Genomic DNA, 47668 nt, shown 5'->3' with positions numbered 1-47668 from the left:
AGCACGCACTAATCCCCGCCGGGATTGCCCGCCCCGCGGCCCCCCCACCCCGAGCGGGGTTTCCCCCGCTCCAAAAAAACTTGGCCGCCCCGGGGCGCCCCACTACCTGTCTTTCTTGAGAATGATGGTGATGTGGCCGTTGGTTTCCAGCAGCGCCAGGTCAACTTCATCCACGTCGTCGCATCCTGCATCGCGCATGGCCTTGGCGAAATCGGCCTTGCTCACCAGCTCGCGCTGCAGCACTTTCTGCAGCACATGGCCGTGACGCGCGAGTACCACCGGCTCACCTTCGATCATCCGCTCCACGGCCGGGCTGCGGGTGGTGATCCAGCCCACGAAGTAGTTCAAGCTGATCAGCGTCAGCGCCAACAGCAAGCCGCCACCCAATGAGGTGTCCGGGCCGAGCAAGGCGTTCTGCACGGCATTGCCCAACAACACCAGCAACAACATGTCGAACGGGGTGAACTGGCCCAGCGTACGCTTGCCTGCCAGCCGCACCATCACCAGCACCACGATATAGACAATCACCGCGCGCAGGATGAATTCCCACCACGGCATCGCCAGCGCAAAAAGATCAGACATGATTCCCCTCCATCACTCGATGACGCCATCGTCGGCCATCGCGGATAAAGATGATGCGAGCGGCCCGGCGACAACAACACCTGCCGGAATGGTTTCGTTCGCCACAAAAAAGAAGCCCCGCCGACCAGGGGGGGGTCGACGGGGCCGGGGAGCGGGCATTTGGGGAGGAATCCCCGCTCCGAGATCTGCTCCAGGGGATGGGAGAGATCCGCGACAGACGTTGCGTCTGTCGCGGACTATATGAGCATTCCCAACCTTGATGGATCGTGAAGATTCTGTCGTCGTTTCAAAAGAATTAAGGACAGATTCATCTGCCGAATAACGCTGACATTTATTAAATACGATGTAACGCGACGCATTGTTTCATTTACTAAAACTTTCTAGTTAAGAAACTAGAAAATCAATGAGCTTCGTCCCAATTTTCCCCGATTCCGGTGTCAACAACCAACGGAACACGCAGGCTCGCAGCCGATGCCATCCGTTGCTCGACTTCCGCGCGCAAGGTGTCGATGAATGCGATGTCAGCTTCGAACACCAGTTCATCGTGCACCTGCAGGATCATCTTGGCCTTGTCACTGTGTCCTTGCAGCCAAGTGTCCACGCTGACCATCGCGCGTTTGATGATGTCCGCCGCGGTGCCCTGCATCGGTGCGTTGATGGCGGCGCGCTCTGCGCCTGCACGCAGGCCCTGGTTGCGGGCGTTGATGTCGTTCAAGTACAGGCGGCGACCAAACAGGGTTTCCACGTAGCCCTGCTCACGCGCCTGCACGCGCATGCGCTCCATGAAATCGCGCACCGCCGGATAGCGGCTGAAATACAGCGCCACATAATCCTGCGCCTGACCGCGATCGATGCCGAGGTTCTTGGCCAGACCAAACGCGCTCATGCCGTACATCAGGCCGAAGTTGATCGCCTTGGCCGCGCGACGCTCATTCGGCGTCACTTCGTCCAGCGCGCGGCCAAATACCTCGGCAGCAGTAGCACGGTGCACGTCGGCGCCCTGCTCGAACGCGCGCACCAGCCCCGGATCTTCGGACAGATGCGCCATGATCCGCAGCTCGATCTGCGAGTAGTCGCAGGCCATCAACTTGCGTCCCGGCGGCGCAACAAATGCCTTGCGGATGCGACGGCCATCCTCGGTGCGCACCGGGATGTTCTGCAGATTGGGATCAGATGAGGACAGGCGCCCGGTCGCTGCACCCGACTGGTGATAGCTGGTGTGCACGCGGCCGGTGTCCGGGTTGACCATCTCCGGCAGCTTGTCGGTATAGGTGCTGCGCAGCTTGGCCAGCCCGCGGTACTCCAGGATTATCCGCGGCAGCTCATGCTGCTCGGCAATCGCTTCCAACGCTTCTTCATTGGTGCTGGGCTGGCCCTTGGGGGTTTTCACCAGCGCTGGCAGGCCAAGCTCGTCGAACAACACCGCCTGCAGTTGTTTGGGCGAATCCAGGTTGAAGGTGTGGCCGGCCAACTCGGTGGCCTTCTGCTGCGCGGCCAGCATGCGGGCGGACAGATCGCTGCTCTGCCGCTTCAGCTCGGCCGCATCGATGCGTACGCCGTTGGCCTCGATGCGTGCCAGCACCGGTACCAGCGGCATTTCGATATCGCGGTACACGCTGTGCAGCGATGGCACCGCCGCCAGCTGCGGGCCCAATACGCGATGCAGGCGCAAGGTGATATCGGCGTCTTCGGCGGCGTAGGCGCCGGCTTCGTCGATACCCACCTGGGCAAAGGAAATCTGCTTCGCGCCCTTGCCTGCCACTTCCTCGAACTTGGTGGTGGTGTAGCCGAGATAGCGCTGCGCCAGCGAATCCATGTCGTGGCGGGTAGCAGTGGAATTGAGCACGAAGCTTTCGAGCATGGTGTCGTCGGCATAGCCCTGCACGTCGACGCCGTGGCGGCGCAGCACATGAATGTCGTACTTGCCGTGCTGGCCGAGCTTCTTCTTGCCGGCGTCTTCCAGCAACGGCTTGAGCGCGTCCAACACCTGCTGCAGCGGCAGCTGTGCCGGCGCACCGGGGTAAATGTGGCCGACCGGGATATAGGCGCCCTTGCCGACCTCTACCGCCAGGCTGATGCCGACCAGGTTGGCGCGCATCGCGTCCAGCGCATCGGTTTCGGTATCGAAGGCGAATTCGTCGGCGGCCTGCAGGCGTTCCACCCAGGCCTGCAATTGTTCGGTGGTGAATACCGTTTCGTATTCACCCTTTTCCGCCATCGCTGGATCAAGGCCAACCACCGGCTCACTGTCGGCGGCCTTGGCATAGCCAGCGGCGGTGCCGCGCAGGCTGGGCTTGCTGTCACCAGCAACATCCGGTGCAGCAACGCCACCGAGTTCGCGCAGCGCCTGGGTAAAGCCGTAACGCGCATACAGGCCGCGCAGTGACTCCACGTCCTGCTCGCGCAGCTGCAGATCACGCGGACCTTGTTCCAGCGGCACGTCGGTGCGGATGGTGACCAGATCGCGGTTCAAGGGCAGGCGCGGCAGCGCAGCGCGCAGGTTTTCGCCGATCTTGCCCTTCATGCTCGGGGCGGCGGCGATCACGCCGTCCAGGTCGTTGTACTCGGCCAGCCATTTGGCGGCGGTCTTGGGGCCGCACTTCTCCACGCCCGGCACGTTGTCGACGGTGTCGCCCATCAAGGCGAGGTAGTCGACGATCTGCTCGGCATGCACGCCGAATTTTTCCATCACTGCCGCGTCCGAATCGGTGCGGCTGCCGGTCATGGTGTTGACCAGTGCCACGCCCGGGCGCACCAGCTGGGCAAAATCCTTGTCGCCGGTGGAGATGGTTACATCCAGTCCATCCGCAGCGGCGGCCAATGCAAGCGTGCCGATCACGTCATCGGCCTCGACGCCGTCGACACGCAGGATATCGATGCCCAGCGCCTGCACGATGTCGCACATCGGCTGCACCTGCGAGCGCAGGTCGTCGGGCATGGGCGGACGGTTTGCCTTGTACTCGGCATACATGTCGTCGCGGAAGGTCTTGCCCGGCGCATCAACCACGAAGGCGACGTATTCGGGCTTTTCCTTCAGCGTGGAACGCAGCATGTTGACCACGCCGAACAGCGCGCCGGTCGGCTCGCCATTGGCGTTGGTCAGTGGCGGGAGCGCGTGGAACGCGCGGTACAGGTAACTGGAACCGTCTATCAGGACTAATCTGCTCATGCGCTGATTCTACGCGGCGGGCCGCTGCTGCACGTGGACAGGCATAATCGGACCATTCCCACCGAAGGAAGCACCACCATGAAATCCCTGCTGCTGATCCCCCTGCTGGCCCTGGCCGGCTGCGCCACCCTCGGCGCTGGCTCGCCACCGGTAGATGTCAAAGGCGCGGATGTCACCCGCAAGGCGATGGACAACGGTGACACCATCGAGGAATACCGCGTCGGCGGCACCCTGCGCATGGTCAAGGTGACCCCGGCCCGTGGCGCCCCGTTCTACATGTACGACCGCGATGGCGACGGCCGCATGGACAGCGACAAGGACGGCACCAAGCCTGTGTATTGGAAGCTGTATAGCTGGTGATCTTCTACCCCTCCCTTGCGCGAAGCGCAGGGGAGGGTTGGGGAGGGGTGCTTTTGGCGGCCAAGCCTGGAGGCCAGCAGGCCCATTCACCCGGTACAACAATGCCCTCTATCGAGGGCTTTGTTGATTCTGGGTTCTGGTTTCTTTGGGGGCACAGCGGGAAGCACCCCTCCCCAGCCCTCCCCTTTGCCTACGGCAAAAGGGAGGGGGCAGAAGCCCCCGATTCGAGGGCTTTGTTGATTCTGGTTGCTGGTTTCTTTTGGGAACACAGCGGGAAGCACCCCTCCCCAGCCCTCCCCGTTGCCTGCGGCAAAGGGGAGGGAGCTCCTGGCCTCAGCGGATTACCAGCACCGGCACCGTGCTGCGGGCCAGCACTTCGGAGGTCTGGCTGCCCAGCAGTACCCGGGTGACGCCACGGCGGCCGTGCGAGGTCATCACCACCAGATCGCTGTTGCAGGCCTTGGCGGTGTCGATGATGCCGTCAGCGGCATAGCGGTCCAGCACGTGGTGGGTCTGCACGTCGGCCACATCAGCTGCGTGCGCGGCGGCCAGCGCCGGCTGCAGGATCTTCTGCGCGGCGTCCTCGCGGTCCTTTTTGTACTCCGGGCTGGCCTCGTAGCCGGCGCTCCAGCCCATGGCGTCGTACATGCCCACCGCCCACGGCTCGGAAACCGTGACGATGTCGGCATGCGCGCCCAGCTGGGCGGCCAGCTCCAAACCCTTGGCCAGGCCCTTGGCGGAAAGCTCGGAACCATCGGTGGCGATCAGGATGCGCTTGTACATGGCAGTTCTCCTTGCAGGAAAGGGTGGTGGTGACACCATTGCACACCCGATGTTGCCCCCATGCCTTGCGCAAGATCAAACCGGGCCGATCAGGCGCTGACCCATACCTCCCAGTGTGGTCCGCGCTGCTGCCAGTCGAACTCCACCGGCAGGAACTTCTCGATCAACCGCGCATTGCTGCGCAGGTGGTCGCTGAGCGTGGCGGTGGTGAAGCGACCGCCGCCAGCCAGGGCCATCGGCAGCAGCAACTGGTCGGACAGGTGCTCGCCCACGCAGGCACCGCCCTCCAGATAGGCCTGCACGGTGTCGGCCAGCCGACCCGCCACGTCCTCGGCAGCCAGCCCGCGCTCACCATGGCTGTCGAAATGCTCGACATGCTGGTCATGCTGCACCGTCATCGAGGCCACGTTGCCCGGCCCCAGCGCCGGCCGCACCACCCGCACATGGCGCGGATGCGCATCCACGCCGAAGCGCTTCGCCAGTGCATCGAGCTCACGCTGGCCGATGGCGGCGGGTAGTCCCGACACCAACACCTGCGCCTCCAGCGCCTGCAAGGGCCCGCGCACGCTGAACTCCTGTGCCTGCAGCTGCGGACAGGCTTGCACCGTGGCCTCCAGCACGCCGCCGCCGGCCGGATGGAAGCCCGGGGTATGCAACTGCAACTCCGCCTGCACGCCCATCCGCGCCAACGCTGGTAGATAGGCGCTGCTGATGAAGTCAGCACTCGGCGCCATCGGATTGTGCGTACCACCTTCCAGCCGCACACATGACGGCGCGGAGGCCTGCCATAGCGCAGGCAGCACTGTCTGCAGCACCAACGTCGCCGAGCCGGCGCTGCCGATGGCGAAGTGGTAGTCGCCCGCCTGCACGATGCCGGGCACGAAACGCAGCGTTGTCGCCCCCAGCGCAGCGCCTTCCACCTGCGCATTGCTGATCCGCGCTGCGGCGTTGACCGCGGTCAAATGCTGGCGCATCAAGCCGGGCCGTGAGCGCTTGGCACGGATGTCCTGCATGGCAAAGCCAATCCCGGTGCACAGGCTCAAGCTCAGCGCAGAGCGCAGCAGTTGCCCGCCGCCCTGGGTTCCATCTATCTCAATCATTTCCATTGTCTTGCCTTCCTGTGGCGCCCCACCGCGGTGGAGCGCCATTTTGTCTTATCCCTTCACACACACCACCTGACGCAGGGTATGCATGATCTCAACCAGATCGCGCTGCGCCTCCATCACCGCCTCGATCGACTTGTAGGCGGCCGGTGACTCATCCACTACCTCGGCGTCCTTGCGGCACTCCACGTGCGCGGTGGCCTTGATGTGGTCATCCACGCTGATCAGCTTGCGCGCCTTGGTGCGGCTCATCACGCGGCCGGCACCGTGGCTGCAGCTGTGGAAGCTGTCCTCGTTGCCCAGCCCGCGCACGATGAAGCTCTTGGCACCCATGCTGCCCGGAATGATGCCCATCTCGCCCTTGCGCGCACTCACCGCACCCTTGCGGGTCACCAGTACATCCTTGCCGAAGTGATGCTCGCGGTTGACGTAGTTGTGGTGGCAGTTGACCGCCTCGGCCTGCGCCTCGAACGGCTTGCTGATCACCGTACGTGCGGCGGCCACGACGTTGCGCATCATCACCTCACGGTTGATGCGGGCGAAACGCTGTGCCCAGTCCACCGCGAACACGTAGTCGCCGTAATGCGCGCTGCCTTCCGGCAGGTACGCCAGGTCCTGGTCCGGCAGGTTGATCATCCAGCGACGCATTTCCTGCTTGGCCAGCTCGATGAAGTAGGTGCCGATGGCATTGCCGACGCCACGCGAGCCGGAGTGCAGCATGAACCACACGCGCTGCGCTTCATCCAGGCATACCTCGACGAAGTGGTTGCCGGTACCCAGCGTTCCCAGATGCTTGAGGTTGTTGGTGTTCTTCAGCTTGGGGTGGCGCTCGCAGATCAGGGCGAAGTCGGCCGCAAGCTGCGACCAACCTTCCACCGCAAGCTCCGGCGCGGTATCCCAGCTGCCCTTGTCGCGGCCGCCACGGGTCACGCTGCGGCCGTGCGGCACTGCGCGTTCGATCGCGCTGCGCAGCGCAGACAGGTTGTCCGGCAGGTCGCTGGCGGTCAGCGTGGTACGGGTGGCGATCATGCCGCAGCCGATATCCACGCCAACCGCAGCAGGAATGATGGCGCCGATCGTCGGCACCACCGAACCCACGGTCGCACCCTTGCCAAGGTGGACGTCGGGCATCACCGCCACCCATTGATGGATGAAGGGCAGGCGCGCGATGTTCTTCAGCTGCTCGCGGGCTTCATCTTCCAAGGGCACGCCGCGCGTCCACAGCTTGATCGGTGCCGCACCCGGCTCCTGGATGACGTTGTAATTGGTGTCGTTCATTGATGGCTTTCCTGTCATCTTCAAATCCAAAGGTGCGGTGACAAAAGGTGGTGGAAGTGTCCGCAACGCCAGAAAAAATTCTAGAGCTACGGCCGGGAGTCGAACCCGACCCCGTAGAGCTGCCTTTGTAATTCCACCTGCATTCACCGCATGAAACATCTGCAAAAGGTGCCGGCTTGCACGACGAGATTTGAAGGAACATCCTGCTCTAACCAGACTGAGCTACCACTGTGTTTCCACAACGGGCGGGATTCGAACCCGCGACCCGGAGCTTAATAGGCTGTAGTTCCTTCGGCATTCGTGCGTGCCGACGTTGAAGCTTTTTCATGCCGAAGCACGAAGTAATGCGAATAGGGTGCCGGCTTATACGACAAGAATGATGGAACGTTTCACCGCTGTGCCACGAGGGCAAGGCGGCGATCCTGCTCTATCCACTGAGCTACCAATGCATTGCTGCATCGGGCGGGAATCGAACCCGCGACCTGGAGCGTGAAAGGCTGTAGTTCCATCGGCATTCGTACAAGCCGACATTGAGCGGGTGGGAGCAGACGGCAAGGGTTGGACTGACTCTCCGGATTCGAACCGGAGTGAACAACCAATGTAGTCAGGCCGGCATCCGCCTTCTCCCATGAAAACAATTCTCCAGGCCCGGCCGGCCCCATTGCCGGCCGGGCATCACATCGGCGATATCCGTATCGCCCTTACAGTTCCATTGCCGCGATCCGCTCCACCCAACGCGGACGCTGTGCCGACGGCAGGCTGGCATTGGCCAGCAGTTCGAACACCGCATCGCTGAAGCCGCCGATATGCAGCACGTCCTCGCGCTCTACCGTCTGGCTGCTGGATACCGGCTGCAGGTCGATGCAGACCAGCTGTGCCTGCGGGCAACGCGCCTTCAGCGCGGCCCACTCACGCATGGTTGCGGTCTCACAATTGCCGCGGGTGTCACGCCAGCTTTCGTTGTCCGACACCAGCACCAGCAGATCCACCTGCGCCCGCTTGCGGTTGAGGTAGGCCAGCGGTGCACTTACCGACGTACCGCCACCATTGATTGCCAGCTGCCGCGCCAAGGTCATCACGCTGTCACGCGGGTTCAACTGCTGCGGATGCACCTCGGTATCGAACGGCAGCACCTGCGCCTGCGGGTGACCGCGCAACACACAGGCCGCGATCAAGGCCGCCACGTCGACGCACCGCGCCGCCGAGCTTGCCCCCTTGCGATAGCCGGTCACCGGCCACTGCATCGAACCGGAGACGTCCACCGCCACCACCACCTTGCCCTGCAATGCCGGCACCGAAGCAGTCGCCACTTCCATCGCATCCTGCAGCGCGTCCAGGATCGGACGCGGCAGTGCCGCACCAGCGTGGTAGGCCATCAGCAGCTGGTAGGGCAGCACCCGCGAACGGGCAATCTGCTGCGGGTCGCGCAGCTTCGCTGCCACTTCGGCAACCATGGATTCGTCCTCGAACACACCGTGACGGGCAAAGGTGTTCAAGTTCATCCGCAGCTGCTGCCAGGACGAGTTGCGTGCCAGTACCGCCCATTGCGCGGCATCCAATGCCAGCGCGCTGTAATACTGGAACGGCAGGTCCGGCAGCATCCCGCGCGGATCGCGCTTGAACGCCTCGTAGGCACGCAGCTCCGCTGGCAGCAAAGCCTCGTCGTAGGGCCGCCCAATCACCCAGGCATACAGCGCCTCACGCGCGGCATCCTGCGGCTTGGGGTGGACCATGCGGATCACATCGGCCAGCGACGGCTGGTTGCCGATCGCAGCGCGGATGATCGCCTTCGGCGAGGCCTGCTCCAGCCACTGCCGCAGCAGGCGCTTCGGCAACGACCCCAGCGAACGACGACCCACCCGACCGCTGCGCATGATCTGCACGAAGGTGCGCAGCATGCGGCCGTTGTCGATCACATGCGGGAAGGCAGCGGCAAATGCCTCGCCATCACGCACGCTCAGCATCGCCAACAGCAGCGCCGGCACGTCTTTCATATGCGCCACACCGTGGGCATAGGCGGCGGTGCGGGCAATGAAGCAGGCATCGACCTCGTTGCACAGCGCCTGCACCTGCTCCAGCTGCGTATCGGCGCTGGCGTAGAAGGTGCTGTTCAAGCAACCGGTGGCAGCGAACAGGGCCAAGGCCGCACGCGGGTCACGGGCATAGGCCGATCCACCGGCTTCATTGCGGACCGTGGCCTTCGGCAGCAGGGCGCCGCGGAAGGATGCGAACAGGTTTGCGTTGGCCATTTCGTACTCCTCGGCGGGAAAAGCCCGCGTCTCTCTTGGCCCTATACAACGCAATGGCCGTGCCAACTTTTCCTGATCGAATTCAATTTATTGATTTACAAGGAAATTTAATTATTTCTGGAGAGAATTCGCACACACATACTGCGACAATACCTATACTTTCAGCGCGTTATTTATAGGAATGGATATGTCCAAGCGTCAGGTCATCTTCGGCATGCTCGGCACCCAGCTCGATTCGGGCAGCGGCCCCGGCCGCTGGGAGAAATGGCGGCCCACGGTGGCCCTGGGCATGCACGAGGACTTCCAGCCCGATCGCATCGAACTGATGCTGGACGAGCGCCGCTTCAGCCGGCTGGCCAAACTGGTGCAGGATGATCTGGCACTGGTCTCGCCCGGCACCGAGCTGCGCCTGCATGACACCTACCTGGTCGACCCCTGGGAATTCGAAGGCGTGTATGCACGCCTGCATGACTTCCTGGCGAGCTATCCATTCCAGCCGGACGAGGAGGACTATTACGTCCACATCACCACCGGCACCCACGTCACCCAGATCTGCTGGTTCCTGCTGACCGAGAGTCGGCACTTCCCCGGCCGCCTGCTGCAGACCTCGCCACCGCGCAAGCAGGCCAATGGCGACCCCGGCAGCCACGCCGTGATCGACCTGGACCTGTCGCGCTACGACCACATCGCCCAGCGCTTCGCCCAGCAACAGCTGCAGGACCGCGACCTGCTCAAGAGCGGCATCGCCACCCGCAACCCCGGTTTCAACCGGATGATCGAGCAGATCGAGAAAGTCGCCACGCGCTCGCGCGCACCAATGCTGCTGACCGGTCCCACCGGCGCCGGCAAGAGTCAGCTGGCCAAGCGCGTGTTCGAGCTGAAGAAGCTCAAGCACCAGTTGCCCGGTCGTTTCGTCGAAGTGAACTGCGCCACCCTGCGCGGCGACGGCGCAATGAGCACCTTGTTCGGCCACACCAAGGGTGCCTATACCGGCGCCAGCAGCGACCGCGCCGGCCTGCTGCGGTCGGCCCATCAGGGCCTGCTGTTCCTCGACGAGATCGGCGAGCTGGGTGCGGACGAACAGGCCATGCTGCTGCGCGCACTGGAAGAGAAGCGCTTCCTGCCGGTGGGCAGCGACCGCGAGGTGGAAAGCGACTTCCAGCTGATTGCCGGCACCAACCGCGACCTGCAGCACGACGTACGCCAAGGCCGCTTCCGCGAGGACCTGCTGGCGCGCCTGAACCTGTGGACTTACCAACTGCCCGGCCTTGCCGAACGCAGCGAGGACATCGAGCCCAACCTGGAATTCGAACTGGAGCGTTGGTCACGCGAGCAGCACGAACGCGTGCGCTTCAACGCCGAAGCGCGTAGCCGCTATCTGATATTCGCCACCAGCAGCGAAGCAGCATGGCGCGGCAACTTCCGCGATCTGGGCGCCAGCGTGGTCCGCATGGCGACGCTGGCCAATGCCGGCCGCATCCAGACCGACGGTGTCGATGAAGAGATCAACCGCCTGCGCACGCAATGGCATGGCCGCGATGATGCATCACCGCTGCAGGCATTGATGGGTGATGCAGCAAACCAACTGGACCGTTTCGACCGCGTGCAACTGGAAGAAGTGGTGCGCGTCTGCCTGCGCTCAAAAAACCTGTCAGCCGCCGGTCGTGAATTGTTCGCAGTATCACGCACCCAGCGCGCCAGCACCAACGACGCCGACCGCCTGCGCAAATATCTCGCCAAGTTCGATCTGGACTGGGAACAGCTGAGGAATCACGCAGCCCCACTGTAGTGCCGAGCCATGCTCGGCAGCCTTTCACACGGACAATGGGCACCGACACATCGCCGGCACCCACAAACGAATCAAATCACCGTCAGATTCGCATACGCCATCACCAGCCACTTGCTACCGGCGTCGGCGAACTCGACCTGCACGCGTGCATGCTGGCCGTTGCCCTCGTAGTCGGTGACCATGCCTTCGCCGAACTTCGGATGATTGACCAAGGCACCGAGCTTGATCGGCGGCTTCTCGATGTTGGCGTGACCACCCATCGTCCGGCTTGCACCGAGAGAAGCCGGGCGCGAGACCTGCACCTTGGGGCGAACTTCGTTGAGCAGCTCGCGCGGGATCTCGCGCAGGAAGCGTGACGGCAAGCTGTAATTGTCCTGGCCGTGGATGCGGCGCGACTCGGCATAGCCCAACACCAGCTTCTGGCGGGCGCGAGTGATGCCGACATAAGCGAGACGGCGCTCCTCTTCCAGACGCCCACTTTCTTCCAGCGAGCGTGCGCTTGGGAACAGACCTTCTTCCATGCCGGCCAGGAACACCAGCGGGAACTCCAGGCCCTTGGCCGAGTGCAGCGTCATCAGCTGCACTCCTTCCTCGCCTGCCTGTGCCTGGCCTTCGCCGGCCTCCAGCGAGGCGTAGGACAGGAACGCAACCAACTCGCTCATGTCCTCGGCACCTTCTTCGATATCGTCTTCGCGACGCACGAAGCGCGAGGCCACCGAGATCAATTCGTCGAGGTTGTCGGTACGCGATTCCGAATCCAGCGCGTTGCGGCTTTCCTTGCCCCAATGCTCACGCAAGGCCGAACGCGACAGCACGTGATCGATGCGCTCGGACAGATCCATCTCGCCGGTTTCGGCGGTGATCTGCTGCACCAGGTTGATGAAGCCAGCCAGGGCGTTCTTTGCACGCGAGGTCAGATCCGTGCCCTGCGTGGCCAGCATCGCCGCTTCCCACAACGGCAGCGCCTGCTGCCGCGCAATGCGCCGCACTTCATCCAGGGTGCGCTCGCCAATGCCACGCGTCGGCGTGTTCACTGCACGTTCGAAGGCCGCATCGTCGTTGCGGTTGGTCATCAAGCGCAGGTAGGCCAACGCGTCCTTGATTTCAGCACGCTCGAAGAAGCGCATGCCGCCGTAGACGCGGTACGGCACCTGCTCGCTGAGCAGGGCTTCTTCGAAGGCACGCGACTGCGCGTTGCTGCGGTAGAGCACGGCGACGTCGCCATAGCTGCCGCCATCACGCACCCACTGCCGAGCGCGTTCGACCAGGTAACGTGCCTCGTCCATTTCGTTGTAGGCAGCGAACAGATCGATCGGATCACCATCGCCGCTATCGGTCCACAACTCCTTGCCGATGCGGTCCGGGTTATGCGCGATCACCGCATTGGCGGCACCGAGGATGTTGGCGGTGGAGCGGTAGTTCTGTTCCAGACGAATGGTCTGCGCGCCCGGGAAATCCTTGAGGAAGCGCTGCACGTTCTCGACCTTGGCACCGCGCCAGCCGTAGATGGCCTGGTCATCGTCACCAACCACGAATACATGCGCGCTGTCGCCGGCCAGCACGCGCACGAAGGCGTACTGGATGGCGTTGGTGTCCTGGAACTCGTCGACCAGAATCTCGCGGAAGCGGGCGCGGTAATGCGCCAGCAGGGCCGGGTTGTCGCGCAGCAGTTCATGCGCGCGCAGCAGCAGCTCGGCGAAGTCGACCAGACCGGCACGGTCACAACGCTCCTGGTAGGCCGAATAAGCCTGGCGCAGGGTCTCGCCCCACTGGTCATGCGGCTCGGGCTGGATGTGCTGCGGACGGCGACCCTCATCCTTTTGCGTGTTGATCCACCACATCACCTGCTTGGGCGGGTACTTGCTGTCGTCCAGCTCAAGCTGCTGGACCACGCGCTTGACCATGCGCAGCTGGTCGTCCGAATCCATCACCTGGAAGGCTTCGGGCAGCTTGGCGTCGGCCCAGTGCAGGCGCAGCAGGCGATGGGCCAGGCCGTGGAAGGTACCGATCCACATGCCGCGACTGCCCTTGCTCAGCTGCAGGTCGATGCGGTGACGCATCTCGCCGGCTGCCTTGTTGGTGAAGGTAACCGCGAAAATGCCGTGCGCCGGCACGCCACAGACTTCAGTAAGCCAGGCGATGCGATGGATAAGCACGCGCGTCTTGCCGGAACCGGCGCCGGCAAGAATCAGGTGGTGACCAAGAGGCGCGGAAACGGCCTCGCGCTGGGCTGCGTTCAGCCCGTCGAGCAAGTGGGAGACATCCATGCGCCCATTTTACGGGAAGGCGTCCCGGTAGTGCCGAGCCATGCTCGGCAGGGGCTTTACCAGGAACCCGTTTTGCAGGAGCGGCGTAAGCCGCGAAGCCGGCAGTGTTGGAAAGGCCTTAAGAGCCACCCCTCCCCAACCCGTCCGGCCCGAAGGCACAGCCTTCGGTCGTTCATCAGGCCGCGCGCCAGTGGCGCGCAAGCAGGCCTTCTTCACCCCCTTTGCTGCGCAAAAGGGAGGGGGCAGAAGCATTACGGCGCTTGTTTTGCCGCCGCTGCCGCCTGCCCACGCAATTCAGGAATGGCCAGGCTTTCCCACAGGCTGCCAATGCGCAGGCTGCCCAACACCTGTATGCGCGGCTCAACCACGCCATCGGCGTCGATCAAGCTGCCGTCCGCCGCTGTATCCAGACCAATCCCATGCGGACCGGCACGGCCCACGCCACTGCCGAGCAATTGCTGCAGCAGCGGATTGCGCATCGCCTGCGCACGCATTTCCACGCCGGTGGCATTGATCACGCATTGCACTTCCAACTGCAGCGGCTGACGCCAACGGTCCTGTGCGGTCAGACGTACGCAGGCGCCTTCGGCAACGGCGGTCTCCAGGCGACCACGGTGCAGCTGCAGGCGACCGGCATGCTGCAACTCCAGCAGCTGCGCATGCAGCGGCGCGGCGATGCGGTGGCGATGCACGTCCCAGTAACGCACCACATGGCGCAGGAAGCGACGCTGATCGTCGAATGAAAGGGTTTGCCACAGCCGTTGGCCCAGCGGACGGATACGCTCCATCACGCTCTGCCACGGAATATCACGCGCTGCAGCTTCGGCCGCATGACATCGCAGTGCATGCATGCGCTGGCGCAGATTCATCCCCAGCAAAGGCTCGGAATCGTAATCGGCCGCAGCGCCATTGGCATGCGGCAACGGCAGCAACGCATGCCGCGACATCACATGGATGCGACCGCGATGACCATTGGCCTGCAGCGTTGCCACGCTGTCGGCCATGCTCAGGCCCGAACCAATGATCGCCACATCGGCATTGTCCGCAATGCTGTCGAGTGCAGGGTAATCCCAGGCTTCCACGCGCTTGCCATCGACCAGGCCGCTAGCACCGCGCGCCGGCAACGGCCGCAGCGCATTGCCCACCGCCAGGATCACTCGGCCGGCCTGCAGTGGTCGGCCCGAATCCAGGGTCAGCAGCACGCCTTCATCATTGGGCTGCAGTGTCTGTACCTGCGCAGCAAGAATTTCCAATTGCGCAGGGCTGGCATCCACCGCCTGCTGCAGCCGGTGACGCAGGTAGTCTGCGTAATAACGACGCGACACGAACTGCCCGGCCAACTGTTCCCGCGACAGCGCAGGAAAGGCCTGCACTTCACACAGGTAGTCGAGGAAATCCTCGGGTTGTTCAGGAAAGCCACTCATCTTGGCGGTCGGCACGTTCAGCACGTGCTCCTCGCGGGTGGTGGCATAGGCCACGCCACGGGCCAGCGGCAGGTTGGGCTCGATCACCAGCAGCCGCAGCGACTGGCGGGCGCCACGCAGTGCGCCGATGGCGGCTAGTACGCCGGCGGCGCCACCGCCGATGATGGCCAGATCACACAATGCAGGGGTATCGTTAACACTCATCTGCCCGATTGTAGGCGATGCAGTACCCCCGCCTGATGCTGCACGGGCATGTATTCATGCTGGCAGGGCGGGAACTTTTTCACAGACCTGAAACACAAAACCCGCCTTTCGGCGGGTTCTGCTTGGAACAGCAGCTTAAACAATCCGTGAGGATTACTTGATCTTGCCTTCCTTGTACATCACGTGCTTACGAACAACCGGATCGTACTTGAGGAATTCCATCTTCCCCGGGGTGTTCTTCTTGTTCTTGTCGGTCGTATAGAAGTGGCCAGTACCGGCCGAGGAAATCATACGGACCTTATCGCGCTTGCCTGCCATGATCGTTTACTCCTCAGACCTTTTCGCCGCGCGCACGCAGCTCAGCCAGAACGGAATCGATACCGTTCTTGTCGATGGTGCGCAGTGCATGCGCGGAAACACGAAGCTTGATCCAGCGGTTCTCGCTGGCAACCCAGAAACGACGCTCGTGCAGGTTCGGCAGGAAACGACGACGGGTCTTGTTGTTGGCGTGCGAGACGTTGTTACCCGTCTGCACTCCCTTGCCGGAAACTTGGCATACGCGGGACATTGCGCACCTCGGTAATGTTGATGACTTCCTTAGCCAGGAAGACGGCGGCCCCGGCGGTTACCCGCCACGCGTCATGGGAATCAAAGGGTTACGCTGACGAGGATGACCAGATGACGTGTTCCCGGCCACCGATCCGGAGGATTCCGGACACAGCGAGCCGGTAACTATCCCAGAACAGCAGCTGTAATGCAACTAGTGCCACTACCCAGCCCTAGCTGGCAATTTCACTCACATCACTGAACAAGATCTTCTGTCCAAAAATCTCAGAGAAGAGCTCTACCTTGAGACGCTCAAAAAATACGTTGGTAGCCGTGTAACCAACATCCGCGATTTTCTGCGTCCCGCCACTGTTCTTTCTGGACCACCAGCGATCAACTGCGTCCAGGTGATTCTGCAAGCCAGCAAACCGGGTTGGCATAGTAATCGCAGTCAAGGACAGCATTCGTCTCCGTAAGCGCTGCCTTTCCAATCGACTTTGCTCATCCGCGCCCCGATAGGCGATATGCACGAATGAATCTATCGCCTCGAGCAATTCAAGTGCAGTCCCCTTCTGCGACTTCTCACGCTCCGCTTGAAGCATCGCACGAACCTGCCCTTTTGCTACCTTCGTGGCAACCAAACCACCAATCAACGCCGCACAAAGCGTCGCCATGACATTCGGCCAATCAATCATTGCCCAACGTATTCCTTTACAAGTTCGGAACTTGGGCTATCGGCTGTAAAGTCGAAAACTTGACCACGGCAACAGATCACACCGCGCCGCTGACGGCATCCGCAGCAGCGCGCAGCTCCTGCCATGCGGCACGCGCCACTTTCCAGGCCGAGCGCAGGAACAGCAGCAGCAAGGCCACTGCAAGCAGCAGATCCGGCCAGCCGGCGCCGAAAACCCAGACCGCCAGCGCGGCCAGGATCACCGCGCCGCCTTCGTAGACGTCATTCAATGAGCAGGCCCAGGCCGAGGCCAAGTTGATGTCGCCTTGCCGGTATGGCCACAGCAGGCGCAGGCAGAACAGATTCGCGGTGAGATTGAGCAGGGCGGCAATGCCCATGCTTTCGAACAGGGGCAGATGTGGATGGGCCAGCTTCCAGACGATGCCGACGGCGACCGCGATTGCCGCGCACAGAATGAACACCGCCTTGAGCATGGCCACCCGCGCCTTGGCGGCGAGGCTGGCACCGACTACGGCAAGGCTGAGTGCGTAAGTGAGTGCATCGCCGAGGTTGTCCAGGCTACCGGACAGCAATGAGGCCGAGCCGCTATGCCAGGCGGCGAGCATCATCATCACGAAGGTGATCAGGTTGATCGCCAGCACCTGGTACAGCACGCGGCGCTGCTGCGCCTGCATGCGTTCGACTTCCAGGGTTTTGCCGCAGCCGCAGCAGTCGCTCATTTGGGTTCCGGAGGAATGTTTTGTTGGATTGTCGCGCTGATGTGCGCGGTTTTGTAGATACAAGCGAGGCAACAGCGATAGTGCCGAGCCATGCTCGGCAGGGGCCTTGTCAGCAAAAAACTGCCCTCACCCCAACCCCTCTCCCGCAGGCGGGAGAGGGGCTTTAAGCGAAGCAAGAGCTTCAAGCCAAAGCCAAAGCCAAAGCAAAGCAAAGCAAAAGCCTCACGCCACGCAGGCGCTACTTTCCGTTCCGGTGCAGCCAGCGGTACAGCACCGGCAACACCAGCAAGGTCAGCAGCGTGGACGAGACGATGCCGCCGATCACCACCGTTGCCAGTGGCCGCTGCACTTCCGAACCTGCGCCCACGTTGAAGGCCATCGGCACGAAACCCAGCGATGCCACCAAAGCCGTCATCAACACCGGTCGCAAACGGCCCAGCGCGCCTTCGCGCACCGCCACATCCAGACTACGGCCTTGTTCGCGCAGGTGGCGGATGAAGCTGATCATCACCAGACCATTGAGCACCGCCACACCGGACAGCGCGATGAAGCCGACGCCGGCCGAGATCGACAAGGGAATGCCGCGCATCGCCAGCGCCAACACGCCACCGGTCAAGGCCAGCGGCACGCCACTGAACACGATGCTGGCATCGCGTGCCGAGCCGAAGGCCCAGAACAGCAAGGCGAAGATCAGCAGCAAGGTCACCGGCACCACCACCGCCAAACGCTGGCTGGCTGAGATCAGCTGTTCGAAGCTGCCGCCATACTCCACCCAGTAACCCGCCGGCACCTTTACCTGCGTGTCGATGGCTTGCTGCAGTTCGCTGACGAAGCCACCGAGGTCGCGGTCACGCACGTTGGCGGTGATCACGATGCGGCGCTTGCCGTTGTCGCGGTTGATCTGGTTTGGACCTTCGCTGCTTTCGATGCTCGCCAGTTCACGCAACGGAACCGTGCGCGCATCACCGCTGCGCCAGCCACCCGCACGGCTGGATTCGTCGGCACTGTCTTGTGCCAACGCAGGTTCCAGTGACACCGGCAGATCGGCCAGCGCCGCCGGGTCCTGGCGGATGTTTTCCGGCAGGCGTACGACGATATCGAAGCGACGATCACCTTCGAACAGCTGCCCGGCCACACGACCACCCACCGCGGTGGAAACGGTGGACTGCAGCTGGCCCGGGTTGAGCCCATATCCTGCCAATGCCGCACGGTTTGGCGTAACCGTCAGCAAGGGCAGGCCACTGGTCTCCTCCAGGCGCACGTCGGCCGCACCCGGCACCTTGTTGGCGACTGCGACAATGCGCTGGCCAACCTGCGCCAGGGTTTCCATGTCGTCGCCGAACAGCATCACTGCCACGTCGGCACGCACGCCCGAGATCAACTCGTTCATGCGCATCTGGATCGGCTGGGTGAACTCGTAGTTGTTGCCCGGCAGCTCCTCCACCGCGGCTTCCAGTTCGGCCAGCAGCTGGCTGCGCGGCTTGCGCGGGTCCGGCCACTGCTTGCGCGGTTTCATCATGATGAAGGTGTCGGCGACCGAGGGCGGCATCGGGTCGGAAGCAACTTCCGGCGTGCCGATCTTGGAAAACACCTTGTCCACCTCCGGCAGCTGCTGCAGGCGCGCTTCCACCTGCTTCTGCATGTTCACCGACTGGGTGAGGCTGGTGCCGGGAATGCGCATCGCATGCATGGCGACGTCGCCTTCGTCGAGGTTGGGCACGAACTCGCTGCCCAGCCGCGTTGCCAACAAGCCACAACCAACCACCAGCACCAAGGCACCGGCAACCACCAGACGCCCGCGCCGCATCACCCACGCCAGCAGCGGCTCGTAGCGCGCACGCAACCACGCCATCAGCCGGTTTTCCTTCTCTTCCACGCGACCGCCAAGGAACATCGCAATCGCCGCGGGAACGAAGGTCAGCGACAACAGCATCGCGCCGCTCAACGCCAGCACCACGGTGATTGCCATCGGGTGGAACATTTTTCCTTCAACGCCGGTCAACGCGAAGATCGGCAGGTAGACCGCGGTGATGATGCCCAGGCCGAACAGGCTGGGCCGGATGACTTCGGCGGTGGCGCTGGCGGTTTCGGCGAAGCGCTCCTCGCGGGTCATCGCCCGGCCCAGCGCGTGCGTGCGTTCGCCGAAGCGACGCAGACAGTTCTCGATGATGATTACCGCGCCATCGACAATCAGACCGAAGTCCAATGCGCCAAGGCTCATCAGGTTGGCAGAGACACCACCCCGTGCCATACCGGTCAGGGTGAACAGCATCGCCAATGGAATCACCGCAGCGGTGATCAGCGCCGCACGGAAGTTGCCCAGCAACAGGAACAACACCACGATCACCAGCAACGCGCCTTCCAGCAGGTTCTTGGCGACGGTCTGGATGGTGCGATCAACCAGCGCGGTGCGGTCATAACTGGCGGTGACGGTGACGCCTTCGGGCAGGCTGCGCTGCGCTTGTTCAAGCTTCGCCGCTGCCGCCTGCGCCACCTCGCGGCTATTGGCGCCGACCAGCATCACCACCGTGCCCATCACCACTTCATGGCCGTTCTGGGTGGCAGCACCGCTGCGTAGTTCCGGTCCTTCGGCGACATCTGCAACGTCATGCACATGGATGGGCACGCCTTCGCGACGGGCCAGCACGATATTGCCGATTTCCTCCAGCCCGGCAACTTGCCCCGGCACGCGCACCAGGAACTGCTGGCCGTTGCGCTCGATGTAACCGGCACCGATGTTCTGGTTGTTGCCTTCCACGGCTTCGGCAACATCATCCAGGGTGAAGCCCAGCGCACGCAGCTTGGCTGGGTCCGGGGTGATATGGATCTGCCGCTGGTAACCACCAATCGTGTTGACCTCGGTGACGCCCGGCACATTGCGCAACTGCGGCCGCACCAACCAGTCCTGCAGGGTGCGCAGGTCGGTGGCGGTATACGGCGAACCATCGGGTTTGCGCGCCTTGGGATCGGCATCGATGGTGTACATGAAGATCTCGCCAAGGCCGGTGGCGATCGGCCCCAGCTGCGGGTCCAGGCCTTCCGGAAGCTGCGACTTCACCTGCTGCAGACGCTCGGCGACCTGTTGGCGGGCGAAGTACAGATCGGTGCCGTCCTTGAACACCACCGTCACCTGCGACAGGCCGTAGCGCGACAGCGAGCGCACCTGTTCGAGTTTCGGCAGACCCGCCATCACCGTTTCCACCGGATAGGTGATGCGCTGTTCCGTCTCCAGCGGTGAGTAGCCGTCGGCAGCGGTGTTGATCTGCACCTGTACGTTGGTGATGTCCGGCGTTGCATCGATGGACAGGCGAGTGAAGCTCCAGCTGCCGATCGCGATCAACGCGAAGGTAAGCACCATCATCATCCAGCGATGGGCGATGGCACTGCGGATGATGCGCTCAAGCATGGCGGCACCCTCCAGCTTGCATGCACTGATCAATGTTCATGCGCGGCCCCCGCCTTTCCGATATCGGCCTTGACCACATAGCTCTGCTCGACCACGACCTGCTCGCCAACGCGCAGGCCGTCCTTGATCTCGACCTTGCCCGCATCGCGTGCGCCCAGCACCACCGGACGCGCGGTATAGGTATCGCCCTCACGCACGAACACCACCTCGCGGCCTTCCATGGTCTGCAGTGCGGAAAGCGGTACGACAACCGCGGCAGGCTGCATCGCCACCACGATGCGTGCCTTCACCGCGGCGCCGGGCCGCCACAGGCCATCGTCATTGCGCACGCTGGCGCGGGCCACGGTGCTCTGGCTTGCGGTGGCGGTGCCTGGCAGCACGCGTTCCAGCGTGGTGCTCTGGCTGACGCCATCGGTCATGCGGGTCACCGTGACCGGTACGCCAGCGGTGATGTGCTGGGTGTCATTGCCGAAGATATGCAGGTCCACCCACAGCTCGGACAGGTCGCCGATCTCGAACAGCGGCGTGCCCTCGCCCGCCACCGCGCCCACCTGCGCCTGCCGCGACAGCACCACGCCGCTGATTGGCGCGCTGATGCTGTAGGTGGTCAGACTGAGATTGCTGTCGATGCTGGCCAACGTCTGCCCGGCGCTGACGCGGTCACCCACATTGGCCCGCAGCGTACGCACCGGCCCGGGGAAGCGGGCTGTCACCTGGGCGACGCGACCATCTACCGGCGTCAACAAGCCCTGCACTTCGTGCTCATCAGCGATGGTGCCGGCCTGCGCGGCAGCGCTACGGATGCCGGCCTGCTCGGCCATGGCGGCCTTGATGGTGGTGCGGTCGGCTTCTGCTTCCTCGCCCTCTTCGTGGGCATGGTCGGCTGCTTCACCACCCTTTTCTTCGTCGTGGCCGTGGCCAGTTTCTTCCGCCTTTCCGGCAGCGGCTTCAGCGGCCGGCTTTGCGCCGCAGCCGACCAGCAACAAACTCATTGCCAGCACGCCGGCAGCTACAACGTTCATCGATCGGCTCATCGTGCGTTCTCCTCGGCAACGGTTGCATCGGTGGCCAGCATTCCCTGGCCGGTAAGGCGCTGGATTTCTATCAGCGCGGTTTGTGCAGCGATGGCTGCGTCCAACTGGCGCTGGCGCGCATCGATGCGCATGGCCTGCAGCTGCGCCCATTCCATGTAGCTGGCGGCGCCGGCGCGCCAGGCGCGTTCGGCGGCACGTTCTGCCTTCTGCAGTTGCGGCAGAACATCGGCCTGCATGCGCTGCACTTCCAGACGCGCGGTGACATAGCGGCCGTGTGCTTCGGCAAGGGTGGCGTACAGCTGTTGCTGGCGGGCCTGGCGCTGATACGGCAGCAGTGCGAGATCAGCCTCGGCCTCGCGGATTTCCGGCGCGGCGCGGCGAGCGCTGCCCAGCGGAATGCTGAAGCCACCGACCAGCGAAGTCGCGTTGTCGGCGCGGCTGTTGCGCACGCCCACCTGCCAGTTCCAATCCGGACGGCTGCGGGTGCGCACCAGTTGTAGCTGCGCTTCGCGGATACGCTGCTCGCCGAGCAGTTCGGCCAGCTCCGGTGCGCGCTGCAGATCGTCATTGAGCAAGGCGAAATCGCGCAGTGCCTGCAGTTGCAGCGCATCGCCACTCACCGCCTTGAAGTCAGGCGCGCGCGCGCCCCACAGCGCGGCCAGCGACAGCCGCGCTGCGCCCGCTTCTTCGATGGCACGATCGCGATCCAGTTCCGCCTGCGCCAGCATTGCCTGCGCAGTGAACAGCACCGACTCCGGCGAGGCACCGGCCTGCAGACGCAGGCGCGCGGCATCGACGGCACGGCGACGCTGTTCGATATCGGTGATGGCAATCTGCAATGCCGACTGCGCCTGCGCTACGGCGAGGTAACGGCGTGCGGTCTCTGCCAGCAGATCGAGTCTGGCGGTGGCACGTTGCGGCGCCAAGGCATCGATATTGGCTTGGGCCAACATGCGGCGCGCATCAAGCTTGTCGCCACGCTCCAGTACGCCGGACAGGCTGACCGTCGCTTCGGCGCCCTGCACGCCGCGGGTATCGCCGCTGCCCAGCAGGTTTTCCAGTTCCACACCCAGCTGCATCGGCGGGCGCAGCAGCGCTGCATCGCGGCGGGCTTCAAGTACGGGGCGCTGCGCATCGATCAGGCGCAGTTCGGGGTGATCAAGTGCGACGCGGACGATGGCATCGTCCAGCGTCAACGGCACAGCAGACGCCGGCACCTGCGCATACGCGCGCGGCACCAGCGCAAAGGCGACAACAGCCGCCAGGCGCATCCACATGGGTTTCTCCAGATAGCAGGTTCAGACGTGGGGACCGGCCAAGAGGCCGGGACGTCAGACGGCTATCGGGGGGCGGAACAGACTCTCGGTCGGGTGCGTGACCCGTTGCGTGCCAAGTATGGCGACGGCCTGCTGTGCAGGCGGTGATGCCACGATCCAGGCAGGAGTGACGGTGGGCAACACGCCACCGTGGCCGTGGCAGTCCACGCAATGCACCAGCGCGTGCAGCAGCGCATTGGCGCTGTCCTCGGCATCCGGGGCCATGGCCAGCTTGCTGTCGTCGTGCTCGTGCACGTCGGCGCCGATGTCGGTATGCGCCAGCATGTGGATGTCGGTCAGTGCTGCGGCCAGCGAGGTGCCGAACACGCCGAGGCCGACCAGCGCCAGCATCAGCAGGCGTAGCAGGTGGAGGCGGCGGTGGCGCAGGGTGTGCAGCATCGGCGCAGGTTAGCGGGTGCTTGTGGGGTTACACAATCGCAAGAGCTGCGGAGTGGTTCAGGTATTGGCTGTTGCCCCTCCCCTTTGGCGCAGCCAAGGGGGAGGTTGGGAGGGGGTGGTTTTGTTTGTGGCTTTTGCGTGTTGCTTTGGGCCACTGCCAAGAGCATCCCTCCCCAGCCCTCCCCTTGGCTGCGCCAAAGGGAGGGGGCAAAGCACCCTGCGCGTTGCGCAAGGGAGGGGGCCAAGCCTCACTTCGCTGCTTTGCGCTCGGCGATGTAGGCCTGGATCTGCTGTTCCAGCACCGGCAGCGGTACCGAGCCCTGCTTGAGCACGGCGTCGTGGAAGCCCTTGATGTCGAATTTGTCGCCCAGTTCCTTCTCGGCCTGTGCGCGCAGCTTGACGATGGTGATCTCGCCCAGCTTGTAGCTCAGCGCCTGCGCCGGCCAGGAGATGTAGCGATCCACCTCGGTAGTGACCTCGTGCTCGCTCAGCGCGGTGTGGTCACGCAGGTAGGCAATCGCGCGGTCGCGGTCCCAGCCGTAGTGGTGCACGCCGGTGTCAATCACCAGACGGCAGGCACGCCACATCTCATAGGTCAGGCGGCCGAAGTCTTCGTACGGGGTCTGGTAGATGCCCATGTCGACGCCGAGCTTCTCGGTGTACAGGCCCCAACCTTCGCCATAGGCCGAGATATAGGCGGTGCGACGGAACTCGGGCTGGCCGGTCTGCTCGGCGGCGAGTGCGCCCTGCAGGGCGTGGCCGGGATCTGACTCGTGCAGGGTCAATGCCGGCAGGTTGTACAGCGGGCGCGCCGGCAGGTTGTAGGTATTGAGCCAGTAGGTACCCATGCCACCACGGCCGGCGGTCCAGAACGGAGCGATATCCGGCGGCACCGGCACGATGGTGAAGCGCGCACGCGGCAAGGTCATGAACTTGCCGATCACACCGTCCACGCGCTTGGAGATCCACGCCGCACGCCACAGCAGTTCGTCCGGCGTCTTGGCGTAGAACTGCGGGTCGGTGCGCAGGAATTCGAGGAAGTCGGCGAAGCGGGTCTGCTCGCTTTTGCCCTTGAAGCCGACCTTGTCGATGATGGCGTTCATTTCCTGCTGGATGCGATTCACCTCGGCCAGGCCCTGCGCATGGATCTGCTGCGGGCTCAGGTCCAGCGTGGTGTATTCGCGGATCTGCTGGCGGTAGAACTCCTTGCCGCCCGGCATCTTCTCGGCGGCCAGGGTGGTGCGCGACTGCGGCACGTATTCCTGCCGGTAGAAGGTCAGCAGCTTGCCGAAGGCCGGCACCACGCTGCCGCTGATGGCCTGCTTGGCATCGGCCTGCAGCTTGGCCTGCTCGGCCGCCGGAATGCTGCTGGGCAGCTTCTTCAGCGGCTCGTACAACGGCGACTCGGTCGGGTCCTTCAGCTCCGCCACGGTCGAGATCGACACGTCGCGGCCTTCCAGCACCGCGCGCGGAACGCTGAAACCACGGGCAAGGCCGGCGCGCATATTGACCATCTGCTGGTCGAAGTAACGCGGCACATCGTTCAAGCGCGCGATGTAGTTGCGGTAGTCCTGCGCGGTCTTCATCTCACGACGCGCCATGAAGCTGAGGTTGGACCAGAACGAGGAATCCGAATTGAACGGCATCTCGTAGCTGCCCAGGCGCACTTCATCGGCCAAACTTTCAACCTGGTAGTGATAGATTGCGTAGTTGATCTGGTTTTCGGCCGAGAGCTTGCTCGGGTCGATGGCCTTGAGCTTGCCCAGCACCTCGTCCCATACCTTCAGCCGCGCCTGCTGTGCAGCGGCACTGACGTCGGGCAGGCGCGTGCTGTTGGCCGGGGCATCGCTGTCTTCGCTGGCTTCGCCGCCACCGGTCTGCCGCCAGGCCCATTCCTTCTCGTAGATGGCCTTGAACTGGTCATCCAGCGTTTGAGTGGCCAGCGTGGCCGGGGCCGACGGTACGGCGGCAAAGGCCGGGGTGGCGCTCAGGCCAAGGGTGAGCAGCAGCGCAACGGTCAACGGCGATTTCACGATCGGTATTCCCCAGGTGGTTCATTCACCCCGATCATCGCATTGAAGCTGCCGCCCGACCTAGACGGATTCGGGCGGCAAACCGCCGGATTTGGGCACAGTTACCCGCTCAGTGGCCGGCCTTGTCGCGCTGCCAGCCACGGTGCTTGATATCCAGGCGCAGGCTGTAGAGCGCGGTGAACGCCGGGAACAGGTTCTGCACCACGCCCACCGCATCCTGCTTGGAAGAGAACAGGAAGTAGCTCAGCGTCATCAGGCTGCCGAGTACGCTCATGTACCAGAACAGGCGCGGGATCACCGGCTTGCCGGCACGCCGCGAGGCCACGAACTGCACCAGCCAGCGGCCGCCGAACATCAACGCGCCGGTCAGGCCGATCAGCTTCCACGGCGACATGTGCAGGCCGGTCCACTCCAGCCACACCAGCGGTTGGTTCATGAAATCCATGCTCAGACCTCTTCCACCGCGGTGCGCTTGGAACGGGTGATCAACCAGGCCACACCGCGCAGGTCACGGATGCCAACCAGCGCGCGGCCGAGGTTGTTGTACTTGGACACGCCAGCGGTGCGATGGCGGTGGTTGACCGGCACGCTCACCGTCTTCCAGCCGGCACGCTGCATCAGCGCCGGCAGGTAGCGGTGCATATGGTCGAAGTACGGCAGGTCGAGGAAGGCAGCGCGCTCGAACAGCTTGATGCCGCAGCCGGTATCCGGGGTGTCATCGCGCAGCATGCGCGCGCGGATGGCATTGGCCCACTTGCTGGCCCAGCGCTTGCTGCCCGAATCCTGGCGGTTGACGCGCCAGCCGGCGAACAGCCTGACCTGCGGTTCGGCCTTGGCGCGCGCGGCCAGCAGCTTGGGGATATCGGCCGGATCGTTCTGGCCATCACCATCGAGGGTGGCGATCCACGGCGCGCGCGCGGCCTTGACGCCGGTGCGCACTGCCGTGCTTTGCCCGCTCTGGCTGACGTGGTGCAGCACCCGCAGTTCCGGGTTGGTCGTTTTCAGCGCCTGCAGTACCTGCAGGCTGTCGTCCTTGGAGTTGTCGTCGACATAGACGATCTCGAAATCAATCTGGCCGCGCAGCGCGGCGGTGATTTCGTTGACCAGCGGGGTGACGTTGTCGCGTTCGTTGAAGACGGGAACAACCACTGAGAGGCTGGGCTGGTTCATTGCTGATTCCGCAGGTTGTGCATTTGAAGAAAGGTCACGCATTTTCCAAAACTCAACTTAGCGGAAGGTGAGTCAGGGGCGCGACCCGAAATACGTACGGCACCACTCCACTACCGGCGGCAGGCCCAGCTCGATCGGCGTGTCCGGCGCGTAGCCGAAGGCAGCCTGTGCGCGCGAGGTATCGGCCATGGTTTCCACCATGTCGCCCGGCTGCATCGGCTTGTAGACCTTGTGCACCGGGTGCCCCGCGGCCGAGGCGATCACGTCGATGAAATGTTCCAGCTCCACCGGGGTGTGGTTGCCCAGGTTGAATACCTGGTGGGGTGTGGCCTGGGCGGAGGGATGCGACAACGCCCCGAGGATACCGGCAACGATGTCAGAAACATGTGTGAAGTCGCGCCGCATATGGCCGTTGTTGAACACATCGATGCTGCGCCCGGCCAGCACCGCGCGCGCGAACAGCAGCGGCGCCATGTCCGGTCGGCCCCACGGACCGTATACGGTGAAAAAGCGCAGGCCTGTGGCCTTCAGGCCGTACAGCTGCGCGTAGGTATAAGCCATCAACTCGTTGGCGGCCTTGGTGGCCGCATACAGCGAGCGCGGCTGGTCCACGCGCTGGTCTTCGGAGAACGGCGGCGTGGCCGAGTTGCCATAGACCGAGCTGCTGGAGGCATACACCAGATGCTGCACGCCACGATGCCGGCACAGTTCCAGCATGTTGACGAAGCCGACCAGGTTGCTTTCGACGTAGGCGTGCGGGTTTTCCAGCGAATAACGCACGCCGGCCTGGGCGGCCAGATGGATCACTTGCGTCGGCTGGATCTCATCGAACAGCGCGGCCAAGCCGTCGCGGTCGGTGATGTCCAGCGCGCGCAGATCCAACTGCGGGCATAGTGCGGCCACGCGGTCGCGCTTGAGCTGCGGATCGTAGTAATCGTTGTAGTTGTCCAGCCCCACCACCCGCTCGCCGCTGGCGGCCAATGCCTGGCAGGTATAGGCGCCGATGAAGCCGGCAGCGCCGGTTACAAGAATGGTCATGCAGGAATTCCAGACAGGCGTTCGCGGGCCGGATTATGCCGGCCCGGCTCAATGACATCACCGATGTCGTTGTCGCTCAGCAGGTCGATCAACGCATCGGCACCTTCGCGCAGCTTCAAGGCCATTTCCTGCGGGTATAGCGGTACCACGGAAAGGAACTCGATGCTGGTGTCTTCATCGATCACCAGAGTGTCGAAATCTTCCGGTGCCGACAGCGCCAGCAGCAGGATCGCACCATCGAACTCCACGCCGGGCGCGTACGGCTGGGCCGGATCGCCGTTGGGCACGGTATGGGTCAAGCCCAGCCAGGTGTTGTGCTTGTGCGGCAGCCGCGCCAGCGTCTTGAGCAGGCGGATGGGCCAGTAATTGCGCTCGTCCTGCAACTGCTCGCGATCCAGCGGCCAGTCGCCCGGCAGGGTCAGCATCAGCTCCAGGTAGGGCGAGACCTCGGCATCATCCGGCAGCTGCATCGGCAGATCGCTCATGCCGGAGGTCACCAGGCGCGTATTCGGGCAATCCCCGCACGGCGGCACCACATGGATGTCCACGTGCACGGTGTCGGAGACGATTTCGTGCAGCACGTTGGTTATCGGGCCGAGATGGTGCTCGATGTGAGCGCTGATCGCCGCAACGTGCGAATGGCCGCGTGCGGGCTCGAAATCGCTGGCCTGGCCATGGGCCAGGATGCGGCTGCCGCCCGGGCTCATTTCGTCGTCTGTGTTGCTCATGCACTGCTCCGGTTGGTGGCCACGAGCATCGCCCCTGCCTCACCACAGGGTGAGCGGCGCGTCCTTGGCCAGGGTTTCCTTGCGTTCCTTGCTGTACGCCCACCACGGCTGCGGCGCATCGCCGCCCATGAAGCGCACCACCGACAGGAAGACGTCGATCACACAGGGATCGTGCACCACGCCGGTCTTCAGGCATAGCTGCGCATACATATCGTAGGCATCACGCCCGCGCAGGTGCGCGGGGACTCGGATCCCGATCAGACGGAGATCCTTTTCACAGGCCGGCCCGACATTCGGCAGGTCGGTCAGACGCAATAGATGATTGCGGTCGACCTTGGTGGGGTTCATTGCCTTGCGTGCACCTCGTGGGGAATGAAGTACGTCAGCCGTTCTGGCGGACGCGCAGCCGCTCCAGCACGCCGTCCAGCGTGTCCAGATCGGTGTAATGAATGACCAGCTTGCCCTTGCCGCCGCGGCCGTGGCTGATGGCCACCTTGGCACCCAGCGATTCGGACAGCTCGGTTTCCAGCGATGCGATATCGGCCTGCGGCGCGCTCGGCGACGGCTTGGCCTTGCGTGCGCCAGGCACCTTGCCGGCGGCGAACTGCTGCGCGCGGTGCTCGACTTCACGCACCGACCAACCCTGCTCGGCGGCTTCTTCGGCCAACTTGGTGGCCAGTTCCGGCGCCAGCGTCAGCAGCGCGCGGGCATGGCCCATTTCCAGGCGGCGGGTTTCCAGCAGCACGCGCACGCCGATCGGCAGATCAATCAGGCGCAGCAGGTTGGACACCGAGGCGCGCGAGCGGCCAACGGCCTGCGCGGCTTCGGCATGGGTCAGCGTGAACTCGCTGACCAACCGTGCCAGCGCTTCGGCTTCTTCCAGCGGATTGAGGTCTTCGCGCTGGATGTTCTCGATCAGCGCCATCGCGATGACGGTGCGGTCTTCCAGCTCGCGCACCACCGCCGGCACTACCTCCAGCCCGGCCAGGCGCGAGGCGCGCCAACGGCGTTCACCGGCGATGATTTCGTAGCGGCCGCCCTCGATCTGGCGCACCAGGATGGGCTGGATGATGCCCTGTGCCTTGATCGAGTCAGCCAGTTCGGCCAGCTTGCCTTCGTCCATATCGCGACGCGGCTGGTACTTGCCGGGTTGCAACTGGTCGATGGGCAACTTGCGCAGCACTTCGCCGGGTTGCGGCTCGGCGACGGCAGCGACGGTGACCGGGGTTACTGCGCCCTTGGGGCCCAGCAAGGCATCAAGACCACGGCCAAGACCGCGCTTTTTCGCTGCACTCATCAGACAGCCTCCACGGCCCGGGAGGGCTGCTTGCGTTCACTGTTGCGGCGGATGATCTCGCCGGCCAAGCCCAGGTAAGCGACACCACCGCGCGAGGCGCGGTCGTAGCCGACGATGCTCTGGCCATGGCTGGGCGCCTCGGCCAGGCGCACATTGCGCGGCACGATGGTGCGGAACACGCGGTCGCCGAAGTACTCGGTGAGCTGCGCCGACACGGCGTTGGCCAGGTTGTTGCGCACGTCGAACATGGTGCGCAGCACGCCTTCGATTTCCAGCGCCGGGTTGAGGTTGATCTTCAGCGCGTCGATGGTCTCGACCAGCGCGCTCAGGCCTTCCAGCGCGTAGTACTCGCACTGCATCGGCACGATCACCGAGTCGGCGGCGGCCAGCGCATTCAGCGTCAGCAGCGACAGCGCCGGCGGGCAGTCGATTAGGATGTAGTCGTATTGATCGCGGATGGGCGCCAGCGCGCGCTTGAGGCGCTGCTCGCGCTCGCTCTGGTCCATCAGCTGGATCTCGGCGGCGGTCAGGTCGATGTTGCCCGGCAGCAGGTCGAAGCCTTCTGGCGTGGTGACGCGCACCTCGGCGGCAGTGATCTCGCCCAGCAGCAGGTCGCAGGTGGACGCTGCCACTTCACGTTTGTCCACGCCACTACCCATGGTCGCGTTGCCCTGCGAGTCCAGGTCGACCAGCAGCACGCGTTTCGGTGCGGCGGCAAGGGAAGCAGCCAGATTGACAGCCGTCGTGGTCTTGCCGACGCCGCCTTTCTGGTTGGCGATGGCGATGATGCGAGCCATGCAGGAGAGCCTCGTTGGCGAAGTTGGACTGGTCATTATGGGGGTAGCGGCGCGCAGGCGGAAACCGGTTTCCGGGGAACGGACGGCTTTGGCCCGGGAATGTGCCCTGATTTGCCCTGCTTTGGCCGTACCCCCTCCCTTTGGCGCAGCCAAGGGGAGGGCTGGGGAGGGGTGGCTTTTGGCCTTGGCCGGTAAAGCCCTTGCCGAGCATCGCTCGGCACTACGCGCCGCTTTTGCTTCAGAGCCCCTCTCCCGCTTGCGGGAGAGGGGTTGGGGTGAGGGCAGCTTTTGGCTTTGGCCGGTAAAGCCCCTGCCGAGCATGGCTCGGCACTACAGATCTAGCCCTTGCGCTCCACCACCACCAGATGCCGGTCACCGACCAACCCCGGCACTTGCAGCGGGCGCACTTCCAGCACCTGCCAGCCGGCCGGCAGCTGGGCGATCTCTTCGTGCGGGTACACGCCCTTCATCGCCAGCAGCTGACCACCGGGCCGCAGCAGGTGACCGCCAACCTCGATGATGCCGGCCAGCGTATCCATGGCACGGGCGGTGAGGTTGTCATATGCACCCGGCTCATCCAGCGCTTCGGCGCGGGATTCGGCGACGCGGGCATTGCTCAAACCGAGCTGGCGCACGGCCTCACGCATGAAGCGGGCCTTCTTGCCATTGCTCTCGACCAGGGTCACCTGCAGCTGCGGATGGGTGATCGCCAGCGGAATACCGGGCAAGCCGGGGCCGGTGCCCAGATCGGCCAGGCTGCCGCTGCTGACATGCTCGGCCATGGCCAGCGAATCGAGCAGATGACGGGTCACCATTTCGCGGGGATCGCGGATGGCGGTGAGATTGTAGGTGCGATTCCAGCGCACCAGCAGGGTCAGGTAGGCCAGCAGGGGCTTGGCCAAAGCGGCGTCCAGACCCATGGCTTTCAAGCCGTGGTCGAGGTCGCTGGCGACTTCGCGCGGGAGAGTGGTGTCGTTCATGGCGGGGATTATCGCAGGAGTGGCGCTTTTGGCCCCCTCCCTTTGGCGAAGCCAAGGGGAGGGTTGGGGAGGGGTGCTTTGAATCTGGCTTTTGATCTGCCGCGCAGACCAAGAGCAACGGCAACAGCTACCCCTCCCCGGCCCTCCCCTGCGCCTTGCGCAAGGGAGGGAGCAAAACTACCCCCTCCCCGGCCCGCCCGGCCCGAAGGCACAGCCTTCGGTCGTTCATCAGGCCGCGCGCCAGTGGCGCGCAAGCAGGCCTTCTTCACCCCCTTGGCTTCGCCAAAGGGAGGGAGCACATCGCTACAGTGGATACCAGGCCAGCGCAGCGCGGAAATCCGCAGTCGCCTGCCACTCATATAGATGCCAGCGCGCCGCATCACCCAGGCCCGGGTCGCACCACACCAGCTGCAAGGCCCCCGCCGCATCCGGCGCGAAGCGCAGCTTCTCCAGCCCGAACGAAATCCCGTGCCCGTGGGCTTTCAACAATGCCTCCTTGGCGCACCACACACGGAAGAACCATTGCTCGCAACCGCTGTCATCCAGCGCATCCAGCCAGGCAATCTCCTCCGGGTGGAAGTAGCGGCGGATCACCTCGCGCATCTGCCTGCGCGGCCGCTGCCGTTCCAGGTCCACGCCCAGGCGTGCGCCCTCGCCCAGCGCCACCAGCAGGTGGCCGCCGCTATGGCTCCAGCCGGTGCCGTAATGCGCCAGTTCAGCTATCAGCCACGGCCGGCTGCGCTCATCGCGGGTCAGCGGCAAGGCCTCGGGTGTGGTGTCGAAAACACCGGCCAGCAACTCGCGGGCCTGCGGCTCACCGCGGGTGCCGGCGGTATGCGGCAGCAGCCACACGTCAACCGGACCAAACTGCCAATGGCTACCCGTCGAGCTCATGCTGAACAGGTTCCTGCCCGGACAAACATGGTCTTAACGCCACTACGCGTTGACTGTCGCCACCGCACCTTTCGGGGTGCTTCACGGCAGGGAGGTTCGCGCATGGGCATCATCATCTGGTTGATTATTGGTGGCGTCGTGGGTTGGCTGGCCAGCATCATCATGCGCCGCGATGCGCAGCAGGGCATCATCCTGAACATCGTGGTGGGCATCATCGGCGCCATGATTGCCGGCTTCTTCTTCAGCGGCGGCAGCATCAACGGCGCGATCACCTTCCGCTCGTTCCTGTTGTCACTGGTGGGCGCGGTGATACTGCTGGCCATCGTCAATCTGTTCACACGCAAAAGCGTGCGTTAACCGTTCTGGCGCCGATTCGACCAAGGCCCGGCTGGCAACGGCCGGGCGTTGTTGTTTCAGCCCTGTGCCAGCTGCACCCAAGCCGGAGCGTGATCGCTGGGGCGTTCCCAGGTACGCGGCTCGCGGTCGATGCCGGAGGCGACAGCGCGCGGCTTGAGCGCATCGGAGACCAGGGTCAGATCGATACGCAGACCGAGATTGCGGCGGAAACCCGCTGCGCGGTAATCCCACCAGCTGAAAATGCCGGCTTCGTCGTTGTGCAGACGGAAGGCGTCGTGCAAGCCCAGATCCAGCAGCTTCTGCAGGCCGGCGCGCTCGGCGGTGGAGGTGAGGATGTGGTCTTCGTTCCACACGCTTGCATCGGGCACATCGCGCTCATCCGGAGCGATATTGAAATCACCCATCACCACCAGTTGCGGATGCTTCTGCAGTTCGGCGGCGATCCAGCTGTGCACTGCTTCCAGCCAACGCAGCTTGTAGGCGTACTTGTCGGTGCCCACGTCCTGGCCGTTGACCACATACAGATTGATGATGCGCACACCGTTGACGGTGCCGGCGATCACCCGCTTCTGCTCGTCCTCGAAGCCGGGAATGCCGATCTGCACGTCTTCGATCGGATGCCGCGACAGCAGCGCCACGCCGTTATAGGTCTTCTGCCCGGCGAACACGTTGCGGTAGCCCAGTTCCAGCAGCCGCGTATCGGGGAACTTATGGTCCTCCAGCTTGGTTTCCTGGATGCCGACCACGTCGGGGGCAAAGTCGGCCAGCCACTGTTCCAGATGCGGCAGGCGGACATTGAGCGAATTGACGTTCCACGAAGCGATTTTCATGCAGGGGATTCTAGCCGGGGCTGGAGCCAAAGGCCCTCCTCTCAGCTGAAGGCGGCAGCAATCAGCTCCCTCCCTTGCGCCGAAGGCGTAGGGGAGGGTTGGGGAGGGGTGCCTTGGCTTTGGCCTTGGCTTTGGCCTTGGCTTTGGCCTTGGCTTTGGCCTTGGCTTTGGCCTTGGCTTTGGCCTTGGCTTTGGCCTTGGCTTTGGCCTTGGCTTTGGCCTTGGCTTTGGCTTTGGGTTTGGCCCTCCCGTCGCTTCGGCTTGCGTTCCGGCAGCTCAGGCAAAGTCAAAAGCTCCCCCCACCCGCCCCCTTCGGGCCACCCTCCCCCGCAGGCGGGAGAGGGAACGGCGATGGTTTCCCGCGCTTCGTGAGTCACCCCACCCGCCAAACCCCGCAAACCACAACAAAACCTATCGGGTGAATGTCGGGGAATACACTTTTTCAGCGTTCCGATTCGCGCAGACTGCCTCTCAAAGTGAGGGGAAGCCATGCGTAGCAAGCTGTTTGTGCCCGGCGCACGTCCGGAACTGTTCGACAAGGCCTTGGCCAGTGCGGCCGATGCCCTGTCCTTCGATCTGGAGGATTCCGTCCCCGAGGCCGGCAAACAGGCGGCGCGCGCGGCCATCGCGAGCTTCCTCGCCCGCACCGATGTGCTTGCCAGCAACAAGCTGCTGATCGTCCGTACCAACGCCACCGACAGCCCGCACTTCGCCGCCGACCTGGCCGCGATGGCGGTGCCCGGCCTGTGGCTGCTCAATATCCCCAAGGTGGAATCGGCGGCGCAGGTGCGCCAGGTTGCCGTGGCGCTGGAACGGACCGAGGCCGCCAACGGTGTGACCCGCCCGATCGGCCTGCTACTGAACATCGAAACCCCGCGCGGCCTGCGCCTGGCCGCCGAGCTGGCTGGCGCGCATCCGCGCGTGGCCGGTCTGCAGTTGGGTCTGGGCGATCTGTTCGCGCCCAATGGCATCGCCCGCACGCCGGCCAATGTGCATGCGGTGCTGTTCGCGGTGAAAATGGCCACCACCGAAGCCGGCGTGTTCGCCTGTGACGGGGCCTGGCCGGATGTGGCCGATGCCGAGGGCTTCCGTACCGAGGCCATGCTCGCGCAGCAGCTGGGCTATATCGGCAAGAGCTGCATCCATCCGCGTCAGGTGGGCCAGGCCAATACGATTTTCAGCGTGGCCGAGGCCGAACTGGACGAAGCACGGCGTATTGTTGCCGCCGCGCAGGCGGCCAGCGATCTGGGCCGCGGTGCGTTCCTGTTCGAGGGACGCATGATCGATGTGCCCTACCTGCGCCGGGCCGAAGCCCTGCTCGCTGGCGCCCTGCGCGCCTGATCTTTCCACCTGGCGGTTCGCCGCTACGCCGTTCATTACCGGGGTTCCATCCATGCCCACGCCCATGGCCACTGCGCTCGCCGCGCTGTCGCATCGCTTCTCGCTCGGCTTCCGCCTGCTTGTCGTCACCACCTTGCTGGCACTGGCCGGTACGGCGGCTGCCGATGAGAGTTTGAATGCAGTGAAGTCCGGCGCGCTGCCGGTCCTGCCCAACGCTGCGCCAGTGCAGCAGTTGCTGGATGTCGATGGCCGCCTGCTGGCGCGCTCCGGCGACAAGGCCTGGTTGCTCGACAAGAATGGCAAGGCGTGGACGGCAGCCACCGGCATCAGCAACGAGGTAGTGCAGGACATCGTCCGCAACGGCGACAAAACCTGGGTGCTGAGCGGCCCGGATGCCAGCCATAGCAATCAGCTGCAACAGCTCACACTCAAGGGCGAAACGCTCGGCAAGGGCCAGTCGCTGGCACTGCCGACGCCGTTGAGCAACGCACACGCAGCCGCCTTGGATGGCGCACTGTTCGTGGCCGGTGTCGACGATAGCGGCGTTACCCAGCTGTACCGCAAACCCGCCGATGCCGCGCAATGGCAGCCGCAGCCGATCTGGCCGGGCGCTGCTGCAGCGGCGGCACTGCAGGCGCAGAAAGGCGCGCTGTACGCGGTAGTCGGCAACAACGGCGCGCAGCAATTGCTGCGCTGGAACGCCGACAAGGGCTGGCACAGCCTGCCGGCCATTGGTGGCGACGTGGTACCCGGTTCACTGCGTGCACTCGGCCAAGCGCACTTGCTGATGCAGGTCACCGACGCGGCCGGCAACAGCCACGCGCGCACCTTCCACACCATCACCAGTGCCTGGGCTGATCTGGCCGATACCGATGCCAAGGCACCACTGGCCAGTGCCAGCTGGGGCAATGGCCTGGCCTGGGCGAATGCTGATGGCAGTCTGCATGCGTTCGAACTACAGGGTAGCAAGCACCTGCTGCGCTGGTTGGATTGGGCGGTGATCGTGGTTTACCTGGCCGCCATGCTCGGCATCGGCGCCTGGTTCTACTTCCGGGAAAAGCACGGCAATACGTCCGACTTCTTCGTTGGCGGCCGCAGCATCCCGTTCTGGGCTGCCGGTGTCAGCCTGTATGCAACCAACACCAGCTCAATCAGCTTCATCGCCATCCCGGCCAAGGCGTTCGAGACCAACTGGCAGTATCTGACCAACAACTTGATCGCAGTAGTCGGCCTGATGTTCGTCGCGATATGGATCGTGCCGTTGCTGCGCCGCCTGGACCTGATGAGCGTGTTCTCCTACCTGGAAACCCGCTTCCACCCTGCCATCCGCATGCTCGCCAGTGCGCTTTGCATCGTGATGCAGATCGGTAGCCGGATGAGCGTCATCCTGTTCCTGCCGGCGCTGGCCATTTCCACCATTACCGGTGTGGACGTGGCCTGGAGCATCATGATGATGGGCATCTTCACCATCATCTATACAACCATGGGCGGCATGAAGGCGGTGATCTGGACCGATTTCGTGCAGGTGTTCGTGATGTTTGGTGGCGCCATTTTCGCCATCGGCTTCATCCTCTATCAGATCAACGGTGGCGTACCGGAGTTCCTTGCAGCAGCCGCTGCGGAGAACAAGACCCAGCTCTTCGATTTCAGCTTCGACCTGACCAAGGCAACGGTGTGGGGCTTCATCTTCCTGGTGTTGTTCGATGTAGTGCTGACCTTCCCCAAGGACCAGGTGCTGATGCAGCGCGTGCTGTCCACCAAGTCCGACAAGGAAGCCGGCCGCTCGGTGTGGACCTTCGCGGCGATGATGATCCCGGGCGGCTTCATCTTCTACGGCATCGGCACCGCGCTGTGGGTCTACTACCGTGACAACCCGGAGCGGATGAATCCGCTGCTGCCGATCGATGCGACGTTCCCGCTGTTCATCGCCGCCGAGCTGCCGGCCGGTGTCACCGGCCTGATCATCGCCGGCATATTCGCCGCAGCCATGTCGACACTGTCCAGCATCATCAATAGTGTCTCGACGCTGGCTTCGGTCGATTTCTACGAGAAGTTCAAAAAAGACGCGACGCCCAAACAGAGCGTGCGCTTCGCCGAATGGATCGGCGTGCTGGTCGGCCTTATCGCCATCGGCATTGCACTGGTGATGAGCCGCTACGACATCCACTCGCTGTTCGACGTGTCGATCGAACTGGCCGGTCTGCTCGGCGGTGGTTTTGCCGGCGCCTACACGCTGGGCATGTTCACCCGCCGCGCCAACTCAGCTGGCGTGGCAATCGGTGTCGCTTCCAGCATCGTGCTGACCTTCATCGCCTGGTGGTTCAATCTGGTGCATCCGTACTTCTACCTGGCCATCTCGATCTTCCTGTGCATCGTGATCGGCTATGTGGCCAGCCTGTTCTTCCCAGCGTCGAACCGGTCGCTGAAGGGCCTGACCATCTACAAGCAGGACGCGGTGTGAAGACTGGCCTGCACCCCGCCGCGGCCCTGCTCCGCGGCGGCGTGAAGCCAGATCCGGCAAAGGGCCGGGACATTGGTCGCATCGCGCCGCCGCGCCCGCTGGTGTAGTTTGGCGCGCAGCTGAGAGGTCTAATCGCGTGGAAACCCAGTTCCTCAATACCTTTGTCACCGTGGTCGACCGTGGCTCCATGGCCGCGGCAGCGCGCATGCTGCACATCACCCCGGCCGCCGTCGCCCAGCAGATCCGCACGCTGGAACGCGAGCTGGGCGCGCCGCTGATCGCCCGCGCCGGCCGCACCGTCAGCGTCACCGAGGAAGGTGCGCGCATCCTGCAGCGCGCGCGCGACCTGCTGCGTGGCGTGGCCGATCTGCGCAGCGTCGCCAACGAAAGCGGCATGGCCGGCGAACTGCGGCTAGGCGCCTGCCCTACCGCGCTGGGCGGGCTGGTACCGGACATCCTGGCGCGGATGGTAGCCAAGTTCCCCGAGATCAACGTCTTCATCAAACCCGGTTACTCGTCCGACCTGTACGGCGCGGTGGAAGCGGGTGACCTGGATGCGGCGATGGTGCTGCAGGCACCGTTCTCGCTGCCCAAGACCTGCGACTGGCAATTGCTGCGCGAAGAGCCACTGGTGGTGCTGGCACCAGCGCGCATGGCCGGTGCCGATCCGCACCAGTTGCTGCGCGAAGAGCCGCTGATCCGCTACGACCGCCACGAATGGGGTGGCCGCAAGGCCGACGAATACCTGCGCAAAGCCGGCATCGTGCCGCGCGAACGGTTCGAGCTGAATGCGCTCAACGCGATTGCGGTGATGGTCGATCGCGGCCTGGGCGTGTCGCTGGTGCCGGATTGGGCCAAGCCGTGGCCGGAAGGGATTTCGGTGGTGCGCATTCCCCTGCCCGAGCCCAGCGAGCCGCGCCGGATCGGCATGGTCTGGTCGCGCTCGTCGGTGCGCCTGCGCCAGGTCAATGTGTTGTTGGAGGAGGCGCGTACGGCGTTGTTGCAGCCGACGGATTGAGCAGGGTTCCTGTAGTGCCGAGCCATGCTCGGCAGGAGCACTACCCGTAGAGCCCCTGTAGTGCCGAGCCATGCTCGGCTGGAGCGTTACCGGTAGAGCCTCTTGCCGAGCATGGCTCGGCACTACCCGGTGGGTTTGCTGGTAAAGCCCCTGCCGAGCATGGCTCGGCACTACCGGGTTTCCCGGCGGGCGCAGGCGCCGTCACCCAATCGCAACAAACCCTAGGCTTTGAACATACACAGGTGCGCTTCTATCGCACCAAGGGCCCGCCTAGGCTTCGCCCAACGTCGGAGTTGCGCCCGGTGCCTGCATGGTCGGGGACCGAAAACAACAAACGGCAGGATCAAAGGGGCGATAGTCCCCGCCGCTTTCTGGCGTTGTCGGCTCCCAGGCCGGTTCCGTCACACATTCAAACCTGGGGGAGAGAACAACATGATCAAGCCACTTTCGGCCGCCATCAGCGCCGTGCTGCTCGCCAGCGCGATGAGCCCGGCCTTTGCACAAGACGCCGCAACCACGCTGGACCAGGTGATCGTCACCGGTACCCGCACCCCGGTTGCCATCGACAAGGTTCCCGGTGCTGTCACCCTGATCAGCCCGGAGCAGGTGCAGCGCACCTTGAACCTGACCGAAGACGCCACCGCCGTGCTCGCACGCATGGTGCCGGGCTATTCCGAATCCTCGCAGGCGATGAGCAACTCCGGTGAGACCCTGCGCGGTCGCGTCGCGCTGCGCCTGTTCGACGGCGTGCCACAGGGCTCGCCGCTGCGCGAAGGCAGCCGCAACGGCACCTTCACCGACATGGGCGTGATCGGCCGCATCGAGGTCATCAACGGCCCGTCCGCCGCTGAAGGCATTGGCGGCGCCGGTGGCGTGATCAACTACCTGTCCAAGAACCCGGACGTGGCTGGCCACGAAACCACCGTCACCACTCGTTACAGCAGCCAGTTCAAGGACGACAGCGCGCAGTCCAAGATCGGCGTCACCCACGCCTTCAAGGGCGACGCGGTCGACTACCTGATCAGCGGCGCCTACATCGACCGTGGCATCGCCTACGACGGCGACGGCCGCCGCGTTGGCCTGAACACCTCCGGCTCGCTGTCCGACTCGTACAGCAAGAACCTGTTCATGAAGGGTGGCTACAACTTCGGCGAAGGCCAGATGCAGCGCATCCAGGCCAGCTACAGCAACTTCCACATCGGCGGCAAGCACAACTACATTCCGGTCGAAGGCTGCCGTGCCGGTGATCTCGGCTGCACCAAGCCGACCACCAATACCGCTGAAAAGGGCTCGATTGCCGGTTCGCTGGCCGAGTTCAACGATTTCGAACAGTTCGCGGTGAAGTACACCAATGCCGATTTCTTCGGCGGCGACTTGAGCGTGGATGCGTACTGGGCCGAGCAGGCCATGCGTTACGTGCCGGAAAACGGCGACGACCGCCAGCTGACCAAGCCGGCCCCGACCGATGATGCCCTGCGCATCTGGGACCAGTCGGAAATCAACAGCGAGAAGAAGGGTCTGCGTTTCGGCTACGCCTATGGCGAGCTGTTCAAGGTGGAAGGCCTGCGCCTGCGTGCCGGCCTGGACCTGGTCGAAGACACCGCTGAACAGCGCCTGGCGCTGACCAACCGCCTGTGGGTGCCGCCGATGAAGTACACCAGCATCGCGCCGTACGCGCAGCTGAGCTGGGACATCGGTCCGGTGACGCTGGATGCCGGCATCCGTCGCGAAGACGGCCAGCTGGAAATCGACAGCTACACCACCGTGGCCTTCCGCGACCACACCCCGGTGCAGGGCGGCAAGATGGATTACAAGGCCAACATGCCCAACTTCGGTGCGATCTGGCGCATCACCGACCAGTGGTCGGTGTTCGCTTCGTACTCCGAAAGTTTCGGCATCGCCAACGTCGGCATCCCGCTGCGCAACATCCAGGCCAGCAGCCCGTGCAAGGCCGTGTCCTGCATCGCTGACCTGCAGCCGCTGATCACCGAGAACAAGGAAATCGGCTTCAACTGGCGTGGTGCCCAGGGCCAGATCGGTGCATCCGTGTACCGCTCGACCTCGGACTTCGGCTCCACCCTGACCATCGACAAGGCCACCGACGACTTCATCCTGACCCGCGCACCGGTCGAGATCGAAGGCTTCGAGTTGAACAGCGCCTGGACCTTCAACGAGCAGTGGAAGGCGAGCTTCCTGTACTCGCGCATCCGTGGCCAGACCCAGTACTACCCGGGTTCGGGCCTGAAGAAGGAAATGGGCATCCTCGACATCTCGCCGGACAAGGTGAATGCCTCGGTGACCTGGACCCCGACCGATACCCTCAACGCAACCCTGGGTGTCAGCAAGACCTTCAGCCGCGACCTGCGTGAGACCTTCGTCAATCCGGCCACCAACGCGGTCTACAAGAACGAAGAGAACACCTATGGCTACGCGCTGTGGGACCTGAGCGTGAACTACGACATCGGCCGTTACGGCCAGCTGGCACTGGGCGTCGAGAACCTGTTCGACAAGCAGTACGTGCTGACCTGGTCGCAGCTGCCGGGCTGGCAGAACTACTTCTCCGGCCGTGGCCGGATGGTGTCGCTGACCCACACGTTCAAGTTCTGATCCACGCGTGACAGACGGCGTCACAGGAAACTGTGGCGCCGTTTGCTTAGATGCCTGCAGGTCCTCTGTAGGAGCGGCGTAAGCCGCGGAACTGAAGAAAAGGCTGCTCCAGCCAGTCTTGCAATTGCAGATATTTCGTTGTCGGCGCCGTTGTTTGCTTCGCGGCTCACGCCGCTCCTACAACCTTGCGGCATACGATTCTGAAAACGGAGGCTTGCCCATGTTCCGCCAAACGACCCGCAACGCCCGCAAGCACATCGCGCATGGCCTGTTGCTGGGCACCGCCGCCTGGCTGGCCGGCATCGGCAGCGCCCACGCTGCAACGGACAAGCGCTGGCAACGCCTGGACAGCTTCCTCGCCCAGGCGACCAACAAAGACGGCTATCCCGGCGCAGTGGCGCTGATCGAGATCGATGGCCGCAACACCTTCCACGGCCATTGGGGGCATGCCGATATCGGGCGCACCCGGCCGATGCGTGAGGACAATATCTTCCGCATCTATTCGATGACCAAGCCGGTCACTTCGGTCGCCATCCTGATGCTGCTGGAAGAAGGCAAACTGGCGCTGGATGATCCTTTGGCGCGCTTCATCCCGGCCTTCGCCGACCGCCAGATCGTGACCGGCGGCGATAGCGGCCACCCGCAGCTGGCGCCCGCGCCGCGCGCAATCACCCTCCGCCACCTGCTGACCCATACCAGCGGTTTTGCTGCGGATTCGGATGGACACCGTGTTGCCAGTGCGCTGTTGGACCGCGCCGACGTGGACAGTGCCACCTCGCTGGAAGACGTGGCTGCACGCCTGGCCACGCTGCCGTTGGCTGACGCTCCCGGCACTCATTTCCACTATGAAGGCAGCAATACCGAATTGCTGGCGCGGGTGGTTGAAGTGGTCAGCGGACAACCGTTCGCGCAATTCCTGGCACAGCGCATCTTCCAACCACTGGGCATGGCCGACACCGGCTTTGAAGTCGCCTTGAGCCAGCGCTCACGCGTGGTGGACCTGCCGACCAACGCCGCCGATGGCTCGCTGCATATCGCCGACACGCTCAGCGCGCGCAGCCCCGGCGTCCGCTTGAAGGGCTACGACAGCGGTGCCGGCGGCCTGTACTCCACAGCAGCGGACTACCTGAAATTCGCCCACATGCTGCTGGGCAATGGCGAAGCCGACGGGGTGCGCCTGCTTTCGCGCAAGACCGTGGATCTGATGATGGCCGACCAGCTTGGCGGCTTCAGCCCAGCCATCCATGGCTTCAGCGAAGGCGAAGGTTTCGGCCTGGGCGGCTATGTCGTTACCGACCCTGCCGTGCGCGGCCGCCTGGGCAGCGTTGGCCAGTTCGGCTGGTCCGGCGCGGCGTCCACCTATTTCACTGTGGATCGCAGCGAAAAAATGATCGCCATCGTGCTGCTGCAATACCTGCCGGAAGGCGACAAGCGCCTGCCGCCATTGGCAACACCGTTCTACAACCTCGTTTACCAGGCCATTCCATGACCTCCACCGTTCTCGTTGCCGGCTCGGCCAATCTTGATTTTGTCGTGCGTGCGGCACATGTACCGGCACCGGGTGAAACCGTGCTCGGCCGGGAATTCCGCACCTTCCCCGGTGGCAAGGGTGCAAACCAGGCCGTTGCCTGTGCGCGTGCCGGAGGCGCTGCGACACAGATGCTGCTGGCGCTGGGCGCGGATGACTTCGCCAAGCCCATCGAAGCATCCTTGTCCGATGCCGGTGTGGTGTTGCATGCAGTACGTGATGCGCAATTGCCGACCGGCACCGCCTTCATCTGCCTGTCCGACGATGCCGAGAACGCGATAACCGTTGCACCCGGCGCCAACATGGCCTTGCTGCCCGCGCACCTGCCGCCGCTGGACGGCGTGCAGTGGCTGTTGCTGCAGCTGGAATCACCGTTGGCAACCGTGCTGGCCTACGCTCGTGGCGCCCGCGCTGCCGGCGTCAAAGTCGCGCTGAACGCAGCACCTGCGCAGGTATTGCCGGCCGAACTGCTGGCACAGCTGGATATGTTGATCGTCAATGAAGGCGAGCTTGATGTGGTTGCCGGCAATCCACCTGAGCTGGCCAGTGGCTTGGCGCGCCTGGACGTGCCGTGCGTGATCGTCACCCTTGGCGCGCGCGGCTGCCTGGCCCGCCTCGATGGCGAGATCCTGCTGCAGCCTGCGTTCTCGATTTCGCCGGTTGATACCACCGCAGCAGGTGACACCTTCTGCGGCACGCTGATCGCACTGCTGGCGCGCGGCAAGCCACTGCAACACGCCCTGCTCGCTGCCAGTGCCGCCTCGGCATTGGCCTGCACGCGGCTGGGTGCGCAAACCAGCATTCCCGAACATGCCGACGTACTGGCCTTGCTGGCCGACAGCAGCCGTCTGCCGGATACCCAAGCCCATGCCGCCCTGGCGGCGTGGTGCGCGCTGTAACCGTTACACCCTCCCCGCTTTTTGTTGGATGCATGCCATGACCTCGCCCTATCCCGCGCCCGATTACGACAACGAATCCCCCGACTACGGGCGTGAGGCGATCCATACCGAATACAAGTTCTCGCACGTTACCACCGGCCGCTACCTGCCCACCCCGGGCAAGGCGCCGGCGTGGCCGTTCGCCGACATCGGCAGCTGGATGATCGATGCCAATGCCAGCGCCGCCGATTGGTTGACCGAGCTGAAGGACTGGCGCCAGGAGCACCTGGTGCGCATCGGCTACACCGACGTGAACTACCGCCGCCCGGAACTGCAGTGGGCGCAGCGCAACTTCGTGCACGCGCAGATGATGGTTGAGGACCGCTATTTCTTCGACGTTGAAACCGCGCAGTACACCGTTGATAGATATCTGGACGATCTGATCGAGCGCTTCGGCGGCTTGGACTCGGTGCTGATCTGGTACATCTACCCGAACATCGGCATCGACGACCGCAACCAGTTCGATCTGGCCCATACCCTGCCGGGCGGCCTGGAAGGTTTGACCGCCGCGGTGAAGGCATTCCAGGCGCGCGGCGTGCGCGTGTTCCTGCCGGCCAAGCCGTGGGATCACGGCACCCGCGATCCCGGCATCAGCCATTGGGACGGCATGGCCGAGATCATCAAGGCCACCGGCGCTGACGGCATCAATGGCGACACCTTCAACGGCGTGCCGCGCGCGTTCTTCGACGCCTGCGATGCCTTGGGCAATCCGGTGGTGGTGCAGCCCGAATCCACCATCAGCTCCGAAGAGCAGCTGATCTGGAACGTGCAGAGCTGGGGCAAGAAGGCGCCCGATGGCCCGGTGCCACCGGTGTCCAAGTGGAAGTGGCTGGAGCCGCGCCACATGGTCAACTACGAGAACCGCTGGGGCCGCAACCGCAACCACGACCTGCAGTACTGCTTCTTCAACGGCATCGGTTACAACGCCTGGGAGAACATCTGGGGCATCTGGAACCAGTTCACCGCACGCGATGGTGAAACCCTGCGCCGCATGGCGGCAATCTACCGCCAGTTCCCGGCCCTGATCGTTTCAATGGACTGGGAGCCGTACCAGGTCTGTTACCAGGGTGGCATCTTCGCCAGCAAGTTCCCGGTCGATGGGCTCAGCCTGCACACCTTCATCAACCGCAACGAATACGCTGTCAACGGCGAGCAGATTGGCCTGCCGCATGTGGACGGCACCCGCTACTACGATGTCTGGCACGGCGTGGCGCTGACGCCAGCTGTGCGTGACGGCTTGGCGGTCATCGACCTGCCGATGGAGGCACGCGGCTTTGGTGCGGTGCTGAGCGTGCAGCCAGGCACCGCGGTAGAAGGCCTGGAGGCATTCCTCGCCGACGCTGCCAAGCGCGCCGAGCGATCCCTCAACAGCTATTCCGCTGCGTGGTCCGCCATCCCGCAGCAGTTGCAGGAAATCCCGGCCACGCGCGCCCAAGCGAGCGCACCGCAGGGCATGGTCAGCATTCCGGCCGGCGAGTTCGTATTCGCCGTCGGTGGCATCGAGATCGAAGGCTTCAACTGGGCCGGTCAGGACGTGCAGTTCCCGTGGGAAGACTGCCCGCGCCGCCACCACCGCAAACACATGCAGATGGCGGCATTCCACATCGACCGCTACCCGGTCACCAATGCGCAGTTCAAGGCCTTCATCGATGCCACCGCGTACCAGCCGGCCGACGACATCAACTTCCTCGCCCACTGGGTGGATGGCGCGCCACGCGCCGGTTGGGAGAACAAGCCGGTGATCTGGGTGTCGATTGAAGATGCGCGCGCCTATGCCGCCTGGGCTGGCAAGCGCCTTCCGCACGAATGGGAATGGCAGTACGCCGCCCAGGGCAACGATGGCCGCACCTACCCATGGGGCAACGACTGGGACGACAGCCGCGTGCCGCGGGTCAACCATGGCCGTCGCGTGCTTGCCCCGGCCGATGTCGATGCGCATCCGCAGGGCGCCAGTCCGTTCGGCGTCGAAGACCTGGTCGGCAATGTATGGCAGTGGACCGATGAATTCAGCGACGAGCACACCCGCGCGGCGATCCTGCGCGGTGGCTCCAGCTACCAGCCGCAGACCTCGCATTGGTACTTCCCGCAGGCCTATCGCCTGGACCAGCATGGCAAGTACCTGCTGATGGCACCGGCCAAGGACCGCAGTGGCATGCTCGGCTTCCGTTGCGTGGTGGACGCGGCATGAGTGCGGCCATCACCATCGGCCAGCAGCTGATCGCACCTGCAGGCGTAAAGCTGGACGGTGTGTTCGGGCAGATGCTGGCAGCCAACCGCAGCGGCCGCCTCAGCCACTTCATCGTCGATGAAGCCAGCCCCTCGATCAGCATCTTCGGTCAGGCGCACAAGCAGCAGAACCAGGAAGGCGACTGGTACGGCGAACACGCCGGCAAGTGGCTGTCGGCAACCGCGCGTGCGGTTGCGCAGGGCGGCCAGCCAGAACTGGAAGCCAATCTGCGCCGCGTCGCCGATTGGCTGATCAGCCAGCAGGATGATGACGGCTATCTCGGCAACTATGCCGCCGACCGCCGCTTCACCGTGCCGCAGCCACCCAAGCCGGAAAGCTGGAACGGCGAACCGGCGCTGCGCACCTGGGACATCTGGACCCACAGCTACCTGATCCTCGGTTTCCTTGAGACCTGGCGCGCACTGGGCGATGACAGCTATCTGCAGGCCGCGCGGCGCATTGCCGACCTGTGCTGGCAGGCACTGGAATCGGGCATCGACATCACCACCCTGGGCAACCACCACGGCATGTCGGCGACGGTGCTGCTGGACCCAGCCGCCGACCTGTACCTGGTCACCGGCGAGCCGCGCTATCTCGCGCTGGCCGAGAAGATCCTGCAGCAGGCCAATGCCAACCCGCGCCTGGCCCTGCTCGACAAGGGCATCGCCAACGAAGACGCCGCCTTCATCGCCACCGGCAAGGCTTATCAGCTGTCGTGGAATCTTGTTGGTCTGGCCAAGCTGTACAAGGCCACCGGCAAGGCCGACTACAAGCTGGCCATCGACAATCTGTGGAACAACATCCGCGAGCAGCACCTCACCCTGGGCGGCGGTCCGTGGGGCGGCGTGGCGCATCGCTCGCGCGAAGTGTTCAATGCACCGCGCACGTTCTTCCCGCAGGCCTATGTGGAAACCTGCTCGGTGCTGGCGTGGATGCAGCTCAACCGCGAGCTGCTGGCCATCAGCGGCCACGCGCGTTACGCCGATGAGCTGGAACGCACTGCCTACAACGACCTGCTGGCGGCGATGGCACCGAACGGTGAGGACTGGTGTTACTACACCTTCCCCAACGGCAAGCGCGTGCATACGACGTACTGGCGCTGCTGCAAGTCGTCCGGCGCGATGGCGGTGGAAGAGCTGCCGCAGATTGCCTATGGCGTCGCTGCCGACGGCGGCCTGCGGGTGAACCTGTACGGCGCCGGCGAAGCCACGCTCAATCATGCAGACGCTGGCAAGGTGGTGCTGCAGCAGCAGACCCGCTATCCGTTCAATGGCGATATCAACCTGCGGGTCACGCCCGAGCACAGCGCCAGCTTCGGCATCGGCCTGCGCATCCCGGCCTGGGCCGAGGACGCCCGCATCCAGGTCAATGGCATCAACGTGCCGGTACAGCTTGGCGCGGATGGTTACGTGCAGCTGCAACGCCAGTGGCAGGCCGGCGATCTGGTCAGCGTGCAGCTGCCGATGCAGCCGCAGCTGCACCGTGCGGCCAACATCAACGTGCAGGAATCGCGTGCACCGGATGGTTCGCCGGTGGCGCAGGAAGTGCTGCGCTGGGAATACGTCGGCTTGAGTTATGGCCCGCTGGTCTATGCGACCACACTGATCGACGGCTTCAAGACCGATGAAACCGTGAAATTGCCGGAAGGTGATCCTTCGCGCTGGCTGCAGGTTGGCCAGGACGAGGGTGAAGGCGCGACGGTGACGATGCAGCTGCAGAGCCGCGCGCCACTGGTGTTCGAGCCTTACTACCGCTGCGGTGGCCGCGAACACGACGTCTGGCGCCTGAGCTGGCTGTCGCTGGCCCCGCACTAAGCCTGTCACCGCTGCCTCTCACCAAAAACTGTGAAGGCAGCGGTGGTTTTGAAGGCGATGACACCGCGATACCTGCTTTTTGTCCTCGCTGAAAATACCCGCACGATATGTTTCTTCCCATCCACCGGGAGGAAACTGCAATCAAGGATTCGAGTGCAGCCAATGTCAGCAAGCAACAACCCATCTCCGTTCGACATCGCCCAGCGCGATGGTGCCCGTGGCCCGCTCAGCGGCGTGCGCGTGCTGGACCTGAGCGCCTATATCGCCGGGCCGTACGGTTGCACCCTG

The 47668-nt window shown here is 64.0% G+C and carries 39 protein-coding genes (1 of these 39 running past the window's edge); 12 read left to right on the top strand and 27 right to left on the bottom strand.

What is annotated here, in order from left to right; translation table 11 throughout:
* Nucleotides 1–102: 102 nt before the first annotated feature.
* Nucleotides 103–582 (bottom strand): DUF421 domain-containing protein, encoded by a 480-nt coding sequence (locus tag ACVOLL_RS10265; RefSeq protein ID WP_481512822.1) that lies wholly within the window; start codon nt 580–582, stop codon nt 103–105.
* 400 nt (nt 583–982) lie between these two features.
* The gene (polA, locus tag ACVOLL_RS10260) at nt 983–3751 is read right to left on the bottom strand and encodes a DNA polymerase I (protein WP_481512821.1); all 2769 of its coding nucleotides are present in this window, start codon (nt 3749–3751) and stop codon (nt 983–985) included.
* A 78-nt stretch (nt 3752–3829) separates the two neighbouring features.
* Between polA and ACVOLL_RS10255 the strand changes: the two genes are divergently transcribed.
* Nucleotides 3830–4111, top strand: a complete 282-nt coding sequence (locus ACVOLL_RS10255) for a DUF2782 domain-containing protein (RefSeq protein ID WP_313174142.1) — start codon at nt 3830–3832, stop codon at nt 4109–4111.
* A gap of 333 nt (nt 4112–4444) precedes the next feature.
* Here ACVOLL_RS10255 and ACVOLL_RS10250 read toward each other — a convergent pair whose 3' ends face one another.
* The 4 genes from ACVOLL_RS10250 to ACVOLL_RS10235 form a co-directional block, all read right to left on the bottom strand.
* Nucleotides 4445–4894: a universal stress protein gene (locus ACVOLL_RS10250; RefSeq protein WP_481512820.1), complete on the bottom strand. Its 450-nt coding sequence runs from the start codon at nt 4892–4894 to the stop codon at nt 4445–4447.
* 89 nt (nt 4895–4983) lie between these two features.
* A complete protein-coding gene (rtcA, locus tag ACVOLL_RS10245; protein WP_481512819.1) occupies nt 4984–6000 on the bottom strand; it encodes an RNA 3'-terminal phosphate cyclase in 1017 nt (338 codons plus the stop codon).
* Between the two features lie 48 nt (nt 6001–6048).
* A complete protein-coding gene (locus tag ACVOLL_RS10240) occupies nt 6049–7275 on the bottom strand; it encodes an RtcB family protein (RefSeq protein WP_481512818.1) in 1227 nt (408 codons plus the stop codon).
* A 701-nt stretch (nt 7276–7976) separates the two neighbouring features.
* On the bottom strand, nt 7977–9524 hold the full coding sequence (locus ACVOLL_RS10235) for a vWA domain-containing protein (protein ID WP_481512817.1): 1548 nt from the start codon (nt 9522–9524) through the stop codon (nt 7977–7979).
* A 187-nt stretch (nt 9525–9711) separates the two neighbouring features.
* Here ACVOLL_RS10235 and rtcR point away from each other — a divergent pair, with 187 nt between their 5' ends.
* Entirely contained in the window at nt 9712–11313 is a 1602-nt protein-coding gene (gene rtcR / locus ACVOLL_RS10230) for an RNA repair transcriptional activator RtcR (RefSeq protein ID WP_481512816.1), read from the top strand.
* Nucleotides 11314–11384: 71 nt separating this feature from the next.
* Here the strand turns inward: rtcR and uvrD are convergent, their stop codons facing one another.
* The 20 genes from uvrD to ACVOLL_RS10130 form a co-directional block, all read right to left on the bottom strand.
* Nucleotides 11385–13580 (bottom strand): DNA helicase II, encoded by a 2196-nt coding sequence (gene uvrD, locus ACVOLL_RS10225; RefSeq protein WP_481512815.1) that lies wholly within the window; start codon nt 13578–13580, stop codon nt 11385–11387.
* A gap of 251 nt (nt 13581–13831) precedes the next feature.
* Entirely contained in the window at nt 13832–15208 is a 1377-nt protein-coding gene (locus ACVOLL_RS10220) for an FAD/NAD(P)-binding protein (protein WP_481512814.1), read from the bottom strand.
* A 153-nt stretch (nt 15209–15361) separates the two neighbouring features.
* Nucleotides 15362–15529, bottom strand: coding sequence for a 50S ribosomal protein L33 (rpmG, locus tag ACVOLL_RS10215; protein ID WP_172675037.1), 168 nt, complete (start codon nt 15527–15529; stop codon nt 15362–15364).
* 10 nt (nt 15530–15539) lie between these two features.
* Nucleotides 15540–15776 (bottom strand): 50S ribosomal protein L28, encoded by a 237-nt coding sequence (rpmB, locus tag ACVOLL_RS10210; protein WP_431595526.1) that lies wholly within the window; start codon nt 15774–15776, stop codon nt 15540–15542.
* A 211-nt stretch (nt 15777–15987) separates the two neighbouring features.
* Nucleotides 15988–16449 (bottom strand): hypothetical protein, encoded by a 462-nt coding sequence (locus ACVOLL_RS10205; RefSeq protein ID WP_481512813.1) that lies wholly within the window; start codon nt 16447–16449, stop codon nt 15988–15990.
* A 76-nt stretch (nt 16450–16525) separates the two neighbouring features.
* A complete protein-coding gene (locus tag ACVOLL_RS10200) occupies nt 16526–17167 on the bottom strand; it encodes a cation efflux transmembrane domain-containing protein (protein ID WP_481512812.1) in 642 nt (213 codons plus the stop codon).
* Between the two features lie 238 nt (nt 17168–17405).
* Nucleotides 17406–20573, bottom strand: a complete 3168-nt coding sequence (locus ACVOLL_RS10195) for an efflux RND transporter permease subunit (protein WP_481512811.1) — start codon at nt 20571–20573, stop codon at nt 17406–17408.
* A gap of 29 nt (nt 20574–20602) precedes the next feature.
* Nucleotides 20603–21595, bottom strand: coding sequence for an efflux RND transporter periplasmic adaptor subunit (locus ACVOLL_RS10190; protein WP_481512810.1), 993 nt, complete (start codon nt 21593–21595; stop codon nt 20603–20605).
* A gap of 8 nt (nt 21596–21603) precedes the next feature.
* Nucleotides 21604–22884: a TolC family protein gene (locus ACVOLL_RS10185; protein ID WP_481512809.1), complete on the bottom strand. Its 1281-nt coding sequence runs from the start codon at nt 22882–22884 to the stop codon at nt 21604–21606.
* 54 nt (nt 22885–22938) lie between these two features.
* A complete protein-coding gene (locus ACVOLL_RS10180) occupies nt 22939–23322 on the bottom strand; it encodes a hypothetical protein (protein ID WP_481512808.1) in 384 nt (127 codons plus the stop codon).
* A 248-nt stretch (nt 23323–23570) separates the two neighbouring features.
* A complete protein-coding gene (locus ACVOLL_RS10175; protein ID WP_481512807.1) occupies nt 23571–25355 on the bottom strand; it encodes a DUF885 domain-containing protein in 1785 nt (594 codons plus the stop codon).
* 109 nt (nt 25356–25464) lie between these two features.
* Nucleotides 25465–25800: a lipid-A-disaccharide synthase N-terminal domain-containing protein gene (locus ACVOLL_RS10170; RefSeq protein ID WP_481512806.1), complete on the bottom strand. Its 336-nt coding sequence runs from the start codon at nt 25798–25800 to the stop codon at nt 25465–25467.
* A 2-nt stretch (nt 25801–25802) separates the two neighbouring features.
* The gene (locus ACVOLL_RS10165; protein WP_481512805.1) at nt 25803–26525 is read right to left on the bottom strand and encodes a glycosyltransferase family 2 protein; all 723 of its coding nucleotides are present in this window, start codon (nt 26523–26525) and stop codon (nt 25803–25805) included.
* Between the two features lie 72 nt (nt 26526–26597).
* The gene (locus ACVOLL_RS10160; RefSeq protein ID WP_481512804.1) at nt 26598–27563 is read right to left on the bottom strand and encodes an SDR family NAD(P)-dependent oxidoreductase; all 966 of its coding nucleotides are present in this window, start codon (nt 27561–27563) and stop codon (nt 26598–26600) included.
* Nucleotides 27560–28291 carry a suppressor of fused domain protein gene (locus ACVOLL_RS10155; RefSeq protein WP_481512803.1) on the bottom strand — a complete coding sequence of 244 codons (732 nt, stop codon included), beginning with the start codon at nt 28289–28291 and terminating at the stop codon, nt 27560–27562. Before ACVOLL_RS10155 ends, ACVOLL_RS10160 begins: the two co-directional genes overlap by 4 nt.
* Before the next feature lie 39 nt (nt 28292–28330).
* Nucleotides 28331–28639, bottom strand: coding sequence for a helix-hairpin-helix domain-containing protein (locus ACVOLL_RS10150; RefSeq protein WP_481512802.1), 309 nt, complete (start codon nt 28637–28639; stop codon nt 28331–28333).
* Between the two features lie 34 nt (nt 28640–28673).
* Entirely contained in the window at nt 28674–29588 is a 915-nt protein-coding gene (locus tag ACVOLL_RS10145; RefSeq protein ID WP_481512801.1) for a ParB/RepB/Spo0J family partition protein, read from the bottom strand.
* Nucleotides 29588–30385 carry a ParA family protein gene (locus ACVOLL_RS10140; RefSeq protein ID WP_481512800.1) on the bottom strand — a complete coding sequence of 266 codons (798 nt, stop codon included), beginning with the start codon at nt 30383–30385 and terminating at the stop codon, nt 29588–29590. The genes ACVOLL_RS10145 and ACVOLL_RS10140 overlap by 1 nt, the downstream gene beginning before the upstream one ends.
* Before the next feature lie 338 nt (nt 30386–30723).
* Nucleotides 30724–31365, bottom strand: coding sequence for a 16S rRNA (guanine(527)-N(7))-methyltransferase RsmG (rsmG, locus tag ACVOLL_RS10135; protein ID WP_481512799.1), 642 nt, complete (start codon nt 31363–31365; stop codon nt 30724–30726).
* Between the two features lie 303 nt (nt 31366–31668).
* The gene (locus ACVOLL_RS10130) at nt 31669–32259 is read right to left on the bottom strand and encodes a 4'-phosphopantetheinyl transferase family protein (protein ID WP_481512798.1); all 591 of its coding nucleotides are present in this window, start codon (nt 32257–32259) and stop codon (nt 31669–31671) included.
* Between the two features lie 102 nt (nt 32260–32361).
* Here ACVOLL_RS10130 and ACVOLL_RS10125 point away from each other — a divergent pair, with 102 nt between their 5' ends.
* On the top strand, nt 32362–32616 hold the full coding sequence (locus tag ACVOLL_RS10125) for a GlsB/YeaQ/YmgE family stress response membrane protein (protein WP_481512797.1): 255 nt from the start codon (nt 32362–32364) through the stop codon (nt 32614–32616).
* A gap of 56 nt (nt 32617–32672) precedes the next feature.
* Here the strand turns inward: ACVOLL_RS10125 and xth are convergent, their stop codons facing one another.
* On the bottom strand, nt 32673–33446 hold the full coding sequence (gene xth, locus ACVOLL_RS10120; protein WP_481512796.1) for an exodeoxyribonuclease III: 774 nt from the start codon (nt 33444–33446) through the stop codon (nt 32673–32675).
* A gap of 489 nt (nt 33447–33935) precedes the next feature.
* Here xth and ACVOLL_RS10115 point away from each other — a divergent pair, with 489 nt between their 5' ends.
* The 9 genes from ACVOLL_RS10115 to ACVOLL_RS10075 form a co-directional block, all read left to right on the top strand.
* Nucleotides 33936–34787, top strand: a complete 852-nt coding sequence (locus ACVOLL_RS10115) for an HpcH/HpaI aldolase/citrate lyase family protein (protein WP_481512795.1) — start codon at nt 33936–33938, stop codon at nt 34785–34787.
* 52 nt (nt 34788–34839) lie between these two features.
* Entirely contained in the window at nt 34840–37248 is a 2409-nt protein-coding gene (locus ACVOLL_RS10110) for a sodium:solute symporter family protein (protein WP_481512794.1), read from the top strand.
* Between the two features lie 136 nt (nt 37249–37384).
* Nucleotides 37385–38266 carry a LysR family transcriptional regulator gene (locus ACVOLL_RS10105; protein ID WP_481512793.1) on the top strand — a complete coding sequence of 294 codons (882 nt, stop codon included), beginning with the start codon at nt 37385–37387 and terminating at the stop codon, nt 38264–38266.
* Nucleotides 38267–38698: 432 nt separating this feature from the next.
* On the top strand, nt 38699–40873 hold the full coding sequence (locus ACVOLL_RS10100) for a TonB-dependent receptor (protein ID WP_481512792.1): 2175 nt from the start codon (nt 38699–38701) through the stop codon (nt 40871–40873).
* A 220-nt stretch (nt 40874–41093) separates the two neighbouring features.
* A complete protein-coding gene (locus ACVOLL_RS10095; protein WP_481512791.1) occupies nt 41094–42362 on the top strand; it encodes a serine hydrolase domain-containing protein in 1269 nt (422 codons plus the stop codon).
* The gene (locus tag ACVOLL_RS10090) at nt 42359–43300 is read left to right on the top strand and encodes a ribokinase (RefSeq protein ID WP_481512790.1); all 942 of its coding nucleotides are present in this window, start codon (nt 42359–42361) and stop codon (nt 43298–43300) included. The genes ACVOLL_RS10095 and ACVOLL_RS10090 overlap by 4 nt, the downstream gene beginning before the upstream one ends.
* Nucleotides 43301–43337: 37 nt before the next feature.
* Nucleotides 43338–45527, top strand: a complete 2190-nt coding sequence (locus ACVOLL_RS10085; protein WP_481512789.1) for a formylglycine-generating enzyme family protein — start codon at nt 43338–43340, stop codon at nt 45525–45527.
* The gene (locus tag ACVOLL_RS10080) at nt 45524–47380 is read left to right on the top strand and encodes a glycoside hydrolase family 127 protein (protein WP_481512788.1); all 1857 of its coding nucleotides are present in this window, start codon (nt 45524–45526) and stop codon (nt 47378–47380) included. The genes ACVOLL_RS10085 and ACVOLL_RS10080 overlap by 4 nt, the downstream gene beginning before the upstream one ends.
* 162 nt (nt 47381–47542) lie before the next feature.
* A protein-coding gene (locus ACVOLL_RS10075) for a CaiB/BaiF CoA transferase family protein (RefSeq protein ID WP_481512787.1) crosses the window boundary here: on the top strand, nt 47543–47668 show its 5' end (the start). The gene runs 1068 nt beyond the window's last position; the window shows 126 of its 1194 coding nt (coding positions 1–126); its start codon is at nt 47543–47545; its stop codon lies off the right edge, out of view.

Source organism: Stenotrophomonas sp. STEN035, from assembly GCF_056759935.1.
This window is presented reverse-complemented; position numbering and strand designations above follow the sequence as displayed.

What these genes read in the sequence shown, in the direction of transcription:
- ACVOLL_RS10265 (WP_481512822.1), bottom strand. Translation starts at nt 582, where the DNA reads ATGTCTGATCTTTTTGCGCTGGCGATGCCGTGGTGGGAATTCATCCTG.
- polA (WP_481512821.1), bottom strand. Translation starts at nt 3,751, where the DNA reads ATGAGCAGATTAGTCCTGATAGACGGTTCCAGTTACCTGTACCGCGCG.
- ACVOLL_RS10255 (WP_313174142.1), top strand. Translation starts at nt 3,830, where the DNA reads ATGAAATCCCTGCTGCTGATCCCCCTGCTGGCCCTGGCCGGCTGCGCC.
- ACVOLL_RS10250 (WP_481512820.1), bottom strand. Translation starts at nt 4,894, where the DNA reads ATGTACAAGCGCATCCTGATCGCCACCGATGGTTCCGAGCTTTCCGCC.
- rtcA (WP_481512819.1), bottom strand. Translation starts at nt 6,000, where the DNA reads ATGGAAATGATTGAGATAGATGGAACCCAGGGCGGCGGGCAACTGCTG.
- ACVOLL_RS10240 (WP_481512818.1), bottom strand. Translation starts at nt 7,275, where the DNA reads ATGAACGACACCAATTACAACGTCATCCAGGAGCCGGGTGCGGCACCG.
- ACVOLL_RS10235 (WP_481512817.1), bottom strand. Translation starts at nt 9,524, where the DNA reads ATGGCCAACGCAAACCTGTTCGCATCCTTCCGCGGCGCCCTGCTGCCG.
- rtcR (WP_481512816.1), top strand. Translation starts at nt 9,712, where the DNA reads ATGTCCAAGCGTCAGGTCATCTTCGGCATGCTCGGCACCCAGCTCGAT.
- uvrD (WP_481512815.1), bottom strand. Translation starts at nt 13,580, where the DNA reads ATGGATGTCTCCCACTTGCTCGACGGGCTGAACGCAGCCCAGCGCGAG.
- ACVOLL_RS10220 (WP_481512814.1), bottom strand. Translation starts at nt 15,208, where the DNA reads ATGAGTGTTAACGATACCCCTGCATTGTGTGATCTGGCCATCATCGGC.
- rpmB (WP_431595526.1), bottom strand. Translation starts at nt 15,776, where the DNA reads ATGTCCCGCGTATGCCAAGTTTCCGGCAAGGGAGTGCAGACGGGTAAC.
- ACVOLL_RS10205 (WP_481512813.1), bottom strand. Translation starts at nt 16,449, where the DNA reads ATGATTGATTGGCCGAATGTCATGGCGACGCTTTGTGCGGCGTTGATT.
- ACVOLL_RS10200 (WP_481512812.1), bottom strand. Translation starts at nt 17,167, where the DNA reads ATGAGCGACTGCTGCGGCTGCGGCAAAACCCTGGAAGTCGAACGCATG.
- ACVOLL_RS10195 (WP_481512811.1), bottom strand. Translation starts at nt 20,573, where the DNA reads ATGCTTGAGCGCATCATCCGCAGTGCCATCGCCCATCGCTGGATGATG.
- ACVOLL_RS10190 (WP_481512810.1), bottom strand. Translation starts at nt 21,595, where the DNA reads ATGAACGTTGTAGCTGCCGGCGTGCTGGCAATGAGTTTGTTGCTGGTC.
- ACVOLL_RS10185 (WP_481512809.1), bottom strand. Translation starts at nt 22,884, where the DNA reads ATGTGGATGCGCCTGGCGGCTGTTGTCGCCTTTGCGCTGGTGCCGCGC.
- ACVOLL_RS10180 (WP_481512808.1), bottom strand. Translation starts at nt 23,322, where the DNA reads ATGCTGCACACCCTGCGCCACCGCCGCCTCCACCTGCTACGCCTGCTG.
- ACVOLL_RS10170 (WP_481512806.1), bottom strand. Translation starts at nt 25,800, where the DNA reads ATGGATTTCATGAACCAACCGCTGGTGTGGCTGGAGTGGACCGGCCTG.
- ACVOLL_RS10165 (WP_481512805.1), bottom strand. Translation starts at nt 26,525, where the DNA reads ATGAACCAGCCCAGCCTCTCAGTGGTTGTTCCCGTCTTCAACGAACGC.
- ACVOLL_RS10160 (WP_481512804.1), bottom strand. Translation starts at nt 27,563, where the DNA reads ATGACCATTCTTGTAACCGGCGCTGCCGGCTTCATCGGCGCCTATACC.
- ACVOLL_RS10155 (WP_481512803.1), bottom strand. Translation starts at nt 28,291, where the DNA reads ATGAGCAACACAGACGACGAAATGAGCCCGGGCGGCAGCCGCATCCTG.
- ACVOLL_RS10150 (WP_481512802.1), bottom strand. Translation starts at nt 28,639, where the DNA reads ATGAACCCCACCAAGGTCGACCGCAATCATCTATTGCGTCTGACCGAC.
- ACVOLL_RS10145 (WP_481512801.1), bottom strand. Translation starts at nt 29,588, where the DNA reads ATGAGTGCAGCGAAAAAGCGCGGTCTTGGCCGTGGTCTTGATGCCTTG.
- ACVOLL_RS10140 (WP_481512800.1), bottom strand. Translation starts at nt 30,385, where the DNA reads ATGGCTCGCATCATCGCCATCGCCAACCAGAAAGGCGGCGTCGGCAAG.
- rsmG (WP_481512799.1), bottom strand. Translation starts at nt 31,365, where the DNA reads ATGAACGACACCACTCTCCCGCGCGAAGTCGCCAGCGACCTCGACCAC.
- ACVOLL_RS10130 (WP_481512798.1), bottom strand. Translation starts at nt 32,259, where the DNA reads ATGAGCTCGACGGGTAGCCATTGGCAGTTTGGTCCGGTTGACGTGTGG.
- ACVOLL_RS10125 (WP_481512797.1), top strand. Translation starts at nt 32,362, where the DNA reads ATGGGCATCATCATCTGGTTGATTATTGGTGGCGTCGTGGGTTGGCTG.
- xth (WP_481512796.1), bottom strand. Translation starts at nt 33,446, where the DNA reads ATGAAAATCGCTTCGTGGAACGTCAATTCGCTCAATGTCCGCCTGCCG.
- ACVOLL_RS10115 (WP_481512795.1), top strand. Translation starts at nt 33,936, where the DNA reads ATGCGTAGCAAGCTGTTTGTGCCCGGCGCACGTCCGGAACTGTTCGAC.
- ACVOLL_RS10110 (WP_481512794.1), top strand. Translation starts at nt 34,840, where the DNA reads ATGCCCACGCCCATGGCCACTGCGCTCGCCGCGCTGTCGCATCGCTTC.
- ACVOLL_RS10100 (WP_481512792.1), top strand. Translation starts at nt 38,699, where the DNA reads ATGATCAAGCCACTTTCGGCCGCCATCAGCGCCGTGCTGCTCGCCAGC.
- ACVOLL_RS10095 (WP_481512791.1), top strand. Translation starts at nt 41,094, where the DNA reads ATGTTCCGCCAAACGACCCGCAACGCCCGCAAGCACATCGCGCATGGC.
- ACVOLL_RS10090 (WP_481512790.1), top strand. Translation starts at nt 42,359, where the DNA reads ATGACCTCCACCGTTCTCGTTGCCGGCTCGGCCAATCTTGATTTTGTC.
- ACVOLL_RS10085 (WP_481512789.1), top strand. Translation starts at nt 43,338, where the DNA reads ATGACCTCGCCCTATCCCGCGCCCGATTACGACAACGAATCCCCCGAC.
- ACVOLL_RS10080 (WP_481512788.1), top strand. Translation starts at nt 45,524, where the DNA reads ATGAGTGCGGCCATCACCATCGGCCAGCAGCTGATCGCACCTGCAGGC.